Consider the following 56,952-nt stretch of genomic DNA (forward strand, 5'->3'; position numbering starts at 1 on the left):
GTCTTGCCGCGGCGGCTTCCCGGCACAACCGCGGCCTCACCATCGATCTGCCCAGCGGTAACGGCTTTGCCATGCTGATCTCCGAGCCTTGTCTGCGCGCCATCGGTCCACTGTCGGGCCTTTATGACAGCGGATATTACGAAGAGGTCGATTTCTGCCTGCGCGCCACTTTGCGCGGCTGGCGGCATGTTGCGGCGACGGATTGCTTCGTCGGCCATGCCGGTTCGGTTACTTATGGTGGCGAAAAGCACCGGCTGGCTACCGCGAACTACCGTCGGCTGGTGCAGCGTTTTCCCGAGTATCCGGCGCTTTACAAACGCTTCGCGGCACTCGATCCGCTGGCCGCGCCAAGGGCACGGTTGCTGACAGCCACTGCTGCAGATTGGACGCCCGAGGCCCGGACGGACACGCCCCCACATCCCGGCAACGGGCGGATGACCCTCCCCCTCCCCCCCCAAGGGCCACTGGTCCTACCTTTGCAGGGCGAGGTGCCGAGCACACTGCGACGCCACCGATTCCGCTTGCTGCGGCTCGCGCCGACCAAGGTACTCCATGCCTGCGGGCTGAGGCTGGAGCCGGGGCATGACCTCATAGCAGAATACGATGCGGCGACGGGACTACTTCTGATTCGCCTCGGCCCGACGGGAAAACCACTGGCCGATTTTGCCTGCACCGGCGCCTCGGCCTCTGATTTAGCGGATCTCGAGACGACGCTTCTCGAAATCCTGGCCAGAAGAGCCGAAGCAGGAGGGAAACATGCCGTTCCTGTCTGACCTTACCTTTACCGAACCCGGCCTGTTGCGGGGCCATGTCCTACTGGACAGCCAACCGGACCGGCAATGGCATGTCGGGCTCTTCGTGAATGGTCGGCTACTGGGCGCCACACCGGCCGATCTGCCCGTCGATCTGGACTGCAACCCCGGCTGGATCGGTGAGCACGGTTTTCGCTTCAGCCTCAATCCAAGGGCACTACAAGATGTAGATGTGCTGCGGGTCGAAGTACTCAACGCGGGTCACATCATTTTCGAACACGAATTCCTGAACCTACGCAAAACCACCAGCCCGGTCATTCGGGGGCCGGGATCTTTGCGTCACGCGCGCGGACTAATGCTCAGCGGAACGGTTGAGAACGGCGTCACCGACCTGCCCTCCTACGAGATCCTCGCCATGGAGGGCGACCGGATCGTCGGGCGCTGCCGGGTCAACCGCTGGGAGCACATCGGCAACCCGCAAGATCCACTGGGCCGTGCCGCCGCGTTCGACCTACATCTTGATTCCGATCTGGCCGACGGGCAGATGCATCGGCTGCATGTTGAAACCTCGACTGGTATCGTGCTGGAGGGCAGCCCGGTCGATGTGATCGCCTGGCCGAACCGTCTGCGTGCGGGGCTGATCGCCGCCGCTTCTGGCAACACACCTGCCCATGCCCGCCGGGCCGAGGCCATGCTCGACCGACTTCTGGGGCTGGGTATGCCGCTATCGGCCTATACCGCCCTTTATCCCGAGCTGGCTGCCCCCCCTCGCCCGCCAGCGGCGGATGGCCGGATCGGCGAGGACGGCACTTGGTTCCGTCTGGGTGGCACCGGCTGGGTTCTATGCTGCCATACGGCGGTGCACCCCCTACCCAGCTTCGCCGCACGACTGGCCGACGCCCTACCAACAATGCACGGGGCCAAGGCGGTGTTTTGCGATCTGGCGCTGCGACAAACGGATGGTATGCTCTGGCCGCTGCTGATGCCCGCATTCGACACCGAGCGGTTGCTGGAACAAGGTCATGCTGCACTGTGCTTCGCCCTACCTGAAGCTGCCCTGTCTAAAACAGTGCTGCCCGAAGTGGAGCCGCCCTCGCTAGTGGCGCTGCTGCTGGATCATCTGGCACCTAGAGGCGGCATGCCGGACATGACTGGCTTGTGGCACCTGCCTCATCCTGGCGGATGGGCCGAAGAGGCGGCGTTGGCAACGACCTGCGTGTCGCGCACCCAAGCGCTGAATACAGCACTGCGCCAGCCCGGGCGCCTGCCTGCTGACAGCAGGATCATCACAACCCCGCCGCGCGCAGGCGCGTTGTTTCCCACACTGCATCTTCACCGGCCAGTGGAAGACCGCGCCGTCAGCGTGATCGTACCGACCCGCAACCAAGGGCCAATGCTGAAAGCCGCTGTCACCGGCCTGATCGCCGCTAATCCGGGATTCGATCTGGACGTGATCGTGGTCGATAATGGCTCGAACGAAGCCGAGAGCCTTGAGGTGTTGAACGAGCTCGAGGATGGCGGCGCGCGCATCCTCGAATTCGGCGAGGGGTTCAACTTTTCGCTGATCAACAATCTGGCCTGCGACCATGCCCGCCATGCGCAGCTTTGCTTCATGAACAACGACGTAGCCTTTCCTTGGCCCGGAGTTCTGGACGAGTTGTGCAGTCGGCTGGCCGACCCCGGTGTCGGGGCGACGGGACCGCTGATGCTGCGCGCCTCCGACATCATCCAGCATGGCGGCGTAGTTCTGGGTCCCTGGCACGGCGCCGTCCATGCCTTCGAGGACAGGATGCTGGGGGATCCAGGCTATGGCGAGCTGCTTTGCGCCGCATCGGAACCTGCGGCGGTGACCGGCGCCTTCCTGCTGACGCGGCGGGCACTGTTCGAGGGGCTTGGTGGATTTGACACCACGCGCTTCTCGGTGAATTTCAATGATGTTGATTACTGCCTGCGGCTGCGGCAGGCCGGCTACAGGATCGTGCTATCGCCGCATGCACGAATCCGCCACTTCGAATCTGTCAGCCGCGGGCGCGAGAAGGGTAACCCAGCTGGGCTGCGCCTGCAGCGCGAACTGGCGTGCCTGCGCGATATCTGGCGCGAGACGGTGCTGAACGACCCGCAATATCACCCGCTGTTCGCCCCAGATGCCTTGCCCTATCGTGCACTGTCTCTGGAGCACCGCGACCCCGCGCCGCGCCGCGCCTGGTGCTGGCAGCCCGCTAAGCTGCCCCACTGGGCTTAATCTTTTTTACACTCTCTCCCCACAGGCCAGCCGATGTCCATACCACGCACCCTCTACAACCTCGGCTCCGGCCCCCGGCGTCTCTTCGACCTGCTGCCCGATGCTCCGGCCTTCGCAGGCTGGCAGGAGGTGCGGGTAGATGTCGACGCCGCCTGCAGGCCCGACATCCATGCCGATCTAACCGATCTGCAGCAGGTCATCCCCGACGGGACGGCCGGGATAATCTATTGCTCGCATGTGATTGAACATTTCTTCGACCACGACGTGCCGAAGGTTCTGGCCGAATGCGCGCGTATCCTGCACCCCGACGGGGCGGCGGTGCTACGGCTGCCCGATCTGGCGGCGGTGGTACGGGCCTTCGACGAAGGCGATATTGAGCGCCCCCTCTACCATTCGCCCTCCGGACCGATCGCGGCGCTGGATGTGATCTATGGCCACCGCAGGTCAATCGAAGATGGTAACCCCTTCATGGCACATCGCACCGGATTCACCGAGGCTTCGTTGGCACGGCGGATGCTCGCGGCGGGCTTCGAAGAGGTACAGACCGTCCCCGGCCCCTCGGTCGAATTCTGTGCGGTGGCAACCCGGCGCCCGACGGCCTTTCAGGCCCAGATCGATGCGCTGCTGTCCTTCGTCAACCCCTGACCCAGCGCGACCCCATGGCCGGTTTCGCTTAACATCCCCGATAAAGGTCTCTACGCTGCACTTGCATTGTGCCCGCGACCTGATCCCTTCCTGTCTTTTCTCTTGCCTTTAGTGATATATCCCAGATCATGAATACTCCGCTTTCCGAGAGGTTCTGTCGCAAACTTTTGGGATCTTTCGTTTGTTGGCTGATTTTGCGACATGGTTCTCAAACAAGCAAGCAACAGGGTGTATCGGATGTCGGTTGATTTCAAGGGAGCCCATTATCCTAAAAGCGTAATCCTGTACGCTGTTTATTTCTATGTGCGATATGGAGTTTCCTATCGCGACCTGGAAGAAATCATGGAGGAGCGTGGGGCTGAAGTTGACCATGCAACCTTGAACCGTTGGGTGGTTAAGTTTGGGTCGCTGATGGCGGCACAAGCGCAGTCCCGCAAGAAGCCAACCGCCAAATCTTGGCGCATGGACGAAACCTACATCAAGGTTAAAGGCAAATGGACCTACTATTACCGGGCGGTCGACAACACGGGAAAAACTCTTGATTTCATGCTATCTGAGCGTCGCGACAAGGCGGCAGCCCGTCGATTTTTTAAGGGTGCGATTGGCACGAACGGCGTGCCCGACCGTGTCGTCATCGACAAGAGTGGCGCCAATCTGGCGGGTCTGCAAAGCGTCAATGTGATCCTGAAGTTCACGGGCTCAGGCAACACGATCAAGATCCTGCAGGTCAAATACCTCAACAACATCATCGAACAAGATCATCGCTTCGTGAAGCGGATCACGGGCCCCATGCTCGGCTTCAAGGCCTTCCATTCTGCCGAGGCGACCTTGGCTGGGATCGAGACCGCGCACATGATCCGAAAGGGGCAGATCTATGCCAACGGCCTTACCGCGTTTCAGCAGTTTGCGGAGCTCGCAGCATAATTATGTCCGGGCGATGCCCGCACTCAAACTCCAACAAACTTTGCGACAGAACCCCGCAATCGGCCCGCCGATCACACAGGCCGCGATTAGCCCGACAGTATTGGCCGCGACCCCCAGTTCCAGCGCATTCGTGATCCCCAGCTTTTCGGCGAATATCGGTGCCCAGGCCAGCGTGGTGCCAACGCCGCCGGTCAGCGAAACCGAGCCGACCATCAGCCCGGCCTTCGGCTCCATTCCAAAGAGCCTCGCCAGCCCCTTCCCCGCGAAGTTCTGCAAAAGGATGAAGCTGGTCGCAAGGATCAACAGGATCACCAACGGCCTGCCCCCCGCAAGCAGCGTGCGGATATCGGATTTCAGCCCGATACCGGCAAAGAACACCAGCAGCAGGAAATCACGGATCCCCACCTCGAATGAGACCTTCAGATCGAACAGCGCCCAGAGGAGCCCCGTTACCGCGATACAGAGAAAGCCGCCCGCCACCGGCTCGGGGATCGAATAGCGGCGCAGAAGATCAATGTTCAGGGTCAGGATCTTGCCCGCGATCAGCAAGACCACGGCAAGATTGAAGGAATGGAAGGGATGAACCGTAAAGAAGGTCACGCGGCGGCGCCTGTCAGAATGCTGTCAACTGATGTTGATTCCGCTTTGCCCCGGATCCGCCTTCCGGTCAAGGGCGGGGCCCCGCGCCTGCCTCAGGCGGTGGTGTGAAATCCGTTATCGGCATAGACCACCGATCCGCTCATGGGACTTGCGGCCTCGGTTGCCAGAAAGGCCGCCAGCGTACCGATCTCTTCGATGCTTACCAGTTTTCCCGCAGGCGTACGGGCGCGAATCTTATCCATCAGCGCATCGAACCGGTCGATCCCCGAGGCGGCGCGGGTCTTGACCGGACCGGTTGAAAGCGAAAAGGCACGAATCCCTTCGCCCGCCAGATCGGCCGCCGCATAGCGGACCGAAGCCTCCAGCGCGGCCTTTACCGGACCCATGAGGTTGTAATTCTCGACCACCCGATCCGCGCCGTAAAAGCTGACCGTGATCAGCGAACCACCCGCCTGCATCAAAGGCCGCGCCAGCCGCGCCATGCGCAGGAAGGAGTGGCAAGAGATATCCATCGCCGTCGCAAAACCTTCGGCCGAAGCGTTGACAACGCTGGTGTGCAGATCCTCGCGCGGGGCGAAGGCGATGGCATGAAGCAGAAAATCAAGCCGCCCCCATTCAGCGGTAATGCGGTCAAACACGGCTTCCAACTGGCCGGGTTCACGCACATCGCAAGGAAGGAACAGCGGCGCACCCACTTCCTGCGCCACGGGTTCGACCCATGGCCGGGCCTTTTCATTAAGAAAGGTCAGCGCCAGCTCTGCCCCCGCCGCGCGAAAGGCCCTGGCGCAACCGGCGGCGATGCTGGCCTCATTCGCCACGCCAACCACGAGGCCGCGTTTGCCTTTCAGATCAATCATGTCGCTGCCTCTTCGCTGACGGCCTCCTGGGCGATGATGCTTTCCTCATCGGTCGGAATGACAAGAAGCTGCACCCGGCTGGCGGCGGTGCTGATCCTGCGCGACCCTGCTTCATTGGCATCGGGGTCAAGCTCTGCCCCAAGCCAGGCCAGCCGCGCGGCGACACGGGCGCGGATACCGGGCTGATGCTCGCCGATTCCTGCCGTGAAGACCAGCGCATCGATCCCGCCCATGCTGGTCGCCAACCGTGCCACCTCGCCCGCGATGCGCAGGCAAAAGAGGTCGATCGCCTCGGCAGCCTCTGGGCGCGTGCTGGCCATCAGCTCGCGGCTGTCAGCCTCGAAACCCGACACGCCCAGAAGGCCGCTTTCACGATAGAGCATGGTCTCGACCTGTTTCAGGCTTTGCCCCATTTCGCCCATCAGATGCAGGATCACGCCGGGGTCCAGCGCACCCGAACGCGTCGCCATCGGGATGCCGTCCAGCGTCGAAAACCCCATCGAGCTGTCGATGCTCTTGCCGCCCCGGATCGCACAAAGGCTTGCGCCGCTGCCCAGATGTGCGGCGACCACCTTTGCATCGGTGGCCAGATCGCCCAGTTGCCCGGCGATATAGCGGTAGGAGAGACCATGAAAGCCATAGCGCTTGATCCCCTGATCATAAAGCGCGCGCGGCAGGGCAAAGCGGCGGATCAGGGGCGGGTTGGTGGCATGAAACGCCGTGTCGAAAGAGGCTGTCTGTGGCACATCGGGGTAAAGCCCCCGCATCGCCCGGATCAGCGCAAGACTTTGCGGCTGATGCAGCGGCGCAAGCCGCGCCAGCGCGTCGATCTGCGCGATCACCTGATCGGTGATCCGGGCTGGTCCTGTGAAGACATCGCCGCCATGCACAACCCGATGGCCGATCACCGCAAGGCGCGAAAGATTGAAATGCCCGGCCAGCCAGGCAAAAGCCTGGTTCAGCACGGCTGTCAGATCGCCGGGATCCGCTGTGATCGGGCCTGAAAAGGTCTTGCCCTCGCGCGTCAGGCGCACTTCGAAAGGCTCATCGCGGAAATCGATCACGCCCGAGGCCAGCGGGCGCGGCGCGGCGGCCTCCAGTGCGTAAAACCCCAGCTTGATAGTCGAGGATCCGGTGTTGAATGTCAGGATCAGATCGCGGGTCACGCCTTCCCCTCCGCTTTGCGGACCGCGACCAGCTTGGCCAGCGCAGCCGAGGCGATGCGGGCCGATAAAGGATCCGCCCGGCTTGTCAGAACGATTGGCACCCGTGCGCCCAGAACCAGCCCCGCGGCCGTGGCGCCCGCGAAATAGATCAGCTGTTTGGCAAGCATGTTCCCGGCCTCGAGATCCGGCACCAGAAGAATATCGGCCTCGCCCGCCACCTGCGAGACGATGCCCTTCGTCGCCACCGCCTCGGGGCTGATCGCATTGTCGAAGGCCAGCGGCCCGTCAACCAGCGCGCCCGTGATCTGGCCTCGAGCCGCCATCACCGTCAGCGCGGCGGCATCCAGCGTGGCGGGCATCGTCGCGTTCACCGTCTCGACCGCCGCCAGCACCGCGACCTTCGGCTGATCGCGCCCCAGAAGCCGCATCAGATCGACGGCATTCTGGCAGATGTCGCGCTTATGCTCTAATGTCGGTGCGATATTGATCGCGGCATCGGTGACGATCACCGGCTTGCGATAGGCGGGCACATCCATCGCATAGACATGGCTGATCCGGCGTTCGGTGCGCAGGCCGCCGCTTTTCGAAACCACCGCCGCAAGCAGTTCATCGGAATGCAGGCTGCCCTTGACCAGCACCTGGACCTTGCCACAGGCCGCCAGTTCCACCGCCCGCGCCGCCGCTGCATGGCTGTGCTCTGTCTCCTCGATCCGGAAGCCGTCAAGCGAGACCCCGGCCTCGGCGGCCGCCGCGCGAATCTTTGCGCCGGGACCGATCAGGATCGGGTCAAGCAGGCCTTCGTCGCGCACCTCGATCGCGCCAAGGATCGCGGATTTCGAACAGGGATGCACCACCGCCGCCCGCACCGGGGGCAATGCGCGGGCCTCTTCGACAAAGCCCTGCCAGCGCCCCTTCGGCAGGACCACCGCCTCGGGAAGGTCACCCGGCACCCAGGTCACCTGCTCGACCGGGGCCAGCACCAGCGCCTCGCCCGAAAGCACCACCTCGCCCCGCTGATTGCGGGCGGTGGTCGTCAGGCGGACACGGTTCTTGCCCTCGATCAGCTCGGCCACTTCAACTTCGGCGGCGATGGTATCGCCTGGCGAAACCGGCTTGTTAAAGCGGATCTGCTGGTCGAGATAGATCGTCCCCGGCCCCGGCAGGCGGGTGCCCAGCACCGCCGAAATCAGCGCCGCAGTCCACATGCCGTGCACCACGACATGGCCAAACGGCCCATGGGCGGCGAAACCGGCATCCAGATGCGCGGGGTTGGCGTCGCCGGAAACAGCGGCGAACAATTCAATATCCTTGGGACCGACGTGGCGGACAAGACTGGCGCGGTCGCCGATTTTCATCTGGTGAAACAGATAGTTGGTCAGAGTGCCGGTCATCTTGTCACCTCTGGAAAACATATGTGCCGGGCGCATCTGCCAGCGCGTTGCCCATTGCGGGCGGCGCGGCGGGGGCACCCGAACGCGCGGCAAGCCAGGCCTGCCAGGGCGTCCACCACGAACCCTCGGTTGCAGGATTGGCCTCGACCCAGGTCTCGGGCGGCAAAAGCGCGTCGTCATGGGCGCGGGTCGCCAGCCGGTAGCGGCGGCGCGGGTGACCGGGAGGAGAGACGATCCCCGCATTATGCCCGCCCGACGTCAGCGCGAAAGTCACCTCGCAATCGGTGAACTGGTGGATTTTGTAGACCGACTTCCAGGGTGCGACATGATCGCGCTCGGTCCCGACGGCAAAGATCGGCACCCGGATGTTCTGCAACAGAACTGTCTTGCCCCCGGCGGTGAAGCGTCCCGAAGAAAGCTCATTATTCAGATAAAGCCTGCGCAGATATTCGGCATGCATCCGATAGGGCATCCGGGTGCTGTCGGCATTCCAGGCCATGAGATCATTCATCGCCGTCCGCTCGCCCATCATGTAATCGCGCACCATCCGGGACCAGATGAGGTCATTCGAGCGCAAAAGCTGAAACGCCCCCGCCATCTGATCGGCAGAGAGATAGCCGCGGTTCCACATCATGCTTTCAAGAAGATGCAGCTGGCTTGGGTCGATGAACAACGCAAGCTCGCCCGGTTCGGCGAAATCGACCTGCGCGGCAAGCAGCGTCAGCGAGGCGAGACGCGCGTCCCCCTTCCCCGCCATGGCAGCCGCCGCGATCGACAGCAAAGTGCCACCCAGACAATAGCCGGTGGCGTGGATTTTCTGATCGGGCATTAGACGGGTGATCTCATCCAACGCGGCCATCACGCCCAGCCGGCGATAATCCTCCAGCGTCAGATCACGATCCTCTGCACCCGGATTGCGCCAGGAAATGGCGAAAACCGTGTGGCCCTGCGCCACCAGCCAGCGGATCAGTGAATTCTCCGGGCTGAGGTCGAGGATATAGTATTTCATGATCCAGGCCGGAACGATCAGCACCGGCTCGGGGTGCACGGTTTCTGTCGTGGGCGTATACTGGATCAGTTCGATCAGGTGGTTGCGGAAGATTACCTTGCCCGGCGTCACCGCCACATCGCGACCCGGTGTAAAGGCCTCGACACCCTCTGGCGGCTCCTGCCGGATCTGGCGGACGACGTCCTGCAGCCAGTTCTGCCAGCCCTTCACAAGGTTCATGCCTCCGGTAGCCCAGGTCCGTGCCACAACCTCGGGATTGGTAAAAGGGTTGTTCGAAGGCGCACAGACATCAAGGATCTGTTTCGCGGCAAAAGACACCACATCCTCGTGGTGCTTCGTCACGCCCGGAACCTCATGGGTGACGTTATGCAGCCATTGCTGCTGCAGCAGGAAAGCCTGCGACATCCAGCTGAAGGGCGGTTTCGCCCAGGCTTCACCGGCGAAACGGCGGTCGCCCGGCAAGGGCGTGATGACCGGCGCGGCCTGCGGATCCATCGCCGAGGCCATCAGATGCGCCATGAGACGCTGCCATTTGCGGCCCGCCTTGACGCCCAGTTCCATCTGCTTGCCCGGTGCCTGCGCCAGATGAAAGGCCCAGTCGACATAGGCCATCATCAGCGAGCCGGGCGAGACCCCGCCGCTGAGCTGTCCCGAGAGCGCCTCTCGTATGCGGTCAACGGCCTGAAAAGCCTCGATGCCAAGGCTTTCATCGCCGGTTGCACCCGAGCCATCTGATTTGGGAGTAAGGGCCATGTCGCGTCTCCAATTTACCGGCGGAAGTTAGCACAGAACTATCAACGATTGTTGATCGAAATCAAAGAGTTCAAGATTTTTCTTGAACATAGGCATTGCGCCCAAGGCCCGATGCCGACGACATGTCGTAAAGCGCCGTCAAACCGCCGAAACAGCCGCCCCCGGACTGAACAGGCAAAGCATCGGCGTCCGGCGGCGGACACGGAATCCCCTGTCCCTGCCCTGATCATCATGGACGATTACCGGCAAAACGGCGCGACGTCGAGGCCATGACCCGGCCAATGCCGCTGGCACCAACGCCGGGCCAAGGCCGCGGCCTCAATCCGCCAGCACATCACCGATGCCAGTGAAGACACCACCGACCTGATTGAAGACAAAGGCCCCCGCCAAGCGTACCTCACCGAAAAGGGTGTTTTCAACCACAGCCCCGGCCTCGCCGGAAAGCAGGCCGACATAGCGGCTGTGGACGGGATCATCGGTCGGAATATCGGTAATATCCACGATCCGTATTCCGGTCGCGACCGCCAGGCGCTGGACCGCCGGATCACGCACATCGACAAGCCCAAGCCGTATCCGACGTGCCGAAAGCTGCGACGACAGTTTCAGCGCCAGATCGTCCGAGGAGACGAGCACCGTGATGGGATGCTTCATCGGCCCAAGGCTGACCATCTGGGCGCGGAAAAGATCGATATCAATATCCGGGGCGGCAAGGATGACCTCGATCCGGTCCAGCACATCGTCCCGCCCGGCAAGACGCAGTTGCACCAGCGTCTCCATCGTCAGCCGCGCGCCCATGCTGTGAGCCAGCACCGGCACCGCGTCGGAAGCGGACCGACCCTTTGTCAAAAGCCGCAGCAGATCGGCAAGCGCCGCGCGGGAAAAGTCAGACGCGTCACGATCAGCCAGATAGGCGCCCGGATAGCCTGCCGAGGGCCATGTAAAAAGGACGGGCTTTTCCTCGATATGCGCATCGACCGAAAGCTGCGCGGTGCGGAACAAGGCCTCATGAAAGCGGGTGTTGAAGCCGTGGACATAAAGCCCGGCCCCCTCGCGCGAGAGACGCTTTGCAAAGGCGTCACGGCTAAGCGTCTGCCGGCTGCGCACCACGAAATTCCGGTCGGCGCTGCTGCCATTGCGATCCCGCCATTCAATCTTTCCCGGCCGATGGCCAGGCGGCACCGAGACCTCGTATTCCAGCCAGCTTGGCCGGATGGAGCGAGAGTCGCCAAAGGCCCCCGGCAGATTTGCCTCGGGCGCGCGGGTGGTCATGGTCAGCACCCGGACAAGGCGGGCGCCCTCGGGCAGGGCACCGGCATCGGGGGCCAGAACTTCCGGCCCCGGACGCGCAGCGCAGCCTGCAAGCGCAAGCGTCAGGATCAGAAGCAGGCGGCCCAACATATGCCTTACCGCAGGAATTTCTTGAATCGTATCAGTGCCAGCCAGAACAGCGCCACCCCGATCGCCGCCAGCGCCGCGAACTGGGGCCAGACCACGTCAAGCCCCGCACCTCGGAACAAGATGCCCTGCGAGAGGATGATGAAATGCGTGTTGGGGGCTGCAAGCATGATGGTCTGGATGATCTCTGGCATGGATTCCCGCGGCGTCATCGCGCCTGACAGCACCTGCAGCGGCAAAAGCGCCATCATCAGCAAAAGCGCGAATTGCGGCATCGACCCGGCGATGGTGGCAAGGAAAATTCCAAGCCCCGTCATGGCGAAAACCATCAGCACCGCGCCCGCAAGAAACAGCACGACCGAGCCCTGCACCGGAACCGCCATCAGCGCCTGCACCACAACACTTAGCGAAAAGATCGACCCCAGCAGCACCACCAGCCCCATCGACCAGATCTTGGAAAACATGATCTCGGTCGCGGTGACGGGCATGACCAGCAGGTGCTCGACCGTGCCATGTTCCTTTTCGCGGATCAGCGCCGCGCCGGTCAGCACCAGCGACAGCATGGTGATCGACTGGATCACGGCGGAAATCGCCCCGAACCACTTCGGATCCAGCGAGGGATTATACCGCGCGCGGAGCGCCAGATCGACCGGCAGCGCGGTCTCGGCCCGGTAGCCCGCCACATATTCCGAAACCTCGGAGGACACGATCTGCTGGATATAGCCGCCGCCGGTGAAGGCCTGGCTCATCCTTGTCGCGTCGATATTCAGCTGGATCGCCGGGTTTTTTCCGGCCAGCACATCGCGCGCGAAATCCGGTGGGATGTTCAGCGCAAAAGTATCCAGCCCCTGATCCATCCGCCGATCCATCTCGGCCGTCGTGGTCATCTGCGGCTCGACAAAATAGGGCGGATAAAAGGCCGAGGTGATGCGGGCGGAGAGATGCGACTGATCCTCATCCACGATCGAGATCGCGGCATTCGTCAGCGCCTCGGGCGAGGCGTTCGCAGAGGTCCAGATCGAGAGCGAAAAGGAATAGACGATCAGCACCAGCATCACCGGATCGCGCCAGAGCCCGCGCAATTCCTTGACGCCCAGATTGAAGGTGTTGCGCAGGTTCATCCGCCCCTCACTTCGCCTGTTTTTTCAGGAAGGCCGCCGCCAGCCCGATAATCACCGGAATGGCGATGCCCATGGCCAGCATCGGCCCGGCCAGTTCCGCCATTCCGAAGGCCTTGGAGAAAGCCCCCCGCGCGGCGGTGATAAACCAGGTCGAGGGGTAGATCTCGCCCAGAACCCGGCCAAAACCCGACAGCGAAGAGACCGGGTCGGTCAAACCCGAATAGCTGACCGCCGGGATCATCGTCAGCATGGCGGTCGCGAACAGCGCCGCGACCTGACTTGCGATGAAGACCGACACCAGAAAACCAAGCGCCGTGGTCGCGGTGACATAGATCAGCGCCGAAAGGGTAAAGCCCAGAAAACTGCCGTTGAAGGGCACTGCGAAGAATGTGACCGCCATGGCCATCATCAGGAAGAAATTCAGCATGGCCAGCGCGATATAGGGCAGCTGTTTGCCAAGCAGAAATTCCAGCCGCGTCACCGGCGTGACGTAGAAATTGATGATCGAGCCCAGTTCGCGTTCACGCGCGACCGAAAGCGTGGTCAGGATCGCCGGGATCATCAGCAAAAGCAGCGGGATGATCGCCGGGACCATCGCATTCAGGCTGCGCACGTCGGGGTTGTAGCGGTATCGGGTCACCAGTTCGAAACTGCCGCCGCTCGCCTTGTCACCGTAAAGCTGACGCGCCTGACGTGTGATCCAGTCGGCATGCATGCCCTGCACATAGCCCTGCACCGTATTGGCGCGGCTGGGGTTGGCGCCGTCGAACCAGGCCCCGACCTGCACATCCCTGCCTGCCGCGATATCGGCGGCAAAGCCGGGCGGGATCTCGATCGCCAGCGCCAGCTCGCCCGAGCGCATTCTTGCGTCGATCTCGTCGTAACTTGTCAGGGCCGGCTGTTCGATGAAATAGCGCGATCCCGCAATATCGGCGATATAATTGCGGCTGGTGGTGGTCTGGTCGCGGTCAAGGGCGGCGAAGGTCAGATCCTCGACATCCATGTTGATGCCCAGCCCCACCACGATCATCAGAAGAAGGCTGCCGACCAACGCCATGGTCAGCCGGATCGGATCGCGCTGCAATTGCAGGCTTTCCAGCTGCGAATAGCTAAGCAGTCGCCGCAGGCTGAAGCCGGATTGCTGCGCGTGATGGGTCACCCCGGCTGCGGGGGCCTCGGGCGCGGCCTCGGGCGCAGCGGCGGGGGCGGGTGCCGTCTCGCCAATCGCCTCTTCAAGATAGGCGATGAACGCGTCTTCCAGCGTGGCGCAACCTTTGGCTTTCGTGATCCCCTCGGCGGTGTCCGAGACCAGCACCTTGCCCGCATGCATCAGGCTGATGCGGTCGCACCATTCCGCCTCGTTCATGAAATGGGTCGAGACAAAGATCGTCACGCCATCCTTGCGCGAAAGTTCCGCCAGAATGCGCCAGAAGCCATTGCGCGCCACCGGGTCCACCCCCGAGGTCGGCTCGTCAAGGATCAGGATCTCGGGCGCATGGATCATCGCCACCGCCAGCGAAAGCCGCTGGCGGATACCCAGCGGCAACGCCTCGGGCAGGCTGTCGGTCACGTCGCCCAGATCGAACCGGGCGATCATCTCGTCAACCCTGGCGGGGATCTTCTCGGCCGCCATATCGAAAAGCCGCGCGTGCAGATCAAGGTTCTGACGCACCGTCAGCTCGGAATAGAGCGAGAAGGCCTGCGACATGAACCCGACCCGGCGGCGCACCGACAGATCGCTTGCATCGACCTCATGGCCGAAAAGCTTTGCCCGGCCCTCACTCGGCTCCAGAAGCCCGGTGAGCATCTTCATCGTCGTCGTCTTGCCGCAGCCGTTCGAACCCAGAAAGCCGAAAATCTCACCCCTGGGGATGCGGAAGGAAACATTGTCGACCGCCACGAAATCGCCAAAGCGCTGCGTCAGCCCCTCGGCCTCGATGGCGATATCGCTGTCATCGGTGGTCCGCGGCGGGATCACCACGGCACTGTCTTCGCCCCGGTCTTCTTCGGGCAAAAGCGCGATGAAGGCTGCATCAAGCGTGTCGGCCCCGGTCCGCGACAGCAGATCGCTGGTGGTGCCGGTGGCCAGCACCCGGCCCGCATTCATCGCAACCAGCCAGTCGAAGCGCGCGGCCTCTTCCATATAGGCGGTGGCGGTGATCACGCTCATCCCCGGCCGTGTCGCGCGGATGCGGTCGATCAGATCCCAGAACTGGCGGCGCGACAGCGGATCGACGCCGGTGGTCGGTTCGTCAAGAATCAGGAAATCGGGATCATGGATCAGCGCGCAGCACAGACCCAGCTTTTGCTTCATGCCGCCCGACAGCTTTGACGCCGGGCGCGACCGGAACGGCGTCATGCCGGTCGCAGCCAGCAGATCGGTGATCCGCCGCTCGCGTTCGGCCTTGTCATGACCGAAAAGCGAGCCGAAGAAATCAAGGTTCTCTTCGACCGAAAGCGTCGGGTAGAGGTTCTTGCCCAGACCCTGCGGCATATAGGCGGTGCGGGGGCAGACGCGGTTGCGATGCGCCACATCGCGCATATCGCCGCCCAGAACCTCGACCTTGCCCTGCTGGATCACACGTGCCCCGGCCAGCAGCGACAGAAGGCTGGACTTTCCGACCCCGTCTGGCCCGATCAGCCCGACCATGCGCCCCTCAGGGATCTCCAGCGTCACATTGTCAAGCGCCGTGACCTTGCCATAGCGCAGCGTCAGGCCGGAGACCCCGGCAACTGAGCCGGTCATTTCACGACATTGGAAAGAAAGTCAGGCCAGGCGGCATCCGGATCAAGCCGCAGATAGGCCATGCCCGGCAGGCCGGTTTTGACATATTCGATATGCCGCGACAGCAGCTCGGGGTCGATGCGGGCACGGACGCGGAACATCAGCTTTTCGCGCTCATCGGCGGTCTCGACCGTCTTTGGCGTGAACTGCGCCACATCGGCAACATAGGAAACCGTGGCCGGGATCACGAATTCCCGCGCCGCATCCATGACAAGGCGCACCTCTGATCCGACCTGCACCCGGCCGACCTGCGATGTCGGCAGAAAAACCGTCATATAGACATCGCCCAGATCGACAAGGCTGAGGATCCGCCCGCCAGAGCCGACAATCTCGCCCTCTTGTGCGATGCGATACTGGATCCGGCCCGTGCGCGGCGCTTTCAGCGTGGCGTCGTCCAGAGAGGCCTGGATCGCATCAATCGACGCCTTTGCCGCCTCGACGGCCGCACTTGCATCGACCACCTGCGCCTGCGCGCTGCTGACCCCCGCCAGCGCTGCCGCATGGCTGGCTTCGGCCGAGGCCACACCGGCGCGGGCCTGGGCGTCCCGGGCGCGGTCATCATCCAGCACCTGCTGCGAGATCGCACTGGTCTTTGCAAGCTGCTCAGAGCGTTCAAGCCTGCGCGACGCGGCATCGGCAACCGAGCCTGCCTGATCAACCGCGGCCCGGGCCGCGCGCTCTTGTGCCTCGGCCTGAGCGACCAGCGCCCTTGCTGTCTCGACGCCGATTTCGGCGCGGGCAAGCTGCGCTTCGGCCTGACGTTTTTGTGCGTTCAGCTGCACCACGTCCATCTGCACCAGCACATCGCCTGCGCTGACCATGTCACCTTCGGCAGCGGTGATTTCGGCGATTCGGCCGCCGGTGAGCGCCGCGATATCCACCTCGGTCGCCTCGATCCGGCCATTGGCGCTGGCAAAACCCGCCGGCAGACCGGCGGGTTGCAGCCGGTCCCAGGCCAGCCAGCCAAGCACGGCGACAACGGCCAGGCCACCCAGAATAATGGTGTTTCTGCCGGGCTTTGCCATGATCTGCCTCTGATTGCTGTGCTGATGGATGCTTCGCGCATGTCCCGATGCGGTTTTCGCCCTACGCTCCCCTGTTGTCAACGCTCGATGACAGGGGCGTTGTTGCGTAACTTACGCCTGAGGCATGATTACCCCTTTCCCCTTTGGCATCAGGCCACGCGGACGATCTCGGCAGTGCCGAGGGCTGAGAAGCGGTTCATGAGGGCGACGCGTATCTGGATTTCTGCAGTTTGGCGGTCGGGGTCTCTGGCTGCTATGCGCTCACCGAAGGCCTTGAGGCACCGCATCTTTGCCTCGATCCGGCTTCGGACGTGGTATCCGGTCCAGCGTTTCCAGAATGCCCTGCCATAGTGCCGGGTGGCGCGCAGGGTTTCGTTTCTCGCGATCGCGGCCGGGCAGTCCTCTTTCCATGGACGCCCGTTCTTACGGATCGGGATGATAGCAGTGGCCTGCCGGTCGATGATGGCGGTGTGGCAGCGGCGGGTGTCATAGGCACCGTCCGCCGTCACTGTGCCGATCTCCTCGCCTTCGGGGATTTGGTCCAGCAACTCTGGCAGAACGGGGCTGTCACCGTCGCTGCTGGGCGTAAACTCCACGGCGCGGATGTCGGACGTGGCGGTATCCATGGCCAGATGGACCTTGCGCCATTGGCGGCGGCCCTGCACGCCGTGCTTGCACGCCTGCCATTCGCCATCACCGAGGAACTTTATCCCGGTACTGTCCACCAGCAGGTTCAAGGGGCCATCGGCGCGCCGATACGGGATCTGGACAGCCAGAGTTTTCTGCCGCCGACACAGGGTCGTATAGTCGGGCACGGCCCAGTCCAGGTCTGCCAACTTCAGCAAGCTGGCCACCATCCCGGTCGTTTGCCTGAGCGGCAGCTTGAACAGCACCTTGATCGTCAGACATGTGTGGATACCCCCGCTTACGCAAGTATTTTTTGTGATCTTCGCGAGCAAGTGACCGGCTGCTAACATGTGTAAGGCCTTCATGCGCGGCCGTTCGTGCCGCTGGCCGGGATGGTGATGCGCGGATGGAGGCCATATCAGAACTGCGAGCTCGAAGCTCTTTGCCTTTCCCTGGCTGCCCCACCCCGATCGGTCGATCTTTTGCCCATACGAGATCAGTGCTCTACTTGCGTCACCGACGCTCCTGACAGGACGCGGTCAGCAGACCGCCCCCGCAGGATCCCTGTAAACGTCCTTTCGTGTCATGATGGCCCAGATGATCCTGGCGAGCTTGTTGGCCAGAGCGATGGCGGTCAGCATCCGCGATTTACATGTAAGCATCCGCGCCAGCCATGATCCGGGCTTTCCACCGTTCCGACCCCTCCAGTGGATAATCGACATCGCGCCGCTTATCAGCAACCTGCGGATGTCGCGCTGCCCCATTTTCGAAGTTCGACCCAAGCGCTGCTTGCCTCCACTGGAGTGCTGCCGGGGAACAAGCCCGAGCCAGGCAGAGAAATCCCTGCCACGCGCAAAGCTCTCCATGGCCGGAGCGAAAGCTTCGACGGCCATAGCCGTGACCGGCCCGACCCCCGGAATGGTGCGCAGGCGCTGTGCCATCTCATGCACCTTGGCCTGCTCGTCGATCTGCCTTTCCAGATCTTCGATTTCGCCAGCGGTCTGGGCGATCCGGTCCAGATAAATGGCCCCGACCTTTCGCACCACATGAGGAAGCGTGTTTGTCACATCGTCGAGAACGCTGATGAACGGATCAATTGATCGACGACCTCCCGCCACGATGACCCCATGCTCTGCCAGATGGGCTCGAAGCGCGTTCATTAGCTGGGTCTTTTGCGTCAGCAGCAGTTCGCGTGTCCGGAACAGCATGGCAAGGGCCTGCTGCTCCTGCGATTTGACTGGCACCGTGCGCATCGCTGGTCTCAGTGCCGCTTCGACAATAGCCTCAGCGTCGTTGGCATCGTTTTTCTGGCGCTTCACAAAAGGTTTCACGTAGATCGGTGGTATCAAACGAACGTTGTGTCCGAGGGCAGTCAGTTCACGTGCCCAGTGGTGCGAGGTTGCGCAAGCCTCCATCGCGACCACGCAGGGCTTGATCTGTGACATGAAGGACAGGAAACGAGTGCGCGGCAGCCGCTTTCTGATGACGGCTCGCCCGTCTGAATTTGCGGCGTGAACCTGAAAAACGCTCTTGGCCAGATCGACCCCGACTATGGTAATCTCGTCCATGGACACCTCTCCTCTGTGGCGATTTCGACATCACCACCATGGCACATTGCGATGCCGTCGGGCGGGGGTGTCCACCCCATCAGAACTGGATCGCGGCATCCGAGAAAACCGCAGGGCGACCGGGGCTGCCATCATGCGGCGAGAGCCAGGTCATGTCCTTGTCCAGCCAGATCAACAGCGAACCGCGCCTGCAAAGCGAGGCAGTGTAACTGGACCAGTTTGTCGTGCGGTAGCGGGCGGGGGATGGCTTGCTCATGCAACCCGTCTAACCGCATGGATTCACGTTGTGAATCCTCGACAGTCAGTGTTGTGCAACAACGCCGCTGGCGGGCGAAAAGGGGCTGAGCCGGGATTTTTAAACTCCCAATTGGACCTTATTGTCCCTCCCCGTCGGCCCTGTCCTTGGGCTTCGCGAGCATGACGATATTTGCTTCGCGGTCGATGGGCAGATCTGTCAGCGTCATTTTCCATGCGGGTGCAGTACCGTGTTGATACTGATGCGCGTAACCGATCTGCACGAGCACCTTTTCTCCAGATTGGGTCAGCGTCTCTGCTGCGACGATAAAGGTCATGCCAATACCTCCAGCTCGCCAAGTAGTTTTGCCTCGAACGCCACATAGCGGCCATTCACATTGCTTACAGGCTCTCCGAGTGCAAACGACTCGTACCCGAGAATGCGCCCCATTCGCATGAGAGAGGGCGGTCCGAGACAGAGCAGCCTTTCTGCTCCTTCGGTTAGAAGAAAGTCCCGGACAGCATCGATCAAGGTTCTCAGTGTCGGAATGGAGGGGTCCATAGTCATCACGCGCGTCATTTCCCAGCTCGCAGTATCGACGGGGGGCGGGTTCTGACAAATCTGGGTTGGGAGATCGATGACTGCCATATACGCATCGCGGATCATGTAGCTGTAAGTCAGAGCTCCTCGGCCAATCCGCGTATCACAGCGCAGCAGTCTTGCTCCGGCACAAATGCGGCCATCCTGGTGCACGATGACATAGGTCGCAGCGCCCAAAACGTCATACTGATCGAACTCCAGGCCCTCATGGCCTGACAAAGACCAGCCTTTCTCTTCAACAAAAATACGCTTTCGGTGTTCAAGAAACTGCCGCACCAAGTCCCAATGTTGAGCGTTGCGGTTTGCAGATATGATGACGGTTTCCATGGCACGCGCCTCCTTTGCAAACGGGGTCGTGACATGGCTTGTCTGAATCGTCTATAGGGTGAGCCGATAGTGTCATTGCTCGGTTTTTGATTGTGCTCTCCCTAGGTCACCTTGTCCCTTCTGCTCAAGAAATCCATGAGCGTCTCCTGTCGCTTGGCCCGCGTGGCTACACGCTTGCCCTCAATGTCAGGTACATCAACCCCCAGTTTTACATCACGACATACCCGGATCAGTGGGTGGCAGAATATACCGCATCGCGCTACGTTCTTGTCGATCCCGTTGCGCTCTGGTGCGCTGCAAATACGGGCACAACCCGCTGGAGCGATGTAAAGGTTCCATTTCTGGCGCATCCGACACTCGGCGTTCTAGCGAGGGCCCGCGCCTACGGAATGAACTATGGAGCGGTGTCTTCACAGCGTAATCCAGAACATCAGATGCAGCGATGCGCGTTATCCCTTTGTCGATCAGATCGAGAACTTTCGGACGAAGAAATTCAAGAAGTCCACAAGCTCTTGCAAAAAATCATGGTCGCTGTAGGCCCATTTGCGGGTCTGAACGAAGAGCATCTGAAGGTGCTACAGATGCTGGGGGCAGGTGCCCAGATCCTCGATATTGCCACAAGTCTGAACCTCAGCGAAGCGACTGTGAAACGACGGATTGATGCCGCCAAGAAACTGCTTGGTGCAAAGACCGCCACGCATGCGGTCGCAATTGCCGCGATGCGGAATCTGATCGCGCTTGAGAAGCAAGAGGGCGTGTAAATGTATGTCCTGCGACAATCTTGCCTCGGCATGTTCACCGCCTTGTTGCAGGCGAGAGAATCTTATCGCCAGATCCTGACAAGCGGCATTCAAAGGGATGACCGCGCGCTTGCTTTCGATGACGCCTATAACTCGCTGTTGGCACAGGGGCTGTCTATGAGCCGTCTGGGCGGGCCGGAGGCGGTTTCCTTCGCGGCCCAGGCCCTCGGTACAGAGGTCCCCGGGGGGGACCCTGCACATTTTCTGCGGCTGTGGAGAGGCTTGCTTACAGACCACGGGCAGATTCACTGACAATCATGCCTGAGCTTCCAGGCCTTCAGGCCGATCAGGGATCCGTGCAAATTCAGGGCGCCCCGGGCGGCGAGCCTGGTCATCGCCCTGAGCATTGCACCTGGTTTCTGGACCGGTCGGGCTACACGGAACATATTGGCATCGATCACCAGAACACAGAGCGCAGCGGCAATATCTCCCATCACCTCGGAAGCCTCTGTCCAGGCAGAAGGATGGACACCACGCGCGGGCAGGATGTCCATTGCTGCCTGGATGAAGTCATGCTGAGTGAGTGGTCTGTCCGCATGTGATCGTGCGTCAAGGTACATGCGCATGTCATCCGAAGCCATCCAGTAGAGCTGCTCCGGGCTGAAGGTTTCTGTAAATTCGGGCTTGTGTCCGCGGTCTGAGAGACGCTCACTTTTTTCGAAGCAATCGCCGGAGCCGTGAGGCGCAGGCGTAGGAGATTGAGCTTCAGCCTGCTTGCAGGCTGTCCGTTCATTGGCGTCGGAGGCGCTACAGGCTTCAGAGTCTTCTTGATTTGTATCTTGTATATAGGGCCGGAAGGACTCTGCCGCCATGGCGGCAGAATTTCTCAACAAATCAAGGTCAATGCCAATGTCTCTGACGCGGTTGTCCACATCCGCAAAAAGCATCTCGAGCTCGCCGACTGCGAGCCCCTCATAGCGGCGCGGCAAGCTGGCGTGAAACCGCAGTTGGCCCTGAAGGCTGGGGTGCTTTGGGGCCTGTTCAAGCAAGGTGGACAGACGTCGAGTCAGTTCCCGCTTGGCCGCACTACATTTTCGTCTGAGGATCTGGGCGCGCTGATTGTCGGATTGTACGCGCTCAAGCAGGTTAAGCAGACCTGCAAAGCGGATGATCAACGGGCTGAAGCTGATGCCCTGCGCAATTTTGCCTTTACCAAAGCGGCCGCGACTGCCATCTGCACCGACGGTCTTCCGGATCAAGCCCATGCGTTCGAGCGCGGCCTCATGCCCGCGCAACGTCCGCGCTGAAATGCCGAGCTCCCGGGCCATCTCGATTTGCGGCTTGAAGCAGATCGCATCACAATCGGGATTGGTCCAATCTGATGGCCGGGTGGTCTGGATCATTCCGAGCAGGGCATGGAAGAGCGCTGCCGATAGTCCCAGGGCCGGGCTCACAGTGCGGAGGACGCGCTCTACATCACCGCGCCGATAGGTTCCGGGTAGGGTTGGAAAGGCCACGGCCTCAGCCTGGCGGAGTACTGCCTGTGTCATACATTCTCTTGTGCTTTGAGCACGAGAACCCGAAACATGCACAAGGTCGTTCGCAGAATCTGCGTTTTATCTTGTCTGCATATTGGAGAGGGGATATAAGAGCCTATAGTTGTTGGGCTTTCAGGATTGCCGTCCTGTTTTATCCCCCCCCGCCGGGTTCCCCGTGCGGGGGTTACTTATTTTATATGTCTCATTCTTTCCGTTGCCTCAAAGCTTGAGGCCGTCCAACGGCTCCGCAGTCCGATCTCCCGATTTGTGCTTTGCGGTGAACGCGACGACAAGAAGGGCGGACTGCACTCGGACACGCTCAATGGGAAATGATCTTGAGCTTGTCCATATTCTCGATATTTCCACGGGTCATCAGCCAGATCGAGTTGGGTGTCTCAATGCTGGCATTCACCGGAAGGAGGAGGCTTTTGCCCTGAGGATATTCGCTGTACCGTTCAGCGATACCCCTGACACCAACCATCTGTTTGAACTCCCGCACCGTGCCGCTGTTCGATGAGACCAGAACAAGAGCCAGGTCTGATTTCTGGGGCAGAATGGTCAGAATCCAACCGTCTGCAGGACCACCAATGGCTGGCCCGAAGCCAACGAACTTCAGATATGCGCCTTCGCGGACGTAGTTGTCTGCAATGCTCATCGCCACGGGTTGTGTGGGCATCCCCCTGCCTATCCTTGGTGGTTTTACTGTTTCTAACAGCCACCGGCCACAATCGCTAGCCCACATCATATTCATCTGTCCGTACCCCCTGAAGTTGCCAACATGGCGGCACCTCTCTCTCCTGCCTCTCCAAGTTTAGTGAGTTATACACATTTACTCACTTTCTCATGAATTAGCTTTTTCATTTACATGACGCAAGTCATCATGTACCTCGCCCGCACTGAGGATCTGCTTTTCGATCCCCAGAGTTGTAAATGTGAGGGACAAATGAAGAAGACGGCTCTTCTCTTCGCCGCAGCCGCATCTGCGCTCGTGTTGGGCGCAGAGGTGGCATCCGCAGCCACCACCGGCACCGGCATTCAGGCCGGGTTCGGCACTCTGAACACGGCGCTGGATGCGCTTGTCAAAGGTGCCGGTGGTTATCTGATCCTGATCCTGTCGGTCATTGTGGGCGGCGTGACGCTCGCCCTGACCGGGCGCTGGACCTATGTGATCGTCAGCCTCGCTGTGGGTCTTTTCCTCGGCTACGGCGTGACCATCATCAAATCCGTTGCCGGCATCACCGCCACCACTGCGATGATCGAGCAGCTGCAAACGGAACAGATCGCCCAGATCCCCGCAGGGTTCACCACCAGCAAGGCGCACTGAACCAAACGGGGCCTGCCACGTAGGCCCCGTTTTTTTCTCCCTCATTTGAACAACTCATGGGTGTGCCATGCGGGTAATCCGCGTTGAACAGCGGCTTCAGGACACGCCGCGCTTTCTTCTTGTGCCAGTGGATGAAGGTCTGGCCGCCGCCTTGCCGGTCGGGTTCGGGCTGCTGACCCAGCACCTCGTGCCCGGCCTGTTTCTCGGAGTCCTGTCCTTCCTGATCTGGAAACGTCTCAAGGGTGAGGGCGGCATCCCGAAGTTGCTGGCGCTGTCCTACTGGTACAGCCCCCGCGATATGCGGCTCTGGAAGTCACTGCCGGACAGCGGTGTGTCGACATGGAGAGGGTGATGAACTTCCCCGCCATGGAAAAACAGATGCAGGTGTTCCGGAGATCCCGCAATGCACTGACGGCGGTTCTCGCCGTCATGATTGCAACAAATCTGCTTCTGGTCTGGCTTCTGGTCCAGAAGACCTCACAAACCATTCTGATCCCGAGCCGCGTCTCGGATGGGATGGTGGCGCAAGGGGCAGGGGATATCCGATATCTCGAGGCGCTGAGCCTTGATGCGGTACAGGCCATGTATACGCTTTCACCGGCGACCACGATCTATAGCCGCGCGGTCATCGAACGGCTCGCCAGTCCTGCGGACCGCGACAAGCTGCTCCAGCTTTTTGATGACACATCCCGCGATATCCGGACCCGGGAAATCAGCACCGTGTTCCTGCCCGAGAAGATCGAGCATGACATGCCCAAGCTGACGCTGCGCGTGACCGGTATGTTCGCAACCTACATCGACACGACAAAGGTCACCGAGGAGCGCCGCGTCATTCAGGTTGTCTTCGCGGAGTTCGGTGGATCGGTGCGTGTCGCCCGCATTGACCGACTTGCAACCGCCTCTGAAGACCAAACGAAGGAGACCGGCAATTGAACCGGATCAGTGCCGCATTTTGCCTGGGTGCAATCCTGCTGGCCTCTATGGCTTCCGCAGAACAGAAACTCTCCATCCGTCCGGATCGCAAGGCCAGCTTTTATGCAGCGGCGGGCGGCGTGACCCGTCTCTCGGTCAGCGCTGACCGGATCCGCAAGCTTATCCATGACGACAGCGCCTTCGAGACCATGAACGACGAAGAGACCGGCGATGTCTTCATGCGCTATGTCGGTGATCAGTCGAAGCTTGCGCCTGAAACTGGACATATCATAACTGAAAGCGGGATCACGATCCCCTATGAGGTAACGCCCCGCCTCTCGGCTGATGCAGAGACAGTCGTGATCGATATCGTCGGCGGGGCGAAGAAGGCGGCGGCTGCGGGCACGGGTGCCGCTGCCGCACCGGCCGAGCCGCCGCCTTTCCTGGACGAAAGCGCATCACAGGGAGGCTATTCCGATGGCCTCGTCGAGTTTTTGCGCAAGACCATTGTCAAACATATCGGCCGGAATGCGCCGCCCAAATCCGGCAATGGTGCGGTTGTCGCGACGGAGAAGGGCGGTGGTCTCAAAGCCAGCGTCCGCGTCGCGAAGGTTGGCGCGACCGGCGGCTTCGTGCGGCCCCAGACCTTTTACACCTCTCGCGTGGTTGCAGTCTGGGTGGATCGCCAAAGCCTCGGGCCGAATGAGCGCACATGGGTTGTTGTCGTGGAGAAAACAAAGTGAACAAGGCCATTTCTGCTTGCCTGGCAATGCTGCTTGTCTCCGGCTGCGGCCAATCGAATACCGAGAAGGACTTCCTCTGTCCGGCCCAGACGGGCATGCCTTGTAGCACGATCGCGGATGCGGATGGCTCCGGCGACTTCAGCACCGGCCAATCCATTCGGGAGCGTGGGGAAGACACGCTGGCTTCGGATCTGACTCAGCCGCCTTTGATGATCGGCAAGGGCAAGCTCGGTGCTGCCAGCACAATGGGAGATGGCGGGCACGCCTATATGGCAGCATCATACCGGCTGCCGGAAAAGGTGGGCACCGCGTGGATCGCCCCGCATTCCGAGGGCGGCGCGCTCTATGAAGCCTCCTATGTGCACTTCCTGATCCTCCCCGCAGAATGGGGGAACAGGCCATGAAGATGTTCCGCGCCCTTTTGTCCGGCATCTTCGAAGATCCCGACTGGAGCGAGGATGCGCCTGACGCTCTCGCGGAAGATGTCATCTCCGACCTGCTGCCATGGCGCGTTTACGAGCCGGATACCCAGCTTTTCGTGAACATCGACAGCACCGGCTTCATGCTGGAGATCGTGCCGCACAGCTCTGATGAAAACATCGCGGAATCGGTGACCGCCGTCATCCAGTCCCGGGCACCGGCGAATACCACGATCCAGTTTCTCAACTGGACCAGCCATGACATTGACAGGCCATTGGTCAACTGGGCCCAGCATCGCTTCCGGCATGGCGAGTTGGTCAGTGAAATGGCGCATTGGCGGATGGAACATCTGCGCAAGGCGCGGTTTGGCACAGATCACCCGATCAAGGCCATTCCGCATGTGCGCCGGGTTTTTGTCATCGTCTGGATCGATGGCCACCCCGGCTTGTCCGCGCTGAAGGAGCTGCTGGAGTTTCGCAGGGCCCTGCTGCCTGCCTTTGGCCACATCGACCGCGTGCGCATTCTCGGGCCGCAGGACTTCCTGAAGGTGATGGCCGAGGTGCTTTACTGTGGCACCCAGCACTGGCCGGAATATGTCGATGATCAATGGATCAACCAGCAACTGCCGGGCGCAGGTTTTCTCGTGCGGCGGGCTTCTCTGGGCCTGATGGGAGAGCCCGAGCTTTCTGTCGCCTCTGCGACGGTGACGCGGTTCCCGAAGGAATGGCATTTTCACATTGGAGCCGCGCTGAATGGGGTGCCGGACAATCCTGCGCATCGCCCTGCCGGTCCGGTGCTGACCAGTTTCACCCTGAGGGTCAAACCCAAGGACAAGGCCCTGGCCTTCCTGAACCGCGCCCGGGCTGGGCTTATGCACACGGCCAGCACGGATTTTGCCAAATTCGCGGTCGGGCTTGGCGAAAAACGTCAGGAATTCGATCAGCTCGCGCAGGCCGTCGAGGCCAATGAAAAGCTGATGGAGGGTGTGTTCATCATCAACGCCTATGCCCGCGGCGGCGATGACGAAGCAAAATTTGCACTGGCCGAACTGTCAAAGATCTATCGCTTCGCAGACCTGACGCTGGGCGATGATACCTATCTCCAGCTGCCACTGTTTCTGTCCTCTTTGCCTTTTACCACAACCGGCAACCGGATGAACGATCTGCGCAAGCTCCAGAGAATGCGCCTCGTCAAATCAGAGGCCGCGGTCGGCTTCGCGCCCCTGCACGGCGAATGGACAGGGGTGGGCGATGGCAAGGGCGTGCTGCTCATCGGCCGTCAGGGCGGGGTGTTCGATTGGGACAATTTCCGCTCGACCGGCAACTTCAATGTGGCTGTTGTCGGCAAGTCCGGCGCAGGCAAATCAGTGTTCATGCAGGAACTGGTCACCTCGATCTACGCGCGCGGGGGCATGGTCGTGGTGATTGATGATGGCTATTCATTCCGCAACACAGTCGAGATTTTCGGTGGCGACTTTGTCGACTTTGATGCCGAAAGCGCGATCGGCCTCAATCCTTTTTCCATGCTGTCTGAAGAGGCGATGCAGGCCCCGGATTACCGGGCAGATGCCATTGAGCTTCTGACCCGGATCATCGCTTCGATGGGGTCCCTTGGGCGCACCAGTATTGGCCGCGTGCAGGATCTGGAGGAAGGCTTCATTGCGCGGGCGGTCGAACATGTCTGGGAGACCAGAGGCCGGGCGGGTGAGGTCGATGATGTGATCGTCTTGCTGCAACAGGAAGCCGGAGATCCCCGCATTGCCGACATGCTTTCGAAGCTGTCGGCATTCAGCAAGGAAGGTGTCTATGGCACCTATTTCTCTGGGCAGGCCACAATCGGCCTCACCGCATCCTTTACGGTTTTCGAGCTCTCGAAGATCAAGAGCCAGCGTGTCCTGCAGGATGTGGTGCTCCAGATCATCATGTTTCTGTCGTCAGAAATGATGTACAAAACCGACCGCGAAATCCCGGTCGGCCTTGTGATCGACGAGGCCTGGGATCTGCTCAAGACCGAGGCCACGGCCCGCTTCATCGAAGGCCTTGTCCGCCGCGCCCGGAAATACAATGGCGCGCTGATCACAGGCACCCAGAGCTTCAATGACTATTACGACAATCCGGCGGCCCGGGTCTGCCTTGAAAACAGTGACTGGACTGTGGTCATGGCCCAGAAACCGGAGACGCTCGATTTGCTGGCATCGGACAAGCGCCTTGCTGTGGGATCATCTCTTCTTTCGCAATTGAAGAGCATCACCTCGGTGCGGGGTCTGTTTTCAGAAATGGCCGTGAAGGGCCCCGATGGCTGGATCTTCGGTCGGCTCCTGCTCGATCCCTTCTCTCTCACAATGTTCAGTTCCACCGGCGAGACGGTGGAGCGCATCCGCAGAATGAAAGCCATGGGCGGCATGACGACCGCCCAGGCCATCCGGCACATTGCCATGCAGGGAGATGGGCGATGAGCAACGAACGCAAAAAGGCGCAATGGAAGGTTGTCGGCATTGCGGGCGCCGGTGCCGTCGGCCTGTTCGGCATCCTCGGCTGGATCATGAACACTTCGCAAGCCGAGCTGACCGGGGCAGGTGGCAGCGGCCCCGCCGTAGATCCGACCATCATTTCGGATGTATCCTCCTCCACCAGCCCCGAACTCAGCTGGGTTACGCAAAGCCGACAAGAGATGGAGGGGCTGCGAAAAGATGTCCGCGATCTGACCACCTCGATCACGGATCTCAAAACCCATAACGACGGCCAGATTGCGCAGATGCGCCAGGATTTCGAAGAGCAATTCCTGCTGCATCAGCAGAAAATCAATACCTTGGCCGGTACAGCTCAGACACCGGGTGAAGCTGGTGCGCCCGACACCGGAACCGACTTCATCGCCAGTCTCGCACCGGGAGCGATGCCGGTGCCGGGGCAGGCAGGCCTGACAGGGCCTCAGGCACAGCTGGCCGTCGCCTCTGGCTTCGGCCAGACCTTTGCCCTGAGCAACCGGGGCAGCGCGAGCGGCGTCAATGCCCCGCCACAGGCCGGAACTGCTGAGGCCGGGTCCATTCCGCCCGGTCCGGGCGGAAGTCCTGAGGACGGTGTCACAACTTTCAGCGACGGCGGCAGCGGAAGCCGGGTCCGCAAGCTCGGCAGCTATGTGCCTGCGGGAAGTTATGCGTCCGCCACGGTGATTGCAGGTGTGGATGCCTCTGCAGGGGTCAAGAGCCAGGAGAATCCGGTCCCGGTGCTTTTGCGCATTACCGGACCTGTGGTGACGGCATCGAATGGCGCAGGGCCGGGGCGGCGGGTCAATCTGACAGGCTGTACGGTTCTGGGCTCGGCGGCAGCGGATCTCTCCGCAGAGCGCGTCTATGTCCGCTTGACCACTCTGACATGCGTGAATGGCCGCAATGAGGTTCTCGAGACCCCTGTCGCAGGGATTGTGGTCGGATCGGGCAAGGCTGGCGTGCGCGGCAAGGTTGTGAGCCGGGAGGGCAGCCTTGTGCGCAACGCCGCAATTGCCGGGGTGCTGCAAGGGATCGGCCAGACCGCCTCGGCCTCGGCGCAAGGCGTGACAGGATCCGAAAATCTCGATGGCACAGTGTCGTCCATGGCAGGTGCCGCGGCAGCCGGTGCGGTCGGCGGCGGTCTTTCCGGCGCCGCCAATACCCTGGCTGAATATTACATTGATCGTGCCGAACAGTATCAGCCGGTCGTCTCCCTCTATGGCGGCACCGATGTGGAAGTTGTGTTTCTGGATGGGGTCAATCTGCGATGAATACGCCCCATGTCGAAGCGGTGCTTGCACAGCTTGTCGCAGCCCTGAAGGCCGATGGCGCGACTCCGGCAGAGGTGCCGCCTTTGGCACCTATAGCGGAACCAGCCCGTGCCGAGACCGAACCCGTCCTGGCACCGACGCCGGAGCCAATGGCCCGCGGCGGTTTGATGGAAATGACCAAACTTGCCACAACCGGCATCGCTGCGGTGTTTGCCACGCTTCTGATCGTCTCTGCCACCAGCCCGAAGGCGATCGACAAGGCCCCGCGGATTCTGGTGATCGATGCCAATGTTGCCATGGCGAGATATATCGAACGCCCGGACGTGAGCGCTTTGGATGAGGCTGCCTTTGCCGAGGCGGTGAAAGCCTATCACGGTGCTCTGGAAGCCGAAATGCAGGCGCTGACAGCTTCCGGCCGGGTGATCCTGCTTTCGGCGGATGTGGTGCTGGCAGGTGACGCCCCGGATGTGACGGATCGTCTTGTCACAGCAGCACTGGCGAGGGTGAGCCCCGGGGGGCTGCAATGATACTGCGCCCGATCCTGCGTTGGGGTTTCGTTACCACCGGATCTGTGGTGGCGATCCTTGGCTATTTGGGGCTCGCAAATCTTCAGCTGACCCTCAATGGCTCGGACTCTCTTCCTGATACCGCCTATGTGCAGTGGCGTTGGCCTGACACGATCTGGAAAGGCGCGATTGTGGCGGTTCCGCCGCCTGCGGTTTTCGGGGATCGTTTGTCAGGGGCCTCTGTTGTCAAGCGCGTCGCTGGCCTGCCCGGCGATGTGATCCAGCATAACGACGGCAAGGTCTGCGTGCTGCCCGAGTGTTTCGCCCCTGAAATGCGCGAGGGCAAACCCTTCGCTCCGCTTCTGCAGGAGGGGGTCATTCCTGAGGGCAGGATCGCAATCTTCGGCGATGCGCCGGACAGTTTTGACAGCCGCTATGCAAGCTTCGGCCTGATCCCGATGGATCAGGTCGAGGCGGTTGGCGTGGCCCTCGACGGGTTTCCCCATTGGACAAGGATCGCCGCATGGCTTGGCACGGCGCGCTGATGGCATCCACCCTTGGGGTGGCAATGGTCGTGTCCCCCTGCGTCCAGGCCCGGGATCTGGGGAATTATGGCGAGGTGTTCGCGGTGACCGAGCCTGATTTCCTGGCCGAAATCATGGCGCGGCTGAAGGCGATGGAAGCTGACGGCGGCCTCGCCAAAATGGAACGCGACATGCAGGACCGGACCCGCTCTTATGCGATGCGGCCCCGGTCGGCCGGGGCCTTGCCCCGCGCAGAGGTAAATCGTGCCTTTGACATCGACCTGACCATCCAGGTGGATCGGGATCTGGCCGATCACAAGGGGCAGGTTTTTGCGCCCGCAGGCACGGTGGTCAATCCGCTGGCCTATTCGCACTTCCGCAAGACCATCCTCTTCATCGACGGCGATGACCCGGAACAGGTCGAATGGGCTGTGGCGCAGGGTACCGAGCTCGACAGCCTGATCGTGCTGATCAAGGGCGCCCCGTTGGAACTGATGCGCAAACATGGCCGCCGCTTCTGGTTCGACCAGGACGGGGTGATGACCGGTCGTTTCCAGATCGCACGCCTGCCATCCCGTGTCTTCAGAATGGATCCGGTGATGCGCGTTGAAGAGGTCGCCCTGCAGAAAGGAAAGCGCTGATGTATAGTTGGGAGTTTTCGGAACGATACCCGGTCCTGACGGACAAGCAGGCTGATCGCATTGTCGTGGCGCATGGCTTCACACCGCAAGCGGTCAAAGCCGAATTGGGCGCTGCTTATACGAAGTGCGAAACACTTCTGGCATGGCTGGGGTATTGACCATGAAGGGAACTCTTCGGGCCTTTGCGGCGGGTCTTGCCCTGAGCCTCCTGGCATTCGCGGAACCTGCGATTGCCAAATGCAATGCCAAGTTCCTCAACCCCATCACCGAGGTCTGCTGGGACTGTATCTTCCCGATTTCCATCGGCTCGCTCAAACTGATCGGTGGGCGGCCCGATACCGACAATCCGGGCTTCCCGCTATGTGCCTGTCCGGGGATCCCGCCGCGGATCGGGATTGCAATCGGGCTTTGGGAGCCTGCGCGCCTGACAGATGTCGCCAACGAGGCAGGCTGCTTTGTGAACATGGGCTTCGATCTCGACATGGGATTGCTGTCGGTCGGCAAGAGCTCAGTCATGACCGATGATACCGGCGCGCAGGGATCCAAATGGCAGGCCCACTATTATTACTATCCGCTGATCAGCTGGCTCGGCACGGTCATTGACGGGCTCTGCCTCGAAACCACGGCATTCGATGTGGCCTATATGTCGGAGTTTGATCCGCTCTGGCAGGATCCGGAACTGAACACGCTGCTCAATCCCGAAGCCGTCCTGTTCTCGAATCCGGTCGCTCAGGCTGCTTGCGCGGCAGATTGTGTGGCCTCTTCCTCCGGCACCCTTGGGAATGAACGGCTGTTCTGGTGCAATGGCTGTCAGGGGTCTCTCTATCCGATGACCGGCGATGCCAACCAGCATTACGGCGGTATTCAGGCAAGTCAGACCGTCTCGGCCAAGTTGCTGGCCCGCATGCACCGTCTGGGTCTGGCCCGCAAGACCTCCGGCAGCGGATCGCTTTGTCATAGTCAGGTCGCACCGATCATTCCCAAAGGCCAGTACCGGTTCCAGGTCACCCGACCGAAGGCCAAGACCTCGGGACGGTATGCCTGCGGCCCGGTCGGCTTCTCCACCCAATTTGTCGATAGCGGCCGCGAGTACCCGTTCAAGGGCGAGAGCTTCGGCTGGCTCACCTGGAGGAAACGCAATTGCTGCGCACTCTGATTTCTACCTGCCTGACCGCCTGCACCCTTGGCCTCCCCGCTCTGGCAGAGGCTCAGGATACCGATCAGGCGCCCCGGTTTGCGCCAGGGGCCCTTGGCCCTGTCGGTGTCGATGTCGAGATCCTGCGGCAGCAAAGTCTGCGCGATGCGGAAACGCTGCGCGGGACGCTGGAAACGCAAGATCCGGCAGACCTTTCGGCCATGAGCCCCGGCATCGAGGCCTTGCAGGATCAGGCCATGAATGATCCCCGCATCCGGGCACTGCTTGGGGTGGATGATCCAGCCCGCATGTCCGGATCCGTGCGCCCGGATCATTCGGCGGCAAAAGTTCTGGTTTTTGCAAGCTTCGGAATGCCCGATGCCTCCCTCCGGCAAGTGATGCAGGATGCAGAGCGCTATCAGGGACAGGTCGTCTTCCGGGGTTTTGTGGGCAACTCCGTGTTCGAGACGGAAGCCGCCCTGACACGGGTATTCGGCAAGCTGGAGACCGCAACTGCCTTTGCCATCGATCCGACGCTGTTCACCCGGTTCAATGTGCATGCCGTTCCGGTTTATGTGGTGCTGAACGGGCCGCTCGATGTCTGTGAGACACCCGGCTGTGTCGGCGATGTGGTGCCGCCGCATGACCGGATCTCGGGGAACATCACCCTCGATGCGGCCTTGTCAATCGCAGCCCATGGGCGCGGTGACGCCGGGCAGGTTGCCAAGTCTTTGCTGGCGGCCGCGCCGCAGACCCCGGAAGGCGGTCAGCCATGACGCGGACCTGTGTTCTGTGCCTTCTTCTGATGATCCTGCCCGGATTTGCACCGGCTCAGACGGCCATGGAAAAGGCGGCCGGGCAGGGACGTGCGATGGCCGAAGACCTGCTGGTACAACCGGGCAGTTCCCTTCTGACCGGCGACAAGATCGGCGAAGTCGTGACACCTTACCGCACCGATACGCCTTCCGAGGCAGGGATCTCCAGTGCGGCCATTGAAGATGAGGCTGCGAGGCGTGCGGCAGGCAGTTCGGTCGAGGGGCGTGCCAATCAGGCCGTTGTGCAATCCAGCAGTCTCAACCCACGGAGGGAGATGACGGCGTCAGACCCGTCCATCACCCGTGCGGATCAGCTGGAGGGTGAAGCCAATGCCACGGCTGGCTCTCTTTTTTCTGTCACAGGCTCCGACAACCCGGTCTGCACTTTGCAAGGCATTGGCAACGCCGGGAAAGTCGAGCGCAATTGCGAGCGGGTCGTCTCTATCGACGAATACATGTGCCGCAAGGTACTGAATGTAACGGTAGAGCGCGACACGACCTATCAATGCGACATTACACGCAATACCTACGGTACCGAGCTGTCAAATGCGTGTTCAACCCTCGCAAGCCAGAGTGCCTGCACGGAAACCAGCTCAAGCTGCCTCAATCTCGTTGACGGGAACTGCCTTTCTGCCCGCAAGACCTATGTCTGCACCAATGTCAGCGGGGCGCAGGGTGGCGCTGTCGAGATCAGAACCTCGTCTCCGCGCATCCGGGGCAAAACCGAGGAAACCTGTGATCCCGGCATGGCGGGAGGAAGCTGTGCGCGCAGCGATGAGGTCTGTACAGCCGGGCCTTCGACCCGCGTGATAAATGGTGTGCCGGTGACGCGTGACTGCTGGGCATGGGAGCAACCGGTCGCATGCGAGGCGGAAGGATTGAACAGCGATTGTGCTGTCCTCGCAAATGATCCGTCCTGCACCCGGATCAAGGAAGAATGCATCCTGACCACGGAAGACGGATCCTGCCTGCAATATGAGGATCGTTATCGTTGCGAGGGCACGCCGGGGCAGGCGGGCGGTAGCGGATCGTGCAAGAAGATGACGGTCTGTGCGGGCGGATATTGCGAAGAGGTGACACCGGAACCTGCCAATACGGATTTCGGGCAAAGTTCCGCATGGCTCGGGGTCCTCGACGAGATGGCCAAGGATGCCGAAAAGAACCTCGAAACCCAGGATCTGCGGGTTTTCGACGGTATGGGGCAGGGTTGCCGCGTCGGGGCTCTTGGGGTGCTGAACTGCTGCAAGGACAGTGGCTGGGGCAATGGCATCATCGGCCAGTGCACCGAGGAGGAATTTGCCCTGATGGACCGCATGGACGCGGAATCCGTCCATTACATCGGCACCTATTGCTCAAAACGTCTGTTTGTCTGCGTGCAGAAGAAGCGCGTCTACTGCGCCTTCAACTCCAAACTCGCGCGTGTCTTCGTTGAACAATTCCGCAACATCAGCGGCAAGACCTGGGGCACACCGAAAACGCAATACACGCCGATCTTTGGCGACTGCCCGGAATGCGATCATGGGACAAAGAAAATCATTGGCTGGGAGCCAGTGGAGGGCACAGGCCCGCAATGCCAGGGCATCACCATCGAAGAAATGGAAGAGGTGGATATGGAGGATATCGATCTCTCCGAGGCTTTTGCGGACTTTGTGGAGGGTGCGAACATCCCGGCCATGAGCACGATCCGCAATGTCCTGACCTCGCGTCTCGGCGGCAACTGAGCAGGAGGTGGACATGGTTCGCAGAGATTTTCTTGCCTTAAGTTCGGCATCCGCGCTCTGTCTGGGGCTCGCCGGGCCAACAGCCGCGCAGGATCATCCGCGCATTGCCCTGATCTTTGTCGGTGCGAGCTGGTGCCCTGTTTGTCATGCGGCTGCCCGTGTGCTTGCACCGGCGGCAGAACGGTCCGGGCTGGAAATTCTGGTCGCATCGCAGGATGGCAAACCTGTCCCGCCATGGCGAAACTTTGTCGATGCCCGCGCCCATCCCATCGCGGCCGAGGTCAAGGCTTTGCCGACATTGCTGTTTGTCGATCTTGTTGAAGGCCGGATCATTGCCCGGCTCGAAGGGTTCGGGGAACCGCGACAATATCTCGGCAATATCCGCCGGACCCTCGCAAGCATCGTCGAGGCGGGCCATGGCTGAACGTCGTCTTGCTCTGCTTCTGCTGGCCATGCTCAGCCTGCAGGCCCATCCGGTACACGCGGACGGGCGCGGTTTTGGCTTTTGCTCGGATGCCTATCAAAAGGGCTGGAACTACTATTGCGATCCCCGCAAGCAAAAGAAGCCACCTGTCCCGTCCGCCCCCGCGCCTGCAGCAGAGGCCGCGCCCGAGGCACCATCCCCCTCGGAACCGCAATACCCGGCCACAGCCGCCATTGATGCGGCCCGCAAGGATCTCGACGAGCTGAAGAACCGGGCCATTCTTGAGCCGAGCCCGCAGAACCTCGAGGCTTATATGTTTGCGCAGAAGGCGATGGTCGAACAGGCCGGTCGCTTTGCCGATGTCTGGCAGCGGGTGCTGTTCAAGACACCGGCGCTGGATGCCAATCGTGACTATCCGCTGAGCCAGGTCGGGGGGCAGGTGTATCAGGACCAGCAGCGCGTGGCCTGGGAACGTTCGCTGCAACTGGCCTCCGCCAATCTCGGCTTCATGGTGGTCGTCACGGACGAAAAGTCCTGTGGTCTTTGTGCCAGCCAGCTCGAGATCATCAAGACCATGGAGACCAGCTACGGCATCGTGCCGCTGGTCATCTCCAAAGACGGCTCCTGGCACCCTCTTTATCCAAAAGCCAGCATCGATACCGGCCAGTTGAAAAAGCTGGGCCTCGATGGGCATCCCACCCCGTTCATCGCGCTTGTTGAACCCAATTCCGGCACCGTCGAACCCCTCGGAAGTGGGCTTTTGACTGAGGATGTCATCCTCGAGCGTGTCTTTGTCGTAACCCAGGTCCCTGTCGGTGACCGCTACAAAGGGAGCACCCCCTGATGGGTTTCAGCCTCTGCGGCCTCGCCGTCTCGCTTTCGCTTGCTAGTGGTCTTGCTACCCCCGCCAGCGCCGGTGCCGACAGAGATCCGACGTATTTGGTGTCGGGGATTGATCGGCCGGGTCAGTCCCGCAAGGCTTTGCGCAGTGCCTCTGCCACGAAAGCACTCTTGTTGCCGACTAGCTTCAGCTGCTCGGCAATATCAGCATCGATCATCAGGTTCATGCGCACTTTCTTTTCCCCGGGCAACATTGCCGGGCGACCGCGGCGCGCCACTTCGAAGAAGGTCTCGTCGAGGCCGTCGACTTCCCCGTCCTTGTCAATCAAGGGTTTGCTGATCTTCGCCATATCGCTTCCTTTCACGTGCATTGGCCTTGCGCAGACTGATCACACGCAGAGCGCCACCCCGGATACACCAGGCCACGACGCAAAGCCGTCCCAGAACAGGTACAAGGCTTACAAACCGACGCTCGCCGTAGTCGCCCCGCGCGTCTTCGACTGTAAGGGCTTCGGCCCAGTCAGCATCTGCCACATCGGCGAAATCCAGGCCGCGCTCTGCGAGAGTCCGCAGTCGTTTGGCCTCATCCCATTCCATCTTCATGTGCCGAAGATAAGGGAGAATACAGGCAATAGCAATAAACATGTGTACAATAAATATAGCCAGGAGGCCGCGTGATGTCTGACGTTCAGACCTCAGCAAAAACAGAAAGCGTTGCAGATCAAGCCAAAGGCGACAGACCGCCCAGAACCCGAGGAAAAGGGCCAAATGCGGGAGGGGGATACTCTTCAGTACCAAAACAGGCGATGGCCATTCTCTCGAGGACTGCTTTTGCAGTGGTGATCGCGCTGACTACGGTCGCCCCGGCTTCTGCCGATATCGGCTCCGATCTCAAGAACTTCTGGGACAGGGCAGGGGGCGGCGTGAACTACACCCGCCCAACGGCCTATCAGGGTCAGATGGGCGGCTATGTCACTCTGGGCTCGCTCTATGTGCGCACCCAGCCACGCAGCAGTGGCTTGCTCAACATCCAGCTGCCCTCGATCCGTTCAGGCTGTGGCGGGATCGACATTTTTGGCGGGGCGTTCAGCTTCATCTCGAAGGAAGAGCTGATCCAGCTTGGCAAGGCAATCATGCAGAATGCCTCTTCCTATGCCTTCGAGCTCGCGCTCGAAAGTCTTTCTCCCGCCGTGCATGAGCAAATGGTGAAGCTGCGTGACCTGGTTCAGAAGGTCAATGCCATGAACATCAACAGCTGCGAGGCGGGCCAGTTGTTGACGGGATCCCTTTGGGCCGAGGTTGACGGCAGCACTCAGCATGTCTGCAAAACCATTGGCACGATGAGCGGAAAATTCGCCGACGCGCTGTCGTCCCGCTATGGCTGCGGCTATCAGGGCAAGACCACATCAACGCTTGCCGGGGCGTCCGGAGCCATGAAGGATCAGGTTCCGGTAGACGTGAACTATGCCTGGAGAGCGATCAAGAAGAACGCCCTTCTGGCAGGGGATGCACGTCTGGCCGAACTCTTCATGACCATGTCGGGCACGATCATCACCCGGGCCGCGGCCAATGACAATGAAGGGCCGCGCCATCAGGTTATCACCCCCATGGCCTTCACCGGGCCCATGGTGCAGGCCTTTGTCGAGGGTGGCACCATCCGGATCCTGCGCTGCGATGAGACGGAGAAATGTCTCAATCCGACGATGCGCGACATTACCATTGCGCGGAGCGATGCGTTTTTTGCCCGGGTAAAGACCATCGTACAGGGCATCGCCAATGCGCTGCGCGATGACACAAAGCTGTCGAATGACGCGGTGGGGCTGATCGGCATGACCTCGGTGCCGGTCTATGACACGCTCAAGACCGCCGTGGCCTACAAACATCGGTTCTCCGACGATGAGGTGGCGCTCATGTCCGAGTTGGTCGCGATCGACTTCGCGATGACCTACACGCAGGACGCCATGCAGGAGATGGCGAAATCCGCCTCCAATACCGATGCCTTCGGCGATCAGATCGAGAAGTTCCAGTCCACCATAGGCCGCACCCTCGATGCTTTTTCGGTCTACCGGCAGGATGCCCAGCAAAAGTATCAGCAGGCCATCGCCTCACTGGAAAAGCTTGCCATGTCGAAAGCCGTTCTGGCGTCAGCCGGGGCGTCGAAATTCGCGGGGCAGATGGGGGTCTCGAAATGAGCGCGCCCAAAAGCCCTGCGATGCAGAAGCTGCATGGTCGTCCCGGTCCGCAGGTGAAGTTCACCTGTCTGGCCAATCCTGAAGGCTGGCATGAGCTGGCGAAACGTTATGAGGCCCTGCTCGACTTGCCCGTCATCGTCGGGCTGACCGGCGACAAGCGCCTCGCGCTGCTGCGCCACCTGCACACCTGGATCACCACCACGCGCAAGCGGGGGCCCACGATCTATTGCCTCGAAATGCTGCGCACCATGCCGCGCCACGAATTTCTGGCCTGGTGCCCGGGCAAGCTTTCGCATGCCGAATTGCTCGCGGCCCTTCCGCAACTGCCCTTCGTGGACATCGAGCGGCGCGAAGGGCGCACCTTCATGAGCCTGCGTCTTGCCGAGCCGGATCAGGGAGGAGCCGATGCGACATGATCTCAAGTCCGGCCCCGATGCCCGGCTCTCCCGGCTCACATCCTTTGGTCTCGAGGCCTGCCTCCGGCTGCCTGGGTATCTTGGACTGGTGATGCTGGCGGAAACCCTCCTGCGCCATCCGGTCTTCCAGAGCGGGTGGCACAGTCAGGACATTGGCATGCTGTCCAAAGCCCTGTTGCCCATATTCTGTTTCCTCGGCCTCAGAGGTGTGGCTGAAGCAGCCCGTCTGACCTACGGCGTTCTGGCATCGGATTATTGGATCCCCCGCAAATACCGGCTGGGCTTGCTCTGGCGCAGGCAAGATCGCCGGGTCGTCTGCCTCGAGCTTTCCGGGGCCATTGTCTGCCTGTCGGGCCTTCTTCTATGGCTTTCTCTGGCAGATGCACCTTCCGGCATGACGCCTCTGCATTTCGCTCTGGCCGGCCTCGCGGTGTCCGGTCTTGGCGCATTGGACCGCACCTTCTTCGAACTTTCTGTCGGCACCAGATGGTGCCTTGAGCGCCTTTGCCGTCTGTACCGTAAGGAGTGATCATGGGGACCTACGAGATCTACACCATTGGCGGTGGGTACTACCTTTACAACATCTTCAATTTTCTGGCCGCCTTCACCGCTGGCACACAGTTCCGGCTCTTCATGTCGATCGGCATCACCATCGGCATGGCAAGCCTGATGCTGCGCATGATGTGGGGGCTCGGCTTCCGCGACATCATGGTGCAATTCATCCTGATGATCCTTGTGGGGCTGGGCGGCTTCGGCATCAAGGCGCGTGTCGTGATCATAGACCCCACCGCCGGAACCATTCCGATCTACGGCACCGTCGACAATGTGCCCTTTGCTGTCGCCTTCCTTGGCAACATCACCAGCGAGACCGGCTATCACCTGACGGCCCAGATGGAAGCCTTGCTCAATGTTCCGGGCAATATGGCCTATCAGAAAAGCGGCCTCATGTTTGGTGCGACCCTGTTGTCCCAGGCATCCCGTTGGCGCGCGGTTTCGCCCAAAATGCACGAGCTCCTGGTCAATTATACCCAGAACTGCGTGATCGACGGCACGTTGCTCGGCCATATGGATCTGGAGACCGTCGCCAATACCGGTGCGCTGGAGGCCGAGATCACCGCCAATGTTCCACAGTCCCTGGCCTATTACGATCCGATCACCGGCCAGACAGAAAGCTGCAAGGAGCGCTGGACAGCCGTTCGCCAGGAAATCAACACTGAAGTGGACAAGGTGCTGGCCCAGAAATCTGCTGCCATGTTTCAGAGCCGGGTTGCGACCGGGGGCTCCAACATCTCCAAGTTGCGGGGAACTCTGTCTGACTTCCAGAGCATGATCGGGATGTCATCGGCCTCGGCGGTGGCCACAATCCGGCAGGCCATGCTGCTGAATGCGACCGATGATGCAATGAAGCGCTTCATCGCCGGATCTGGCAACGACGCGGCCATGGCGCTCTATCAGGCCGCGCGGACCGAGGTGCAGACCAAATCGTCCTACAATGCGACCGCCGCCAGTGCCCTGAAATGGGTGCCGCTCCTGAAGATCGTCTTCGAGGCCATGTATTACGCGGCCTTCCCGCTTGCGCTCTTCATGCTTCTGACGCCGATGGGACTGCAGGTCCTGAAAGGTTATGCCGGTGCCTTCGTCTGGCTTGCCTCCTGGGCCCCTCTCTCGGCCATCCTGCATTACATCGTCATCGACTCCGCTGAAGGCAGCTATCGCTCGGCCGGCGTCATCTCCAGTGACGGGACGGTCAATGATGTCGTGCTGTCCCTGTCGAACCTCTATCAGATGCAGGCCGTTGAAAATGACGTGGGCGCAACGGCCGGGTTTCTGATGATGTCGATCCCCTTCATCGCCTCCGGTCTGCTCTGGGGGGCAAGCAAGATGACCGGGCTTGCAACCTCCATGCTGAATGTGGGGCAGGGCGCCTCTATCGAATCCGGCCGGGAAGCGGCGACAGGCTCGATCAGTCTCGGCAACACCTCGATGAACATGATGCAGGCCAACAAGTTCAACACCTCAAGCCTGGTAGATGAAAACCGCTCGACCCTTTTTACCTCCAATGGCGCCACCGTCACGATGAATAAGGACGGAACCATGCGGCTTGGCCGCGGCTCGGCGATCTCGGAAAGCGGCTTCTCGGCCTCGACCCGCAACATGGTCACAGCCGAGATGGGCCGACGGTACGAAGAAGCGTCCTCGGCCGCCAAAACCCAGACATCGGAGCTCTCGGAGTTCATCTCCGGTGCTGCAACCGAAACACAAGGCTTCGTGAATTCGGTCACTGCCTCCAAAGGCACATCTGACAGCGGATCGGTTGATCAGTCCGGATCCAGCAGCGCCAAGGTCAGTCAGGCATGGGGCGTCATTCAGGACTGGGCCAAGCAAAACAATGTGTCGGAAAAAGTTGCTCTCGAGGCTGCAATTTCTGGTTCCGCAGGGTTAAGTACAGGCGTTTTCGGGGGATCAGCGACAGCCCGCCTCACTGGCGAAGCTTTAAATTCCGATTCACTCCAGCTGTCTCAAAAAGCATCCGAAAACCAAGATGTGATGCGTGCATTGGATGCCATCGACACGGCACGGGTCAGTTCCGGCTGGTCGAGCAGCGGCTCGCAAGCAACCTCCAGCGAAGGGGCAAAGCGCTATTCCCTGGATGAAGGGCGTCGTCTGGCGCAATCCGCCCTGCAGTCGATCAGCGAGGCTGAGACCGCCGCGCGGACCAAGTCGGAGATCAACAGCATGGGCTTCACAGCCGATGCCAATATCAACAACCTCATTGCCGACAAGCTGGAAGAGCGTGGCTACAAGGCCTGGCAGCGGCTCAACTCTTCCGACCCGGCCGATATAGCCCTCGTCAATGACATCACCCGCGAAGTCGCCGGTGACCTGATTGATCGTATGGGGGCGGTGACGGTCCCTGAGGAACTGCGGACCCAAGGGATCGAGACGCCGACCGCGGACTTTACAGCGCCGACATCCCGCGATTCCGCCACCATCGGCGGTGTCGAGATCAGCAACGGTGCCATGCGTGTTCAAGGCAATTCCGCCTTCGCGACCCAGCAGGACCACACCAATGATCGCATGATGGAGCTCAACGAAAGACAGATCCAGGACAGCAATACAGCGCGCGGGGAGAATTCGAATATCTCCCGGGAGGTGGTGCAAGGTTCAGACGACACTTTGATGGGGCGGCTCTCAGCCAAGGTTGTGAATGAGACAGCCCAGCTTCTCGGACTGTCCGAAAGCCAGGCTGAATGGATGATGAAGAACGATCCGCGTTTCCAGCAGGATGTGGGCGATGCCACATACTATTACTGGCAAAACAGCGCAGCGCTGAAAGAAGCCTCCTCTGCCATCCCCACCTCTGACCTGTCCCGTGACTCCGGGTCGGCGGCGGAGTCCGTCGCGCCGGGAAAGCCCCCGGAGGAGGCCCCCGTTGATCCTTTCAACCCGCTGGGGTTCTCGCAACTGCCCGCATCCTACACTGAACGGGACCGGGATCTTATGGTGCGCACCATCATCGGCGAGGCTGCCAATCAGGGGATCGAAGGCATGGCAGCCGTCGCCCTCGTGATCAAGAACCGGATGGACGATTCCCGCTATCCGGACACACCAGCCGATGTTGTCCTGCAAGAAAAGCAGTTCTCTGCCTGGAATGGCGATGGCTCCGGGAATGATCTCGTCCACAAATACGGACCCGGCTCAAAGGTCTATGACAATGCTGCATATGCTGCTGATCTGGTCATGATGGGGCAGATCCCGGACTTCACCGCCGGTGCGGTAAACTATTACTCTCCGGCTGGCATGCAGGCTCTGGTCGATCAGGGGTATCAGAACAATCTGATCCCCGGCTGGCTCAGCAAGGCAAACAGTGAACGCGACACAGATCCCGTTCAGGTGGGGGGCCACATCTTCACCGGACAGGTCAAGGAATAAAAAAGGGGCGCGAAAGCGCCCCTTACTTTATCCAAACTGATTCTGCATGGCGCCTGCGCCTATCATAATCCCACATTTCCTCGTTCAACTTTGAGATCCTGCTATCATCATGTTTCCAGCCGAACAGTCTTGATCCGTCTCTGGCAATGAGACCGGAATATACAAGCGGGAACAGCAGGAATCCGAAGGCAGCGATATCCGACTTTGTGGCAGTGAAAACCAAAGCGAGCAGCACCGTTCCACCGGCAAGGATCACTAGTCGCCTCAGCACCCAGAAAACAGGCTTCGGCCCTTTTGCAAGGACATCCGGAGTTTTCTGTGCTGCGCCCACACTGCCAATGCGCTCAGGCGCGGGGCCGAGGCGGGGAGTACGGTCAACTGGTTTCACAGGTACGGTCATGATGGCACATCCTCACAGGGATCACACAATAGCATTCTTCAACAAAACGGCCAAACACCGCTCGCGGTAAAGTTGAGATTTTCGACAGCTATGGCGTAGCATCAACAATCGTCGCCAAAGCCTTCTGCAGCATCATTTCCGTTTACACGGGGGCTCGTTCGGACATAGTCTGCGAGAACTGAATACCTTTTCAGATCAGACTGTAATTGCTCCCTTGACGCCGCCCTCGCAGAGAGAGCGGCGTTTCTTTTCAGTTCACGGCATCCTTCAGCGCCTTCGCCACGGACATCCTGAGCGCACGCCCTGCGGGCTTTTCAATCGGCTCGCCGGTTGCCGGGTTTCTCATCGTGCGGGCCGGGGTCTCGCGGACATTCAGCTTGCCGATACCGGGGATCATGAGGGGACGACCCTCCCGGAGTTCGAGGACAACCCTCTCCGCCAGGACATCCAGAAACCTGTCAGCGTCCTTCCGTTCGATCCCGGCACGTTCTGCAAGAGCCGCCAGCAACTGGCTCTTCGTCATCGGCTTCACGCTCATCACTTGCATCCCTTTTCAAACTTCACCCGCTCGAGTTGTGCCGAGCGCTGCGCGATGATGGTAGCGTCATTGACCGACTTCAAGTCGGTTGCGCTTGTTTCAGCCCGGGCAAGACCGATGGCACCTTCTCCTGCCGACATCACGGCCTGGGTATTCCGAATGGCACTGACCGAACCGGCTCCTGTCGCTGCTTTCGCTCCGAGGATGCCCAGGCCGACCCCCAGAGCGCCATCGACCATTGCAGTCTGGCGTTGGCGTGCGCGCTGTTCTGCTTCGACTTCGCTATACCGAGCATAAAGGTTCTGAAGCCGCTTGCTGAGTTCCGGGCAGCTCAACGCGTAGTCTTCCTTCGATGCAGGTTGCGTTGCCGATGTGACCCCTCCGAATGCTGTCATCGCGGTGGCCATCTGTGTGGCTGTCCCTGGCTGAACGCAGCCACTGAGCACTGCCATCCCACAGACAACCGCCAATGATTTCAAGACCAGGTTCATAGACGCTCCATGTTATGATATTACATAATTATCATTATCTGCCCACGATATTGCCATACCGAACGCATAGCGATAATTATATGAAATACTATATTCGTGTAAATTGGTGACAACTCATGCGCAGCAAATCTTCACAATTGATCCGCGGCGGCCAGACGACGCAGCACTTCTGGCAGATGGCAACACAGGTCCTGAGTACGGGCCTCAAGGTTGCTGCCCTGACCTATGTGATTGCCTTTGTCGGCTTGCTCGCCCTGAACTTCCGTCTTTCGGAAATCAACGAAGGCTACCTCTACTGGATTGCGCATCTGAACGCGGATGTGCTGAACCAGCCCGAGTTCACCATCAGTTATACCGATCAGAGCGGTGTCAGCCGGTCGCGCACGGCCCTTGAATTGACCCATGATGCTGCATTGAAGGCAAAATATGACCTCTACGCCGCGGAGGCCGAACTCTACTACTACCTCGCCTATATTCCGGCGGTGCTGGCCGGACTTGCCATTGTTGTGTACTTCGCCGTTGTCGGCCGCAAACTTTCCGACATCGAGCACATCCGGGGCTCGCGCCTCGTCACTTCGGCCGAACTCAAGGAATGGTCGAAACGCAAGTGGCAGGCTTATATAAAGCAAGTGCCCGCGAAGAAGGGGACGACCCGCTATACCCTTGCGGGCATCCCCTTCCCCCCCAATACCGTCGAAGCTCAGACCGGCATCTTCGGAACGGTCGGCGTCGGCAAGACCAACTGCATGAAAGAGCTGCTCGCCACGATCCGCGCAGAGGGCGGTCGCGCGGTGATCTACGACAAGATGGGGGCCTTCGTCCGCAACTACTACAATCCCGAGACCGACATCATCCTGAACATGTTCGATGCGCGTTCGGTCGGCTGGTCTCCCTTCAACGAGGCTGACACCCCGGAGGCCTTTGCCCAGATCGCCGAAGTGATGATTCAGCAGCGCCCCGGCGCCAACGATCCGTTCTGGTCCACAACGGCGCGGCTCGTCTTCGAATATGCTGCCCGCTCGCTGATGGCGAACGGAATGAAGACGAACCGGGCCCTGCGCAATGCCATCCTGACCATGCCCGCTGAAGATCTGCAGCGCCTCGTGGCAAATACCCCGGCAGGCATGTTCTTTGGCGAGAGCATCGAAAAGACGTCCGCCTCCATTCGCGCCAATATGATCGCAGAATTGCGCTTCCTCGAGTTCTTGCGGGATGATGCGACTCCCTTCTCAATCCGCAACTGGGTGCGCTCCGAACGCCCGGGTTTCGTGTTCCTGAGCGGCGATGCCGAACACTCTGCGGCCACCCGCAATGTCATCTCCACGGTGATCGAGGTTGCAGCCAATGCGCTCATGACGGGTCCGGAACGCCGCGATCCTTCGCTGTGGTTCTTCCTCGACGAAGTGCCCTCACTGAACCGCCTGCCCTTCCTGACCTCCAAGCTCGCAGAGATCCGCCAGTTCGGGGGCGCGTTCGTGCTGGGCTATCAGGTCTATAGCCAGCTCGAGGATCTCTATGGCGACAAGGCTGCACAATCCATCAGTGGCACCCTGAACAACAGGGTGGTGTTCAACACACCGGATGCGCGGACGGCACGGCTGTTTTCTGACAGCCTCGGCCTGTCGGATGTGATCGAACATCGCGAAACGATATCCTTCGGGGCCGATGTCACGCGCGACGGCAACACTCTGAACGCGCAACGGGTCGAACGGCCCATCGTCACTGCCTCCGAGATCCAGTCCCTGCCCCAGTTCGAAGCCTATGTCCGCTTCGGCTATGATGCGCCAACGGCATTGGTGAAGTTCCCGCCGATCTCCACCGAGGATGTGGCGGAAGCCATCGTAAAGTATCATGGCAATGGCTTTGCGGTGGGCGAGCTGGATGCCACAGCCCCCCTGCCCCAGATGTCCGCTCTCGGACCCGGCAGCATCCAGGCCGATCAACCAGAAACCGGCTCCATTCTCCCCTTCAGTATGCTTTCGGCAAGTGTCCAGATTGAACAGTACCATGCCTGGTTCAAGAAGATGTCTGAGCCCTATTACGATTTTGCCCGGCACGAATTGGTTCGACGCGCCCTGCCCGAGCACATCCCGATCGCGTGGGAGAACTATTACTACATGCGCAACAAAGGCACCCAGGAGCCAATGTTTGCCCTGATCGACCACACCACTGAGTATGTGTCGAACATCCCCCGTGAGTTCCGGAAACCAAAGCCGAAGATCCCGCGCTACGAGGATGTCGTTGAAGCAGCGACGGCCGAGGCCGAACTGACAAAACGTACAAATGATCAGAATATGTCAGCTGCGGAAACATCTGCAAACAATGCGCCACGTGTTCTGTCTGAAGCTGCGCGTCTTGCCTTGAGCGATTAACATGCTGTCGGTCTCCAATGTATCAGGTGGCGCGGCTGCATCCGGATATTACCGCACCGAAGGCTATTACAAGCAAGGCACGCCGGAGGCAGAGGCCGCTGCGCAATGGCATGGCAAAGCCACCGAAGCCTTAGCCGAAGCCGGACAAACCCAATTCTCTGGCGCGATCGACGACCGGGTGTTTACTGAACTGCTGACCGGACAGGCGCCGTCCCTCGAGAAATCCGCCGACGGCAGCTTCAAGGATGGTCCCTTGATGGGCCGTTGGGTGGACGGAGAGCGGCAGCATCGACCCGGTCTCGATCTCACGTTCTCCGCGTCTAAATCCGTTTCGATCATGGCGTTGGTCGTCCAAGATGAGCGCGTGATCGCGGCACACGATACAGCGGTCAAAGCCGCAGTGACTTTCATCGAGGACAATCTTGCCGCGACACGGCGACAAGGCAGCTCTGGCGAGATCGAGGTTGTGCAGGGCGGGAAACTGATCGCTGGACTGTTCCGCCATGACACGTCGCGCGCACTCGATCCGCAGCTGCATACCCATGCCGTCATCGCAAACATGGTCATGGGGGCGGATGGCAAGTTCACCGCCCTGCACAATGACGAGATCTACCGCGGCAAGATGGTCGGTGGTGAGGTCTACCGGAATGAACTCGCGCGCAATCTGCAGGAAATCGGCTACCAGATCGAGCGCAAGGGCAAGGATCGGCTTGTCGAGATCGTCGGGGTCCCCGAAAAGCTGATCGAAACATATTCGAAGCGCAGTCAGGCGATTGCGACGGCGCTGGAAGAACGTGGCATTGCAGAAACCGCCGAAACACGGGCACTCGCCGCTCTGGCCACACGCGTCAAGAAGGATGGCAACCTCGACCGTTCGGCTTTGCATGGTGAATGGGTTCGGGAGGCGCGGGAGGCCGGTATGCCTTTGCCACTTCTGGAGGCCGTCAAACAGCAGTCCGAAGTCAAAGCCCGCTGGATGCTTCCCGGGGTGACCCGCGACGGCTCAGTTCCGGAACACCTCACCAAAGAGGCAAAGGCCGCTCTCACATTCGCAATTTCGCATCTGAGCGAGCGGCAGAGCGTCTATGCCGAGCGCGATATTCTGAAGGTCGCCCTGCCTCGCCTGCAGCTGGCATCTGTCAATGACCTTCAGCGCGAGATCAACAATCACCTGAAAGAAGGTCAGCTGCTGACCGCGGGCACTTCTGGGCAACAGCGGCTCTATACGGATCGGGAGACGCTGACCACAGAACGCGAAGCTCTGAAGGAGTACCGATCAGCAAAGAATGCGACCGCCATCGAGTTGCCCAAGTACAATGATGGCAAGAGATCGGGAGAAGGCAGCCTGAAATTGCTGCTATCCACCTCAGCTCTGACTGAAGGGCAACAAGAAGCTATTTTGACCAGCCTCACGGGAAGCTCGCGGTTCGTCGGTGTGCAGGGGCTCGCGGGCACCGGCAAGACCTACATGATCGATACGATGCGGCGCTATGCCGAACGAGCCGGATATGAACTCGACGGCCTTGCGCCTTCCGGCCGTGCCGTTGAAGCGCTGAAGGAGGCCGTGCCAAACGCCACCACACTTCAAAGCTGGCTGGTTCAGATCCGGGCAGGCAGCACGCCCGGCGCGGAAGACAAGTCGAAACGTATCCTCGTCGTGGACGAAGCTGGTATGCTTTCGGCTGCGGATATGCGCGACCTGATGAAATTTGCCAATGGTGCAGGCTATGCCCGTGTCGTCCTCGTCGGAGACACCAAGCAGCTTGATGCGGTCGGCGCTGGTCAGCCCTTCGCCCAGCTCCAACGTGCGGGCATGCCGACTGCTTTGATGGCCGATATTCAGCGCCAACGCCATGATGAGGGCCGGGAAGCCGTGCTGCACTCGATCCGGGGCGAGATCCGGGATGCCATGAAGAAGATCGGCCCGGTCCAGGAGCTTAGCAAGGACGGTCCGATGCTCCCCTCCGCCGTGGCTTCAAGATGGCTAGATATGCCGCTTCAGCAACGGGACCAAACCGGGATCGTTGTGCTGACAAACGCCGTTCGTACGGCAGTGAACAGCGATATCCGTGAAGGCCTGAAGCGCGAGCATCAAATTGGCGCACACGATATCATGCTGTCTGGCCTCTCACCCCTCGGCTTCACCCGCGCCGAAGCCGCAGATGCGCGGTCATGGAAATCCGGCGATATCCTCATTCCGACCCAAACCCATCGGAAGGAAGGTCTGGAGCGCGACCAGATCTATACCGTCACGGGTACTGATCTGCCTTCGAACACATTGACCCTCCGGCATCCCCAAAGCGGTGAAGAGATCTCGCTCAGACTGAAACAGGGGGACAGGATCAGCGCCACGCTGAGAGCCTATGAGCCGAATGAGCGTGACTTCGCGACCAATGAGCGGGTGAAGTTCAGCATTTCTGACAAGGACGCCGCTGTGATCAACGGCGCCCGCGGCCGGATCACGCAGATTGAAGATGGCAGCATTTCGGTGCGCATGGATGACGGGCGCAGGCTCGCCCTGCCCCGCGACAGCCTGGCAGCGCGCGGCATGGATCACGCCTATGCCGCCACGGCCCACGATTTCCAGGGCACAACCGTGGATCGTATCATCATCGGCATGTCAGCAACGGAGCAGATGGTCAGCCAGAAGGCGTTCTATGTGAACATCTCCCGGATGCGGGAAGAAGCCATTTTGATCACCACTGATGTTGAAGGCCTGACAAGGCGGATCGAACAGAATACCGGCGAGCGCCCAACGGCGCTGGATTCATGGCTGAAGGCTGAGCAGGAAGCAAAATCCGCAGCCACTTCGGCTCAATCTGAAAACCGAGCGCGTGTGTTGGAGCCAGCCAAGACTGAAGGCATTGCCGAGCGGGGCCATCTCGAGAAGGCGATGGAGAAGTTTTTCGACAATGCGACCATCGGCCCTGATCAGACTCTGTCCGACTTCCAGAGGTCGGCGGAGAAGCTTCAGGATTTGCAGAAACAGAAGACGATAGAAGGACCCATCAGATGAGGACTGTAGAAACCGACTTCGACTGGCGAATTGTACTGGGGGAGGAAGCCCGTGCAATCGTCTTGCAGACGCTCGAGCCAGGTTCGAAGCCCACCTCCAAGGAACTTGATGCTGCCATTCGGGCGCTGAACTTGCGGCTCGCTGTTGCGCGGGGTCAAACCGAAGGCGCTAACGACATCATCGCCGCGATGGGCGCACGCCTGGAAAATGCTGTCTCAACACTCACAAACCAGCAGCACCTTGTGATGATGGTTCTTGGCAAGCTTCATCGGGAGATCTTCCTAATGCGGCAAACACTCGGTCTGAGCGCTGTGACCGACAAATGGGAAGCAGGCGAAGTCATCGAAAATCTGAAGCGTCGCATTGAAGAGCACGAAGCCTTCATGCAGTCCGTGATGCCAGAATATGAGGACCGTTTCCCGGCCTTTGCAAAGGAAGTGGAGGAGCGTGCCGTCCGCGAGATTGCAGCCGTGCAAGCTGAGAACCGGGCTTCCCAGACGACCACTGAAAAGGGCCAGGAAAAGCCCAAGGGCCATGAGCTCGAACGGTGATTTTGGGGTTGGTCGGCGGCAAAATCCGCGTGGCACGGCGTGCCAGACTTACTGGCACGCCGTGCCACCACTTCCATAACACATTGAAATCATGAAAAAACTTCACCTTGCACCAAAATTCGAAAAAACACTGAATAACGTAGTTATTTCAGTGACTTACAGCTTGCTGCGTCAGGTGTGTAGAAAAAGCAGGAGGAACGACTGCTCCCCCACGATTTGGCTCAAATTCCTTCCTCGGGAATTTTCAACTTGTCCTGCCGACGATCGCCTTCGGCTGTCTGCTCTTGCGATACAATTTGCTCTGGTTCTGGCCTCGGCCTTCCCCACGCCATCACTCGCCGACACGCGTTGGAAATCCGGATCAACCTTTGTCCCCGATCAACAACCCGCAGGTTGGACATCCAGCGCATTCACCTCAAACGACGAGGCTCTTGAACGCGGGAATGCCTATCGTCGTCCCGCCAAAATCCGCTTCAGTGTCGATCCTGCCCTTACGCCCATCGCAAATCTGCGGAACCTTATCTCGACCGCCGAGGCAGGTCACATGGACTATGATGCTGTCGTGTACTCTGCCACCAAGAAGCCCCCTGCCCTTCCCACTTCCATGACGGTTTGCGAAATCCGCGATTGGATTGTCGCTACTCCGGGACAGAACCACGCCATTGGCCGCTACCAGTTCATTCCTTCGACCCTGTTTCGCCTGGCAAAGATGACCGGACATCATGACGGTTCAGGCTGTGAGGCGCTCTTCTCCCCTGCCCTTCAGGACCGCTGGGCTAACATTCTCATCAAGGAGGCGGGCTATCTCGATTTTGTTCAGGGTGCTCTTACCCCTGATGATTTCATGGACGCTCTCGCATCCGTCTGGGCAGGACTCCCTCTTGCTTCAGGCAAGTCGAAGTATCACGGGAAGTCTGGCAACGCCGCTACTCTCTCCCGCAATCATTATGCTTCCGCTATTGGAGCCATCTTTCCTGCTCAGGTTCGACTTTCCTGGAATAGCCCCTAGGAGGCCCACAGACGCCCACAGGAGGCTGTTGCACAGAAAACCCCCAAAGGCCACTCCAAGGCCCTAAAATCGGCCTCTCCTCTCATTCTAAGTCGATATCGGCCTTGTTGCACAACACTGACTGTCGAGGATTCACAACGTGAATCCATGCGGTTAGACGGGTTGCATGAGCAAGCCATCCCCCGCCCGCTACCGCACGACAAACTGGTCCAGTTACACTGCCTCGCTTTGCAGGCGCGGTTCGCTGTTGATCTGGCTGGACAAGGACATGACCTGGCTCTCGCCGCATGATGGCAGCCCCGGTCGCCCTGCGGTTTTCTCGGATGCCGCGATCCAGTTCTGATGGGGTGGACACCCCCGCCCGACGGCATCGCAATGTGCCATGGTGGTGATGTCGAAATCGCCACAGAGGAGAGGTGTCCATGGACGAGATTACCATAGTCGGGGTCGATCTGGCCAAGAGCGTTTTTCAGGTTCACGCCGCAAATTCAGACGGGCGAGCCGTCATCAGAAAGCGGCTGCCGCGCACTCGTTTCCTGTCCTTCATGTCACAGATCAAGCCCTGCGTGGTCGCGATGGAGGCTTGCGCAACCTCGCACCACTGGGCACGTGAACTGACTGCCCTCGGACACAACGTTCGTTTGATACCACCGATCTACGTGAAACCTTTTGTGAAGCGCCAGAAAAACGATGCCAACGACGCTGAGGCTATTGTCGAAGCGGCACTGAGACCAGCGATGCGCACGGTGCCAGTCAAATCGCAGGAGCAGCAGGCCCTTGCCATGCTGTTCCGGACACGCGAACTGCTGCTGACGCAAAAGACCCAGCTAATGAACGCGCTTCGAGCCCATCTGGCAGAGCATGGGGTCATCGTGGCGGGAGGTCGTCGATCAATTGATCCGTTCATCAGCGTTCTCGACGATGTGACAAACACGCTTCCTCATGTGGTGCGAAAGGTCGGGGCCATTTATCTGGACCGGATCGCCCAGACCGCTGGCGAAATCGAAGATCTGGAAAGGCAGATCGACGAGCAGGCCAAGGTGCATGAGATGGCACAGCGCCTGCGCACCATTCCGGGGGTCGGGCCGGTCACGGCTATGGCCGTCGAAGCTTTCGCTCCGGCCATGGAGAGCTTTGCGCGTGGCAGGGATTTCTCTGCCTGGCTCGGGCTTGTTCCCCGGCAGCACTCCAGTGGAGGCAAGCAGCGCTTGGGTCGAACTTCGAAAATGGGGCAGCGCGACATCCGCAGGTTGCTGATAAGCGGCGCGATGTCGATTATCCACTGGAGGGGTCGGAACGGTGGAAAGCCCGGATCATGGCTGGCGCGGATGCTTACATGTAAATCGCGGATGCTGACCGCCATCGCTCTGGCCAACAAGCTCGCCAGGATCATCTGGGCCATCATGACACGAAAGGACGTTTACAGGGATCCTGCGGGGGCGGTCTGCTGACCGCGTCCTGTCAGGAGCGTCGGTGACGCAAGTAGAGCACTGATCTCGTATGGGCAAAAGATCGACCGATCGGGGTGGGGCAGCCAGGGAAAGGCAAAGAGCTTCGAGCTCGCAGTTCTGATATGGCCTCCATCCGCGCATCACCATCCCGGCCAGCGGCACGAACGGCCGCGCATGAAGGCCTTACACATGTTAGCAGCCGGTCACTTGCTCGCGAAGATCACAAAAAATACTTGCGTAAGCGGGGGTATCCACACATGTCTGACGATCAAGGTGCTGTTCAAGCTGCCGCTCAGGCAAACGACCGGGATGGTGGCCAGCTTGCTGAAGTTGGCAGACCTGGACTGGGCCGTGCCCGACTATACGACCCTGTGTCGGCGGCAGAAAACTCTGGCTGTCCAGATCCCGTATCGGCGCGCCGATGGCCCCTTGAACCTGCTGGTGGACAGTACCGGGATAAAGTTCCTCGGTGATGGCGAATGGCAGGCGCGCAAGCACGGCGTGCAGGGCCGCCGCCAATGGCGCAAGGTCCATCTGGCCATGCATACCGCCACGTCCGACATCCGCGCCGTGGAGTTTACGCCCAGCAGCGACGGTGACAGCCCCGTTCTGCCAGAGTTGCTGGACCAAATCCCCGAAGGCGAGGAGATCGGCACAGTGACGGCGGACGGTGCCTATGACACCCGCCGCTGCCACACCGCCATCATCGACCGGCAGGCCACTGCTATCATCCCGATCCGTAAGAACGGGCGTCCATGGAAAGAGGACTGCCCGGCCGCGATCGCGAGAAACGAAACCCTGCGCGCCACCCGGCACTATGGCAGGGCATTCTGGAAACGCTGGACCGGATACCACGTCCGAATGTCAATCGGCGCGCAAAACTAACCCCCTATTGGAGTGAACCCCTCGGGCTGGACCACAGGGGTGCCATCTGAGCTAAGCCGCCTTTTGGGCGAATAGGGTTTCGAATTCCTCGGGGGTTCGGTAGCCGAGGGCGGAGTGCAGTCTCTTCGAGTTGTAAACCTGCTCGATGAATTTGGGCAAGCGGGCCGCGACGTCGGCGAAGGTTTCGTACCCGGCCCTGTAGACTTCCTCGACCTTCAGCGTCTTCATGAAGCTTTCGGCCTGTGCGTTGTGATAGGGGTTTCCGACGCTGCTCATGGAACCGCGCAGACCTGCGGCCTGAAGAGCATCGCGATAGGTTTGAGATGCGTATTGGCAACCCCTATCCGTATGATGGAGACAGCCTTCGGGAGGGTTTCGGTTGGCCACGGCCGAGTGCAGAGCCGCAAGTGCCAAGGGCGTGTCGAGACGCTGCGACAGCGCATAACCGACAACTTTGCGGCTGCAGGCATCCAGAATGACCGCCAGATAGCAGAACCCTGTCGCAACGCGGATGTAGGTGAAGTCTGCGACCCAAACCCTGTCCGGGTGATCAGGGATGATGTTGCCGTAAAGGTTCGGGAATATTGGGGAATCGTGCCTGCTGTCCGTCGTTCTGACAAAGCGCCTGCGGGGTTTGATGCCAAGTCCCGCCTCCCGCATCACCCGTGCTATCCTCTTGTGATTGACTACAAACCCGTGGCGACGAAGCTCATGGGTCACGCGGCGGTAGCCGTAGCATGGCAGTTCATCCTGGATGTCTTCGATGATGGCCGTGAGTTCAGCGTCTGTAAGCCCTTCGGCCTTGGCGGCGGGGCGGTAATAATAGGTGCTGCGAGGCAGGTTCATGGCTTTGCACCCCCGCCTGATGGAGCAGGTCCGGGGCCGCTGATCACGAAGGACTTCTCGCTGTTGTTGGCGGTCGGCATCCGCGGTGTTTTTTTGGCAAGATCCAGCTCCATCGTGAGCTGGCCCACCTTGCGCTCGAGGGCTGCGATGCGGGCCTCGTATTCGGCGATGACGCTGGCTTCGGCCTCCTCGTCCGTCAGATCGCCACGGTCGAACTGGGTCAGCCAAAGCTGGATGAGGTTGGCAGAGATGTTATGGCTGCGTTGCGCATCGCGTCGCCCGATGACGCCGGCCCGGATATCTTGGCAGAGCTGCAGCTTGAATGCGGTCGAATGTCGACGGTAGGGACCTCGTGATGTCATCGGCCTTCTCCAAACAAGGCCCGTTCAGCGTATCAGATCTTCAGGCTCCTGTGGTCCAGCCCGAGGGGTTCACTCCACTAGGGGGTCAATTTTGCACGCCGAAACACAAACCGAACGGCACCAGACGGTCCAACGCCCCTGCCGGCTCTGACCCGCGCAGCGCTTGGGCATCTCTGGTTTGAAAGCATCCACCCCTTCGAGGATGGCAATGGTCGCCTCGGCCGTGCTCTGGCGGAAAAGTCCCTCGCCCAGAACATCGGCCAGCCGAGCCTGATCGCGCTGGCCTACACGATCGATCGTAAGCGGTGCGTGAACCCCGTCGGGCTTTTAGATTGACGGTTTTTGGAAGGCCCAGGGCATGAGGTCGTCGATGCGCGACGCGGGGTAGCCGTTGGCGATGGCGGTCAGGGTTTCGCGCAAGTAGGCGTAGGGATCGATGGCGTTCAGCTTGCAGGTTTCGATCAGCGAGGCCATGCGCGCCCAGGTTCGGCCGCCCTCGTCATGACCGGCGAACAGCGCGTTTTTGCGATTGAGGGTTATGGGTCTGATGGTGTTTTCGACCGGGTTGGTATCCATCTCGACGCGACCATCGGTCAGGAAGATTTGCAGGCCATCCCAGTGGCGGTGGATATAGCCGAGCTTCTCGCCAAGGCGGGATTTGGCGGAGATCCGGCTGCGCTGATGGGTCAGCCAAAGGCGGAAGTCGGCAATCAGCGGGGCGGATTGCGCCTGGCGAGCGGCGAGGCGCTCCTCGGGTGAGCGGCCCCGGACGGTGGCTTCGATCTTGTAGATCTGGGCGATGCGGCGCAGGCCTTCGGCGGCAATTTCGGAGCCGTCCTTTTGATAGATGTCATGCAGCTTGCGCCGGGAATGCGCCCAGCAATAGGCCAGCGTCAGAGGCATGCCGCCCACGCGCTTTGGTTCGGCCAGGGCATCGTAGCCGGTATATCCATCGACTTGCAGGACACCCTGGAAGCCCGTCAGGATGTCCATCGCATGTCGTCCATGGCGCCCGGGCGCATAGGTGAAGACCACAGCGGGCGGATCACCGCCACCCCAACCTCGATCATCGCGAGTCACCGCCCAAAGGTAGCCGGTTTTGGTCTTGCCCGCCTTGGGGTCGAGCACCGGTGCCCGGGTCTCGTCCATGAACAGGCGGCCGGACCGTTTGAGGTGGATCAGCATCCGGTCGACGACCGGGCCCAGATGATAGGCCGCCACACCGCACCAGTTTGCCAGGGTTGACCGGTCCAGGTCCACGCCGCCCCGGCCATAGATCTGGCATTGGCGATAAAGCGGCAAGTGGTCGGCATATTTGGAGACGGCGACATGGGCGAGCGTGCCCTCGGTCGGCAAACCACCTTCGATCAGCCAGTTGGGCGTGTCCGCCTGGATGACGCCTGCATCGCAACGACGGCAGGCATAGCGCGGGCGGACCGTGACAATGACCTGGAAACGGGCGGGAACGATGTCGAGCCGTTCGGCCCGATCCTCGCCGATCTTCACCATGTCGGTGCAGCCGCAGGGACAGATCTTCCGCGCGGGCTCTATCACCTGTTCGATGCGCGGCAGATGGTCGGGCAAATGGCCAAGGTTGCGCTTGGCTGGCGGGCGTCTGGTTTTGCCATCGGCATTGCGTTCAGCCAGCGCGGCTCGGGCAGCCTCGGCTTCCGCGACGGCCATTTCCAGATCCTCGAAGGCCAACTGGCGCTCGTCGGGGGGCAGTTGCTCGGACCGCTTGCCATAAAGCGCATGGCGCAGCTCGGCGATGAGGTAATCCTGACGTTCAGTCTGCGCCTCCAGCCCGGTGACCTTGGCCTGCATCGCCACAAACGCTTCACGCACGGCAGGCGGAAGGCTGTCCAGATCAAAGGGGAGATCGGCGGGCGCAGACATGACGATTTATACCGCACGCCCGCACGATTGCCCATATTTACAAGGCGATCCGAGTCATTCTGTCGCGGTGGGATGCGTCGGTCTGGGCGCATGGATGCGGCGCCAATCAAGACCCGCAAACAGCGCCTCGAATTGCACCCGCGACAGCCGCATGATCCCGTCGCCAACCTTTGGCCAGGCAAAGCCGCCCTGCTCCAGGCGCTTGTAGATCATCACGATCCCACTGCCGTCCCAGAACAGAACTTTGATCCTGTCGCCCGATCACGTTTCATAATGCATCTCCTCCTTCAGAATCCGGGTAGGGTCATGGACCTGTCTGCAATCTTATCAAGCGCTTGCCTTGGCCTGCGCGCGGCTATTTCCTGCAAGCCTATCCGAACCGCCTCGGTTTCGAGCGCGGCCAGCGGTATTTTCCATGGGGCGGAATACAGGATCTGTGTCGCGGGGAGGATCTGCGCGCGGATCAGTTTGTGGACAGATGCCACGCAGACGCCGAGCCGCTTGGCGGCAGCATCGACGCTCACGGTCTTCTC

55 protein-coding genes and 5 pseudogenes (2 of these 60 cut by a window edge) are annotated in these 56,952 nt (G+C 60.5%); 34 read left to right on the forward strand and 26 right to left on the reverse strand.

The window, feature by feature from the left end; translation table 11 throughout:
• From KM031_RS21430 to KM031_RS21445, 4 genes are all read left to right on the forward strand, one after another.
• Window positions 1-773 carry the final stretch of a glycosyltransferase family 2 protein gene (locus KM031_RS21430; RefSeq protein ID WP_215507286.1) on the forward strand. It extends 1,054 nt beyond the left edge of the window, so 773 of the gene's 1,827 nt are visible here — the last part of the coding sequence; its start codon lies beyond the left edge, outside the window; its stop codon occupies window positions 771-773.
• Window positions 757-2,994: a glycosyltransferase family 2 protein gene (locus KM031_RS21435; RefSeq protein WP_215507287.1), complete on the forward strand. Its 2,238-nt coding sequence runs from the start codon at window positions 757-759 to the stop codon at window positions 2,992-2,994. Before KM031_RS21430 ends, KM031_RS21435 begins: the two co-directional genes overlap by 17 nt.
• A gap of 33 nt (window positions 2,995-3,027) precedes the next feature.
• Window positions 3,028-3,639, forward strand: a complete 612-nt coding sequence (locus KM031_RS21440) for a class I SAM-dependent methyltransferase (RefSeq protein WP_215507288.1) — start codon at window positions 3,028-3,030, stop codon at window positions 3,637-3,639.
• A gap of 237 nt (window positions 3,640-3,876) precedes the next feature.
• Entirely contained in the window at window positions 3,877-4,563 is a 687-nt protein-coding gene (locus KM031_RS21445; RefSeq protein ID WP_260692227.1) for an IS6 family transposase, read from the forward strand.
• A gap of 48 nt (window positions 4,564-4,611) precedes the next feature.
• Here KM031_RS21445 and KM031_RS21450 read toward each other — a convergent pair.
• The 14 genes and pseudogenes from KM031_RS21450 to KM031_RS21515 all read right to left on the reverse strand — a co-directional run.
• Window positions 4,612-5,163, reverse strand: a pseudogene (locus KM031_RS21450) (sodium/glutamate symporter); the annotation flags it as partial.
• Window positions 5,164-5,255: 92 nt separating this feature from the next.
• The gene (gene fabI / locus KM031_RS21455) at window positions 5,256-6,020 is read right to left on the reverse strand and encodes an enoyl-ACP reductase FabI (protein WP_035745640.1); all 765 of its coding nucleotides are present in this window, start codon (window positions 6,018-6,020) and stop codon (window positions 5,256-5,258) included.
• Window positions 6,017-7,186 carry an acetate/propionate family kinase gene (locus KM031_RS21460; RefSeq protein WP_035745643.1) on the reverse strand — a complete coding sequence of 390 codons (1,170 nt, stop codon included), beginning with the start codon at window positions 7,184-7,186 and terminating at the stop codon, window positions 6,017-6,019. Before KM031_RS21460 ends, fabI begins: the two co-directional genes overlap by 4 nt.
• A complete protein-coding gene (locus KM031_RS21465) occupies window positions 7,183-8,577 on the reverse strand; it encodes a bifunctional enoyl-CoA hydratase/phosphate acetyltransferase (protein ID WP_260692228.1) in 1,395 nt (464 codons plus the stop codon). The genes KM031_RS21460 and KM031_RS21465 overlap by 4 nt, the downstream gene beginning before the upstream one ends.
• A gap of 4 nt (window positions 8,578-8,581) precedes the next feature.
• Entirely contained in the window at window positions 8,582-10,339 is a 1,758-nt protein-coding gene (locus tag KM031_RS21470; protein WP_051693716.1) for a PHA/PHB synthase family protein, read from the reverse strand.
• 318 nt (window positions 10,340-10,657) lie between these two features.
• Window positions 10,658-11,737 carry an alpha/beta hydrolase gene (locus KM031_RS21475; protein WP_260692229.1) on the reverse strand — a complete coding sequence of 360 codons (1,080 nt, stop codon included), beginning with the start codon at window positions 11,735-11,737 and terminating at the stop codon, window positions 10,658-10,660.
• Between the two features lie 5 nt (window positions 11,738-11,742).
• The gene (locus KM031_RS21480) at window positions 11,743-12,855 is read right to left on the reverse strand and encodes an ABC transporter permease (RefSeq protein ID WP_260278690.1); all 1,113 of its coding nucleotides are present in this window, start codon (window positions 12,853-12,855) and stop codon (window positions 11,743-11,745) included.
• Between the two features lie 7 nt (window positions 12,856-12,862).
• On the reverse strand, window positions 12,863-15,601 hold the full coding sequence (rbbA, locus tag KM031_RS21485; RefSeq protein ID WP_260692230.1) for a ribosome-associated ATPase/putative transporter RbbA: 2,739 nt from the start codon (window positions 15,599-15,601) through the stop codon (window positions 12,863-12,865).
• Window positions 15,598-16,665, reverse strand: a complete 1,068-nt coding sequence (locus KM031_RS21490; RefSeq protein WP_035745651.1) for an HlyD family secretion protein — start codon at window positions 16,663-16,665, stop codon at window positions 15,598-15,600. The genes rbbA and KM031_RS21490 overlap by 4 nt, the downstream gene beginning before the upstream one ends.
• Before the next feature lie 149 nt (window positions 16,666-16,814).
• A complete protein-coding gene (locus tag KM031_RS21495; protein WP_371879028.1) occupies window positions 16,815-17,792 on the reverse strand; it encodes an IS5 family transposase in 978 nt (325 codons plus the stop codon).
• Between the two features lie 39 nt (window positions 17,793-17,831).
• Window positions 17,832-18,860, reverse strand: a complete 1,029-nt coding sequence (locus tag KM031_RS21500; protein ID WP_215508073.1) for an IS110 family RNA-guided transposase — start codon at window positions 18,858-18,860, stop codon at window positions 17,832-17,834.
• Window positions 18,861-18,942: 82 nt separating this feature from the next.
• Window positions 18,943-19,116: pseudogene (locus KM031_RS21505) on the reverse strand (transposase); the annotation flags it as partial.
• 118 nt (window positions 19,117-19,234) lie between these two features.
• Window positions 19,235-19,432: a hypothetical protein gene (locus KM031_RS21510; RefSeq protein WP_260692231.1), complete on the reverse strand. Its 198-nt coding sequence runs from the start codon at window positions 19,430-19,432 to the stop codon at window positions 19,235-19,237.
• On the reverse strand, window positions 19,429-20,022 hold the full coding sequence (locus KM031_RS21515; RefSeq protein WP_260692232.1) for an acyl-homoserine-lactone synthase: 594 nt from the start codon (window positions 20,020-20,022) through the stop codon (window positions 19,429-19,431). The genes KM031_RS21510 and KM031_RS21515 overlap by 4 nt, the downstream gene beginning before the upstream one ends.
• Before the next feature lie 236 nt (window positions 20,023-20,258).
• Between KM031_RS21515 and KM031_RS21520 the strand changes: the two genes are divergently transcribed.
• Both KM031_RS21520 and KM031_RS21525 read left to right on the forward strand, forming a co-directional pair.
• Window positions 20,259-20,783 carry an autoinducer binding domain-containing protein gene (locus tag KM031_RS21520; RefSeq protein ID WP_260692233.1) on the forward strand — a complete coding sequence of 175 codons (525 nt, stop codon included), beginning with the start codon at window positions 20,259-20,261 and terminating at the stop codon, window positions 20,781-20,783.
• A complete protein-coding gene (locus tag KM031_RS21525) occupies window positions 20,784-21,074 on the forward strand; it encodes a hypothetical protein (RefSeq protein ID WP_260692234.1) in 291 nt (96 codons plus the stop codon).
• Here KM031_RS21525 and repC read toward each other — a convergent pair.
• Together repC and KM031_RS21535 are read right to left on the reverse strand one after the other, a co-directional pair.
• Window positions 21,068-22,312: a replication initiation protein RepC gene (gene repC / locus KM031_RS21530; protein WP_260692235.1), complete on the reverse strand. Its 1,245-nt coding sequence runs from the start codon at window positions 22,310-22,312 to the stop codon at window positions 21,068-21,070. The two genes, KM031_RS21525 and repC, sit on opposite strands and share 7 nt — an antisense overlap.
• Before the next feature lie 307 nt (window positions 22,313-22,619).
• Window positions 22,620-22,976 carry a hypothetical protein gene (locus KM031_RS21535; RefSeq protein ID WP_260692236.1) on the reverse strand — a complete coding sequence of 119 codons (357 nt, stop codon included), beginning with the start codon at window positions 22,974-22,976 and terminating at the stop codon, window positions 22,620-22,622.
• A gap of 204 nt (window positions 22,977-23,180) precedes the next feature.
• On the opposite strand from KM031_RS21535, the gene KM031_RS21540 reads away from it, so the two are divergent.
• The 16 genes from KM031_RS21540 to KM031_RS21615 all read left to right on the forward strand — a co-directional run bounded on the left by KM031_RS21540 (window position 23,181) and on the right by KM031_RS21615 (window position 36,065).
• A complete protein-coding gene (locus tag KM031_RS21540; protein ID WP_260692237.1) occupies window positions 23,181-23,624 on the forward strand; it encodes a hypothetical protein in 444 nt (147 codons plus the stop codon).
• A gap of 67 nt (window positions 23,625-23,691) precedes the next feature.
• Window positions 23,692-23,976, forward strand: coding sequence for a type IV conjugative transfer system protein TraL (gene traL / locus KM031_RS21545; protein WP_260692238.1), 285 nt, complete (start codon window positions 23,692-23,694; stop codon window positions 23,974-23,976).
• The gene (locus KM031_RS21550; protein WP_260692239.1) at window positions 23,976-24,557 is read left to right on the forward strand and encodes a TraE/TraK family type IV conjugative transfer system protein; all 582 of its coding nucleotides are present in this window, start codon (window positions 23,976-23,978) and stop codon (window positions 24,555-24,557) included. The genes traL and KM031_RS21550 overlap by 1 nt, the downstream gene beginning before the upstream one ends.
• A complete protein-coding gene (locus KM031_RS21555; protein ID WP_260692240.1) occupies window positions 24,554-25,279 on the forward strand; it encodes a TraK domain-containing protein in 726 nt (241 codons plus the stop codon). The genes KM031_RS21550 and KM031_RS21555 overlap by 4 nt, the downstream gene beginning before the upstream one ends.
• The gene (locus tag KM031_RS21560) at window positions 25,276-25,683 is read left to right on the forward strand and encodes a TraV family lipoprotein (protein WP_260692241.1); all 408 of its coding nucleotides are present in this window, start codon (window positions 25,276-25,278) and stop codon (window positions 25,681-25,683) included. Before KM031_RS21555 ends, KM031_RS21560 begins: the two co-directional genes overlap by 4 nt.
• Entirely contained in the window at window positions 25,680-28,154 is a 2,475-nt protein-coding gene (locus KM031_RS21565; protein WP_215507635.1) for a TraC family protein, read from the forward strand. The genes KM031_RS21560 and KM031_RS21565 overlap by 4 nt, the downstream gene beginning before the upstream one ends.
• Window positions 28,151-29,455 carry a TraB/TrbI/VirB10 family type IV secretion system protein gene (locus tag KM031_RS21570; protein ID WP_215507637.1) on the forward strand — a complete coding sequence of 435 codons (1,305 nt, stop codon included), beginning with the start codon at window positions 28,151-28,153 and terminating at the stop codon, window positions 29,453-29,455. The genes KM031_RS21565 and KM031_RS21570 overlap by 4 nt, the downstream gene beginning before the upstream one ends.
• Complete coding sequence (locus KM031_RS21575) at window positions 29,452-29,982, forward strand: TrbI F-type domain-containing protein (protein WP_215507639.1); 531 nt, start codon at window positions 29,452-29,454, stop codon at window positions 29,980-29,982. Before KM031_RS21570 ends, KM031_RS21575 begins: the two co-directional genes overlap by 4 nt.
• Complete coding sequence (locus KM031_RS21580) at window positions 29,979-30,506, forward strand: S26 family signal peptidase (RefSeq protein ID WP_215507641.1); 528 nt, start codon at window positions 29,979-29,981, stop codon at window positions 30,504-30,506. Before KM031_RS21575 ends, KM031_RS21580 begins: the two co-directional genes overlap by 4 nt.
• Window positions 30,485-31,126 carry a type-F conjugative transfer system protein TraW gene (gene traW, locus KM031_RS21585; RefSeq protein ID WP_260692242.1) on the forward strand — a complete coding sequence of 214 codons (642 nt, stop codon included), beginning with the start codon at window positions 30,485-30,487 and terminating at the stop codon, window positions 31,124-31,126. Before KM031_RS21580 ends, traW begins: the two co-directional genes overlap by 22 nt.
• Window positions 31,126-31,284: a hypothetical protein gene (locus KM031_RS21590; RefSeq protein ID WP_215507645.1), complete on the forward strand. Its 159-nt coding sequence runs from the start codon at window positions 31,126-31,128 to the stop codon at window positions 31,282-31,284. Before traW ends, KM031_RS21590 begins: the two co-directional genes overlap by 1 nt.
• 2 nt (window positions 31,285-31,286) lie before the next feature.
• Window positions 31,287-32,282, forward strand: a complete 996-nt coding sequence (gene traU, locus KM031_RS21595; protein ID WP_215507677.1) for a conjugal transfer pilus assembly protein TraU — start codon at window positions 31,287-31,289, stop codon at window positions 32,280-32,282.
• Window positions 32,267-33,037, forward strand: coding sequence for a type-F conjugative transfer system pilin assembly protein TrbC (gene trbC / locus KM031_RS21600; protein WP_215507647.1), 771 nt, complete (start codon window positions 32,267-32,269; stop codon window positions 33,035-33,037). Before traU ends, trbC begins: the two co-directional genes overlap by 16 nt.
• A gap of 29 nt (window positions 33,038-33,066) precedes the next feature.
• Window positions 33,067-34,797: a conjugal transfer protein TraN gene (gene traN, locus KM031_RS21605; RefSeq protein ID WP_260692243.1), complete on the forward strand. Its 1,731-nt coding sequence runs from the start codon at window positions 33,067-33,069 to the stop codon at window positions 34,795-34,797.
• Window positions 34,798-34,810: 13 nt separating this feature from the next.
• A complete protein-coding gene (locus tag KM031_RS21610; protein WP_215507651.1) occupies window positions 34,811-35,221 on the forward strand; it encodes a TlpA family protein disulfide reductase in 411 nt (136 codons plus the stop codon).
• Window positions 35,214-36,065 (forward strand): conjugal transfer protein TraF, encoded by an 852-nt coding sequence (locus KM031_RS21615; RefSeq protein WP_215507653.1) that lies wholly within the window; start codon window positions 35,214-35,216, stop codon window positions 36,063-36,065. The genes KM031_RS21610 and KM031_RS21615 overlap by 8 nt, the downstream gene beginning before the upstream one ends.
• Before the next feature lie 121 nt (window positions 36,066-36,186).
• Here KM031_RS21615 and KM031_RS21620 read toward each other — a convergent pair whose 3' ends face one another.
• Together KM031_RS21620 and KM031_RS21625 are read right to left on the reverse strand one after the other, a co-directional pair.
• On the reverse strand, window positions 36,187-36,411 hold the full coding sequence (locus KM031_RS21620; protein ID WP_215507655.1) for a hypothetical protein: 225 nt from the start codon (window positions 36,409-36,411) through the stop codon (window positions 36,187-36,189).
• A complete protein-coding gene (locus tag KM031_RS21625; protein WP_307742835.1) occupies window positions 36,383-36,706 on the reverse strand; it encodes a BrnT family toxin in 324 nt (107 codons plus the stop codon). The genes KM031_RS21620 and KM031_RS21625 overlap by 29 nt, the downstream gene beginning before the upstream one ends.
• Window positions 36,707-36,738: 32 nt before the next feature.
• Between KM031_RS21625 and KM031_RS21630 the strand changes: the two genes are divergently transcribed.
• From KM031_RS21630 to KM031_RS21645, 4 genes are read left to right on the forward strand one after another with little or no spacing between them, the layout of a single operon-like run.
• Window positions 36,739-38,253, forward strand: coding sequence for a conjugal transfer protein TraH (locus tag KM031_RS21630; protein WP_246567389.1), 1,515 nt, complete (start codon window positions 36,739-36,741; stop codon window positions 38,251-38,253).
• Window positions 38,250-38,669 (forward strand): hypothetical protein, encoded by a 420-nt coding sequence (locus KM031_RS21635; RefSeq protein ID WP_215507657.1) that lies wholly within the window; start codon window positions 38,250-38,252, stop codon window positions 38,667-38,669. Before KM031_RS21630 ends, KM031_RS21635 begins: the two co-directional genes overlap by 4 nt.
• Window positions 38,659-39,198: a hypothetical protein gene (locus tag KM031_RS21640; RefSeq protein ID WP_215507659.1), complete on the forward strand. Its 540-nt coding sequence runs from the start codon at window positions 38,659-38,661 to the stop codon at window positions 39,196-39,198. The genes KM031_RS21635 and KM031_RS21640 overlap by 11 nt, the downstream gene beginning before the upstream one ends.
• A 2-nt stretch (window positions 39,199-39,200) precedes the next feature.
• Entirely contained in the window at window positions 39,201-42,602 is a 3,402-nt protein-coding gene (locus tag KM031_RS21645; RefSeq protein ID WP_215507661.1) for a conjugal transfer protein TraG N-terminal domain-containing protein, read from the forward strand.
• 22 nt (window positions 42,603-42,624) lie between these two features.
• Here the strand turns inward: KM031_RS21645 and KM031_RS21650 are convergent, their stop codons facing one another.
• The 3 genes from KM031_RS21650 to KM031_RS21660 form a co-directional block, all read right to left on the reverse strand.
• Window positions 42,625-43,002: a hypothetical protein gene (locus tag KM031_RS21650; protein WP_215507663.1), complete on the reverse strand. Its 378-nt coding sequence runs from the start codon at window positions 43,000-43,002 to the stop codon at window positions 42,625-42,627.
• A gap of 250 nt (window positions 43,003-43,252) precedes the next feature.
• The gene (locus tag KM031_RS21655) at window positions 43,253-43,540 is read right to left on the reverse strand and encodes an HU family DNA-binding protein (protein ID WP_215507665.1); all 288 of its coding nucleotides are present in this window, start codon (window positions 43,538-43,540) and stop codon (window positions 43,253-43,255) included.
• Window positions 43,540-43,947: a hypothetical protein gene (locus KM031_RS21660; RefSeq protein WP_246567392.1), complete on the reverse strand. Its 408-nt coding sequence runs from the start codon at window positions 43,945-43,947 to the stop codon at window positions 43,540-43,542. Before KM031_RS21660 ends, KM031_RS21655 begins: the two co-directional genes overlap by 1 nt.
• Before the next feature lie 200 nt (window positions 43,948-44,147).
• Here KM031_RS21660 and KM031_RS21665 point away from each other — a divergent pair, with 200 nt between their 5' ends.
• The 7 genes and pseudogenes from KM031_RS21665 to KM031_RS21695 form a co-directional block, all read left to right on the forward strand.
• The gene (locus KM031_RS21665) at window positions 44,148-46,403 is read left to right on the forward strand and encodes a type IV secretion system DNA-binding domain-containing protein (RefSeq protein WP_215507669.1); all 2,256 of its coding nucleotides are present in this window, start codon (window positions 44,148-44,150) and stop codon (window positions 46,401-46,403) included.
• A gap of 1 nt (window position 46,404) precedes the next feature.
• Window positions 46,405-49,419, forward strand: coding sequence for a MobF family relaxase (gene mobF, locus KM031_RS21670; RefSeq protein ID WP_215507671.1), 3,015 nt, complete (start codon window positions 46,405-46,407; stop codon window positions 49,417-49,419).
• Complete coding sequence (locus tag KM031_RS21675; RefSeq protein WP_215507673.1) at window positions 49,416-49,970, forward strand: hypothetical protein; 555 nt, start codon at window positions 49,416-49,418, stop codon at window positions 49,968-49,970. Before mobF ends, KM031_RS21675 begins: the two co-directional genes overlap by 4 nt.
• Before the next feature lie 91 nt (window positions 49,971-50,061).
• The gene (locus KM031_RS21680; RefSeq protein WP_215507675.1) at window positions 50,062-50,979 is read left to right on the forward strand and encodes a lysozyme family protein; all 918 of its coding nucleotides are present in this window, start codon (window positions 50,062-50,064) and stop codon (window positions 50,977-50,979) included.
• A 166-nt stretch (window positions 50,980-51,145) separates the two neighbouring features.
• A pseudogene (locus KM031_RS21685) lies at window positions 51,146-51,319 on the forward strand (transposase); the annotation flags it as partial.
• 82 nt (window positions 51,320-51,401) lie between these two features.
• Window positions 51,402-52,430: an IS110 family RNA-guided transposase gene (locus tag KM031_RS21690; RefSeq protein WP_215508073.1), complete on the forward strand. Its 1,029-nt coding sequence runs from the start codon at window positions 51,402-51,404 to the stop codon at window positions 52,428-52,430.
• 249 nt (window positions 52,431-52,679) lie between these two features.
• Window positions 52,680-53,309, forward strand: a pseudogene (locus KM031_RS21695) (IS5 family transposase); the annotation flags it as partial.
• Window positions 53,310-53,366: 57 nt separating this feature from the next.
• Here the strand turns inward: KM031_RS21695 and KM031_RS21700 are convergent.
• Complete coding sequence (locus KM031_RS21700) at window positions 53,367-54,182, reverse strand: IS3 family transposase (protein WP_260692143.1); 816 nt, start codon at window positions 54,180-54,182, stop codon at window positions 53,367-53,369.
• Entirely contained in the window at window positions 54,158-54,523 is a 366-nt protein-coding gene (locus tag KM031_RS21705; RefSeq protein WP_260692244.1) for a transposase, read from the reverse strand. Before KM031_RS21705 ends, KM031_RS21700 begins: the two co-directional genes overlap by 25 nt.
• 108 nt (window positions 54,524-54,631) lie before the next feature.
• Between KM031_RS21705 and KM031_RS21710 the strand changes: the two are divergent.
• Window positions 54,632-54,829: pseudogene (locus KM031_RS21710) on the forward strand (Fic family protein); the annotation flags it as partial.
• Between the two features lie 21 nt (window positions 54,830-54,850).
• Here the strand turns inward: KM031_RS21710 and tnpC are convergent.
• The 3 genes from tnpC to KM031_RS21725 form a co-directional block, all read right to left on the reverse strand.
• On the reverse strand, window positions 54,851-56,419 hold the full coding sequence (tnpC, locus tag KM031_RS21715) for an IS66 family transposase (RefSeq protein WP_215508057.1): 1,569 nt from the start codon (window positions 56,417-56,419) through the stop codon (window positions 54,851-54,853).
• Between the two features lie 54 nt (window positions 56,420-56,473).
• Window positions 56,474-56,632 carry an IS66 family insertion sequence element accessory protein TnpB gene (gene tnpB, locus KM031_RS21720; protein WP_246567503.1) on the reverse strand — a complete coding sequence of 53 codons (159 nt, stop codon included), beginning with the start codon at window positions 56,630-56,632 and terminating at the stop codon, window positions 56,474-56,476.
• Between the two features lie 74 nt (window positions 56,633-56,706).
• Window positions 56,707-56,952, reverse strand: the 3' portion of a protein-coding gene (locus KM031_RS21725; protein WP_035714956.1) for a recombinase family protein. It continues 1,845 nt past the right edge of the window; 246 of the gene's 2,091 nt are visible here — the last part of the coding sequence; its start codon lies beyond the right edge, outside the window; it ends in the stop codon at window positions 56,707-56,709.

Origin of the sequence: Gemmobacter fulvus (assembly GCF_018798885.1) — a bacterium.
GTDB lineage: Bacteria > Pseudomonadota > Alphaproteobacteria > Rhodobacterales > Rhodobacteraceae > Gemmobacter > Gemmobacter fulvus.

Coding starts and splice junctions, on each gene's coding strand:
- KM031_RS21660 (WP_246567392.1), bottom strand. CDS start 43,947: ATGGCCACCGCGATGACAGCATTCGGAGGGGTCACATCGGCAACGCAA.
- rbbA (WP_260692230.1), bottom strand. CDS start 15,601: ATGACCGGCTCAGTTGCCGGGGTCTCCGGCCTGACGCTGCGCTATGGC.
- KM031_RS21645 (WP_215507661.1), top strand. CDS start 39,201: ATGGGGACCTACGAGATCTACACCATTGGCGGTGGGTACTACCTTTAC.
- traL (WP_260692238.1), top strand. CDS start 23,692: ATGCGGGTAATCCGCGTTGAACAGCGGCTTCAGGACACGCCGCGCTTT.
- tnpB (WP_246567503.1), bottom strand. CDS start 56,632: ATGATCTACAAGCGCCTGGAGCAGGGCGGCTTTGCCTGGCCAAAGGTT.
- KM031_RS21565 (WP_215507635.1), top strand. CDS start 25,680: ATGAAGATGTTCCGCGCCCTTTTGTCCGGCATCTTCGAAGATCCCGAC.
- KM031_RS21440 (WP_215507288.1), top strand. CDS start 3,028: ATGTCCATACCACGCACCCTCTACAACCTCGGCTCCGGCCCCCGGCGT.
- KM031_RS21620 (WP_215507655.1), bottom strand. CDS start 36,411: ATGGCGAAGATCAGCAAACCCTTGATTGACAAGGACGGGGAAGTCGAC.
- KM031_RS21625 (WP_307742835.1), bottom strand. CDS start 36,706: ATGTTTATTGCTATTGCCTGTATTCTCCCTTATCTTCGGCACATGAAG.
- KM031_RS21480 (WP_260278690.1), bottom strand. CDS start 12,855: ATGAACCTGCGCAACACCTTCAATCTGGGCGTCAAGGAATTGCGCGGG.
- traW (WP_260692242.1), top strand. CDS start 30,485: ATGGCTTGGCACGGCGCGCTGATGGCATCCACCCTTGGGGTGGCAATG.
- KM031_RS21525 (WP_260692234.1), top strand. CDS start 20,784: ATGTATGTCCTGCGACAATCTTGCCTCGGCATGTTCACCGCCTTGTTG.
- KM031_RS21535 (WP_260692236.1), bottom strand. CDS start 22,976: ATGCCCACACAACCCGTGGCGATGAGCATTGCAGACAACTACGTCCGC.
- KM031_RS21665 (WP_215507669.1), top strand. CDS start 44,148: ATGCGCAGCAAATCTTCACAATTGATCCGCGGCGGCCAGACGACGCAG.
- KM031_RS21575 (WP_215507639.1), top strand. CDS start 29,452: ATGAATACGCCCCATGTCGAAGCGGTGCTTGCACAGCTTGTCGCAGCC.
- KM031_RS21445 (WP_260692227.1), top strand. CDS start 3,877: ATGTCGGTTGATTTCAAGGGAGCCCATTATCCTAAAAGCGTAATCCTG.
- KM031_RS21510 (WP_260692231.1), bottom strand. CDS start 19,432: ATGACCTTTATCGTCGCAGCAGAGACGCTGACCCAATCTGGAGAAAAG.
- KM031_RS21580 (WP_215507641.1), top strand. CDS start 29,979: ATGATACTGCGCCCGATCCTGCGTTGGGGTTTCGTTACCACCGGATCT.
- repC (WP_260692235.1), bottom strand. CDS start 22,312: ATGACACAGGCAGTACTCCGCCAGGCTGAGGCCGTGGCCTTTCCAACC.
- KM031_RS21470 (WP_051693716.1), bottom strand. CDS start 10,339: ATGGCCCTTACTCCCAAATCAGATGGCTCGGGTGCAACCGGCGATGAA.
- KM031_RS21550 (WP_260692239.1), top strand. CDS start 23,976: ATGAACTTCCCCGCCATGGAAAAACAGATGCAGGTGTTCCGGAGATCC.
- mobF (WP_215507671.1), top strand. CDS start 46,405: ATGCTGTCGGTCTCCAATGTATCAGGTGGCGCGGCTGCATCCGGATAT.
- KM031_RS21490 (WP_035745651.1), bottom strand. CDS start 16,665: ATGGCAAAGCCCGGCAGAAACACCATTATTCTGGGTGGCCTGGCCGTT.
- KM031_RS21515 (WP_260692232.1), bottom strand. CDS start 20,022: ATGGAAACCGTCATCATATCTGCAAACCGCAACGCTCAACATTGGGAC.
- KM031_RS21590 (WP_215507645.1), top strand. CDS start 31,126: ATGTATAGTTGGGAGTTTTCGGAACGATACCCGGTCCTGACGGACAAG.
- KM031_RS21680 (WP_215507675.1), top strand. CDS start 50,062: ATGAAAAAACTTCACCTTGCACCAAAATTCGAAAAAACACTGAATAAC.
- KM031_RS21435 (WP_215507287.1), top strand. CDS start 757: ATGCCGTTCCTGTCTGACCTTACCTTTACCGAACCCGGCCTGTTGCGG.
- KM031_RS21540 (WP_260692237.1), top strand. CDS start 23,181: ATGTACCTCGCCCGCACTGAGGATCTGCTTTTCGATCCCCAGAGTTGT.
- KM031_RS21650 (WP_215507663.1), bottom strand. CDS start 43,002: ATGACCGTACCTGTGAAACCAGTTGACCGTACTCCCCGCCTCGGCCCC.
- KM031_RS21500 (WP_215508073.1), bottom strand. CDS start 18,860: ATGGACGAGATTACCATAGTCGGGGTCGATCTGGCCAAGAGCGTTTTT.
- KM031_RS21640 (WP_215507659.1), top strand. CDS start 38,659: ATGCGACATGATCTCAAGTCCGGCCCCGATGCCCGGCTCTCCCGGCTC.
- KM031_RS21610 (WP_215507651.1), top strand. CDS start 34,811: ATGGTTCGCAGAGATTTTCTTGCCTTAAGTTCGGCATCCGCGCTCTGT.
- KM031_RS21630 (WP_246567389.1), top strand. CDS start 36,739: ATGTCTGACGTTCAGACCTCAGCAAAAACAGAAAGCGTTGCAGATCAA.
- KM031_RS21655 (WP_215507665.1), bottom strand. CDS start 43,540: ATGAGCGTGAAGCCGATGACGAAGAGCCAGTTGCTGGCGGCTCTTGCA.
- KM031_RS21705 (WP_260692244.1), bottom strand. CDS start 54,523: ATGACATCACGAGGTCCCTACCGTCGACATTCGACCGCATTCAAGCTG.
- KM031_RS21690 (WP_215508073.1), top strand. CDS start 51,402: ATGGACGAGATTACCATAGTCGGGGTCGATCTGGCCAAGAGCGTTTTT.
- KM031_RS21475 (WP_260692229.1), bottom strand. CDS start 11,737: ATGTTGGGCCGCCTGCTTCTGATCCTGACGCTTGCGCTTGCAGGCTGC.
- KM031_RS21615 (WP_215507653.1), top strand. CDS start 35,214: ATGGCTGAACGTCGTCTTGCTCTGCTTCTGCTGGCCATGCTCAGCCTG.
- tnpC (WP_215508057.1), bottom strand. CDS start 56,419: ATGTCTGCGCCCGCCGATCTCCCCTTTGATCTGGACAGCCTTCCGCCT.
- fabI (WP_035745640.1), bottom strand. CDS start 6,020: ATGATTGATCTGAAAGGCAAACGCGGCCTCGTGGTTGGCGTGGCGAAT.
- traU (WP_215507677.1), top strand. CDS start 31,287: ATGAAGGGAACTCTTCGGGCCTTTGCGGCGGGTCTTGCCCTGAGCCTC.
- traN (WP_260692243.1), top strand. CDS start 33,067: ATGATCCTGCCCGGATTTGCACCGGCTCAGACGGCCATGGAAAAGGCG.
- KM031_RS21570 (WP_215507637.1), top strand. CDS start 28,151: ATGAGCAACGAACGCAAAAAGGCGCAATGGAAGGTTGTCGGCATTGCG.
- KM031_RS21465 (WP_260692228.1), bottom strand. CDS start 8,577: ATGACCGGCACTCTGACCAACTATCTGTTTCACCAGATGAAAATCGGC.
- KM031_RS21675 (WP_215507673.1), top strand. CDS start 49,416: ATGAGGACTGTAGAAACCGACTTCGACTGGCGAATTGTACTGGGGGAG.
- KM031_RS21635 (WP_215507657.1), top strand. CDS start 38,250: ATGAGCGCGCCCAAAAGCCCTGCGATGCAGAAGCTGCATGGTCGTCCC.